A 46,438-nucleotide genomic window follows, 5' to 3' on the forward strand; every position below is an offset into this window, starting at 1 on the left:
CAGGACGGCTCCACCAGTTTCGTGTCGTACGCCAGGATCACCGCCTGGATGCGGTCCCGTGAACCGGTCTTCGCGAGTATCCGGCCCACATGGGTCTTCACCGTGGACTCGGCCAGGTGGAGGCGGGCGGCGATCTCGGTGTTCGTCCAGCCCTTTCCGATGACCGTGAGGATCTCGCGCTCCCGCTCCGTGAGGGCGGACAGGCGTGCGTCGCCGGGAGGAGGAACCTCCGCGGTGCCGTCGCCGGTCGGCAGATGCTGGACGTAGGCGTCGAGGAGACGGCGGGTCAGTCTGGGGGCGACGACCGCGTCCCCGCTCGCCACGGAGCGGATGCCGAGAAGGAGTTCCTCCGGCTGGGCGTCCTTGACGAGGAAGCCGGAGGCGCCCGCGCGGAGGCCGGCGTAGGCGTACTCGTCCAGGTCGAACGTGGTCAGGATGAGGACGCGGGTGCGGTCGCCGGTGGCGACGATGCGGCGGGTCGCCTCGATGCCGTCCAGGCCGGGCATGCGGATGTCCATCAGGACGACGTCGGGGTGCAGCTCCGCCGTCATGCGGATCGCTTCGGCGCCGTTCGCCGCCTCGCCCAGGACGGTGAGGTCGTCCTGGCTCTCCAGAAGCATGCGGAAACCGAGGCGCTGGAGGGGCTGGTCGTCGGCGATGAGGACGGTGGTCACTGCGGGGATTCCTCCGGTAGGTGCAGACGGACGCGCCAGCCCTGTCCGGGCCGCGGTCGGGGGCCGGCCTCAAGTGTGCCGCCGTACAGGGCGGTTCGTTCACGCATGCCGGGGAGGCCGCGGCCGTCGGCGGGGGCGGCCGTTCCGGGGGCGCCCGTGTCGGTGATGGTGACCGTGACCGCGCCCTTGTCGCCGTAGGCGATGGCGATCTCCGAGGTCGCGCCGGGGCCGGCGTGCTTGAGGGTGTTGGTGAGGGCTTCCTGGATGACGCGGTACACGGTGAGCTGGCGGCCCGGGGGCAGGGCGGCCCGGCCCTCGACGGTGGTGTGGACGGGCAGGCCCGCGTTGCGCACGCCGTCGATGAGTTGGTCCAGGTCGGTGAGGGCCGGCTGGGGGGCCAGGTCCACGGGGTGGGCCGCTGTCCCCTCGGCCCTCAGGACGTCCAGGAGGCGGCGGAGTTCGCCGAGGGCCTGGCGGCTGGTGGTGGCGATGGCGTGCAGGGCCTGGGCGGCGCGTTCCGGGGACTTGCCGGCCGCGTACCTGCCGCCGTCGGCGAGGCCCGTGATGACGGAGAGGTTGTGGCCGATGATGTCGTGCATCTCGCGGGCGATACGGGCGCGTTCGGCGGCGGCGGCGAGCTGGGCCTGCTGGTCGCGTTCGGTCTCCAGGCGGCGGGCGCGGTCCTCCAGGGCCTCGGTGTAGCTCTGTCGGGTGCGAACCGTGATGCCGATGAGGACGGCCACGAGGACGGACGTCAGCTGGGAGCCGACCTGCTGGTTCCATTCACCCTCGCCGTAGCGGGCCGTGGAGACCACCACGGGGGCGAGCACCAGGGCCGGGGCCCACCACAGACCGCGCAGGGGCAGGCGCAGGGTGATGTGGTAGATGACGACGAGCTGGAGCAGCGCCGCCTGGAGCATCGCTCCGGACCAGGCGTTGACCAGGGCGAACGGGGTCGTGGTGAACAGGACCGCCGCGGGGTGGGTGCGGCGCCACAGGAGGGGGACGGACAGGCCGAGACTCAGGGCGAGGAGGAGCGGGCCGGGGGTGTCCGGGGTGTGGGTGACGCTGCGCCAGCCGCCGCCGGTGTAGTCGATGAGGGCGGCCGTCACCCAGAAGCCGGTGAAGAGCAGGTCCCACAGCAGCGGGCGGCGCCGGTCGAAGGCGCGCACCCGCTGGTTGGCGTGTTGCAGGTACTGGGTGAGGGGCTCCGCCGTCCGTGCCTCCGCCGTCCGTGCCTCCGCCGTCCGTGCCTCCGCCGTCCGTGCCTCCGTCGGCGGAGCCTCCTGGTGGTTCGTCACGAGGTCCATGGTCGCGGGTGCGTCCGCCGCCGTCATCATGCTTCGATGCTCGGCCAGGCGGGGGCGGCGGGCGTCGGACCGCGGGCCGTATTCCGGACGGGGCGGTGGTACCCCGGTACTACGGTGGCGGGCATGAGTACCAGTGCTGTGTCCTTCGGGGACTGCGTGATCCGGCCGGTGCGCGCGGAGGAGTGGAAGGCGGCGAAGGAACTGCGGCTCACCGCGTTGCGGGATCCGGTCGCACGCCTCGCCTACCTGGAGACCTACGAGGAGGCCGCTGCCCGGCCGGACTCGTACTGGCGGGAGCGCACGGCGAACGGCGCGAGGGGTGCGAGCGGAGTGCGGCAGTTCATCGCCGAGGCAGGGGACGGGAGCTGGGTCGGCAACGTCGTCGTGCTGATCGAGGAGGCCGGCTCGACGGACTGGGCCGGTTTCCCCGTCGAGCGGCGGCAGGGGCATCTGGTGGGGGTGTACGTGGCTCCCGGGCGCCGGGGGAGCGGGCTGACGAAGGCGCTGTTCGACGCCGCGGTCGAGTGGGCCCGGGGGCGCGGGGCGGAGCGCGTGCGGCTCATCGTGCACCCGGGGAACACGCGGGCGCTGGGCTTCTACCGCAAGGCGGGGTTCGTGGAGAGCGGGGCGACCGTGCCGCTGGCCGACCGGCCGCAGGAGCGGGAGTTGGAGATGGTCCTCGGGCGCTGACGCGTCTACACCGGTAGTTCGGCCTGGGGCCAGCGGGCTCTGACCTGCTCGCGGGAGCGGAGCAGCGCGAGGGTGGGCATGCCGCGGTCCGCGCCGGTGGCGAGCAGGTCCGGGAGCTGAGGGAGCGGAGCCACGGCCGCCACGTCGTCCAGGACGAGGGTGAGTGGTGGGTCGAGCCGACCGGAGGATGACCGTTCGGCCATGCGCCGGCCGTGCTCGACCACGTGTGAGGCGAGGGCCGTCAGCAGGGGCATCGCGCCCGGACTGCTACGGGGGTCCTCGATGGATTCACCCACGACATAAAGCGTTCCCCCTTCGTGGACGAAAGAATCCAAGGCGAGGGCATCGTTTCGGTGGGGAGTGCAGGCCTCGCGGACGTTGACCGTGGAGAGCGCGGCCAGGGTGCGGGTGGTCAGCTGCTGGGCCATGTCCCGGCGCTCGGCGTGCGCGGTGAGGGCCGCCTCGAGTTCGCCGGCGGCGCCGGGGGCGGCCTTGGGGTGGGTGCGGAGGACGCGTACGGCGTCGTGGACCTGGAGACCCTGGGACCAGCGGTGGACGTGGCGGACCGTACGGCCGTCGACGGCGGCGGCGTGCAGGTAGCTGCGGAGCAGGGTCTCCGTGGTGTCGCTGACCGCCTGGTCGAGGCGGGAGGTGGGGCGGACGGGGGCGAGGAGCGCGGCCGCTCTGGCTTTGGCCGTTTCCTTGTCCTCGCAGCCGGCTGTGGGGGACCAGTGGAGGCGGTCCGGGGTGTCGCAGAGGTGGGTGGGGTCGTAGAGGTGGGTGGGGCCGAGTTTGGCGCGGGCGTCCTTGGTGTCGTGCCAGAGGGCGGGGTTGGAGGTGAGGACGAGGGCGGGGCCCTCCGCGTCGCGTACGGCCAGGACCGCGGTGGCGTGGCGGGTGGGCATGGGGCCGTAGAGCAGCCCCGCGCCCTCGGTGCGGGGGGTCTCCCATCCGCCCGCCTGTTCACCACCGGCTGCGGGCGCGGCCGCGGGCTCTTCCCGCGTCGGCATCCCCCGTTCGGGCTCCCTCGGGGCCGGTACCTCGTGCAGCTGCTTCGATGCCGGCTGCGGTGCCCGTCCGGACAGGTGTTCCGGCTCCGGTCGCCGCTGCGTGGCGCCCGCCCCCGCCGCCCGTTCCGTCCGGTGTCGGGCCCGTACCGCTCTCCAGCGGGCCACCGTGCTCAGCACGAACACCGTCAGGACGGTCAGGATCATCAGCTGGCCGATGAACAGGCCCCAGAAGAGGCCGTACCCCGAGAGGGCGGACTCCGGGGCGTCCGGCCAGGCGCCGGGAAGGTTCTGCGGGTCGGCGACGAGGTGGCGCATGGCCACCGGGGTGCGGGCGAAGACGACGCCGGACGGCCAGTGGCCGTGGGCGAAGAGGCCCGCGAGGCCCGTGGCCGTCCACACCATCGTGGTGATGCCGATGAGGAACGCGAGGATGCCGATCAGCAGCCCGTCGGGGATGCCGCCGCCCTGGCGGCCGGCCCGGCCGTGCTCACGGTGGTCGTCCGGTCTCACGCGTGCCCCCTACGCCACCGTCGGTTCGGAGTCGCCGACGTGCTGCTCCACGAAGGCCGCCGCCCGTTCCTCCGCCTCCCGTTCGGCGGCGCGCAGGGCGTCGTCGGCGAGGTCGGCGGAGGACTGGGTCATCGCGCGGTCGGTGAAGACCAGCGGGCGTTCGGTCTCGGTGACCAGGTGTTTGACCACCTGGACGTTGCCGTTGACGTCCCACACCGCGATACCGGGCGTCAGCGTCGGAATGATCTCCACCGCCCACCGGGGCAGGCCGAGCACCCTGCCCGTCGCCCTCGCCTCGTCCGCCTTCTGGGCGTAGATGGTCCGGGTCGACGCCATCTTCAGGATGGCCGCCGCCTCCTTCGCCGCCGCTCCGTCCACCACGTCGGACAGGTGGTGGACGACCGCGACGAACGACAGACCGAGCCGTCGGCCGAACTTCAGCAACCGCTGGAACAGCTGGGCGACGAAGGGACTGTTGATGATGTGCCAGGCCTCCTCGACCAGGAAGATGCGCTTCTTCCGGTCGGGGCGGATCCAGGTGTGCTCCAGCCACACGCCGACGATCGCCATGAGGATCGGCATGGCGATGGAGTTGCGGTCGATGTGGGACAGGTCGAAGACGATGAGCGGCGCGTCGAGGTCGATGCCGACGGTCGTCGGGCCGTCGAACATGCCGCGCAGGTCACCGTCGACCAGGCGGTCCAGGACCAGGGCGACGTCCAGGCCCCACGCCCGTACGTCGTCTATGTCGACGTTCATCGCCTCCGCCGACTCCGGCTCGGGGTGGCGCAGCCGCTCCACGATGTCGGAGAGGACCGGCTGGCGCTCGACGACGGACTCGTTGACGTAGGCGTGCGCGACCTTGAGGGCGAAGCCGGAACGCTCGTCCAGGCCGTGCCCCATCGCCACCTCGATGATGGTCCGGAGCAGGGCGAGCTGCCCGGTCGTCGTGATCGACGGGTCGAGCGGGTTGAGCCTGATGCCGTGGTCCAGGGCGGCCATCGGGTCGAGGCGGATGGGGGTGATGCCCAGCTCCTGCGCGACGAGGTTCCACTCGCCGACGCCGTCCTCGCCCTGGGCGTCCAGGACGACGACCTGGCGGTCGCGGAAGCGAAGCTGGCGCAGGACGTACGTCTTCTCCAGGGCCGACTTGCCGTTGCCGGACTCGCCGAGGACCAGCCAGTGCGGGGCGGGGAGCTGCTGGCCGTAGAGCTGGAAGGGGTCGTAGATGTAGCCCTTGCCGGAGTAGACCTCGCGGCCGATGATGACGCCGGAGTCGCCGAGGCCGGGGGCGGCGGTCGGGAGGTAGACCGCCTGTGCCTGGCCCGTGGAGGTGCGCACCGGCAGCCGGGTCGTCTCGACCTTCCCGAACAGGAAGGACGTGAAGGCGTCGGTGACGACGGACAGCGGATCCCGCATATCGCTCAGCCCCTACCTTCGAATGCCGGTGGCGAACGGGAGTGTGTTCACGAACGCGCGGTGGTGCTCGCGGTCGCACCACTCCACCTTCAGGTACGACTTTCCTGCCGACGCCCGTATGGTCCGCTTGTCGCGGGCCAGGGCCTCGGGATTGCGGGAGGAGACGGTGATGTAACCGACCAGGTTGACGCCGGCCGCGCCGCTGGCGAGATCTTCGCCGCGCTGGTCCAGACGGCCGTGGGCGGCGATGTCACGCGGGTCGACGGTGCGGTTCATCTTGGCGGCGCGGGACGCCTCCGCCTCGTCGTTGGTCTTCTCGGTCAGCATCCGCTCGATGGCGACCTCGGTGGGTTCGAGGTCCATGGTGACGGCGACCGTGCGGATCACGTCCGGGGTGTGGACGAGCAGCGGGGCCAGGAAGTTCACGCCCACCGGGGTCATCGGCCACTCCTTGATCCACGCCGTGGCGTGGCACCAGGGGGCGCGGGTGACGGACTCGCGGGTCTTGGCCTGGAGGTAGGTGGGCTCCATGGCGTCCAGCTCGGCCGGCCAGGCGTTGCGCTGCGACATCGCCTGGATGTGGTCGATCGGGTGGTCCGGGTCGTACATGGAGTGGATCAGCGAGGACATCCTGCTCTGGCCGAGCGGCTGCCGTACGCGGATGTCGGCCTCCTGGAGCCGGGAGCAGATGTCGGTCAGCTCACGGGCCATGACGACGGCGAGCCCCGCGTCCCGGTTCACCTTGCCACCGCCCTGGCTGCGCATCGCGCGGGCCATGGTGTTGGCCTCGGCGGCCAGTTCGCGCGTGTAGTGCATGCAGGCGACGAGGTACGCGCGGTGCTGCTCGCTGCTGGTCGACACCATCGACTGGAGCTGGTCGTACGACTGCTGGAGCCACGGCGGCGACTTGTCGTCCCCGCGGAGGGCGACGTCCTTGGCGTGGGCGTCGGGGTCGGCGGGCAAAGTGCGGGCGAGCATCTGGATGCGGGTCACGAAGCCGTCGCCGTTGGCGACGTGCTTGAGCAGCGTGCCGAAGCGGTCGACGAGGGCTTCCTGGTCCTCGGAGTCGCGCAGGCCGACGCCCGGGCCCTCGATCTCGATGGCGGCGGTGACGGTCTTGCGGTCCGCGTGCAGCAGTACGGCGATCTCGTCCGGGCCGAAGGGGGCGGCGAGCCAGGTGATCCTGCCGATCCCGGGCGGCGTCCCGATCTCCACCTCGCGCCCGTCCAGGCGGGTGCCCGCCTCGACGGCGCCGGAGCGGTAGGTGGCGTTCCGGCGTACGGTGCGCTTGTAGCTGCGGTTGATCTCGAACCACTTGTAGAAGGTGCGGTGCTTGTACGGCACGTACACCGCGGCCAGCGTCAGCATCGGGAAGCCCACGAGCAGCACGATCCGCACGGACAGGACGGGGACGAGCAGTCCGCACATCATGCCGAGGAACGCGCCCACGACGATCAGCGCGATCTCACCGGTCTCGCGATTACGGCCGACGATCGCGTTCGGCCGGGCGCGGCCGATCAGATACGTACGGCGGGGCGCGCCCGGATGGGACAGGTGGGACTCGGTCGTCAACGCCCTTCACCTCCCGTGCTGTTGGTGCTGCTGTTGCGGGTGTTGCCGGCGTGGGGGGTGTTCACCGGACTGCTCGAGCGGGGCGCGGGGGTGGTTCCGCCGCCGTTCGGCGTGCGCGAGCTGTGTGCGGCGACTCCGCCGGAGGCGGGGTTGGAGGGGCGGGGACCGGTGGACTGGCCGCCCCCGCGGTTGTTGTCGGCGCGGGTGCTGTGGGTCTTGATGCCCTGGGCGACCAGGGTCGCCGGGGAGCTCATGACGGCGGCGGCCTTGCCCTCGGCGCCCTGCATGAGGCGGTTGTTGCGGGAGTGGGCGAGTTCGTCGCCGAAGCCGGGGACGAAGCGGTAGATCATCGCGGAGGCGAAGATGGCCAGCAGGATAATGGCGAGGCCCGACACGATCGCGGCGAGCGAGTCCGGACCCTCGTCCGACGCCAGCGCGCCGGCGAGGCCGAGCACAATGACGATCACCGGCTTCACCAGGATCACTGCGATCATCACACCGGCCCAGCGGCGGACGTGACCCCACAGGTTCTTGTCCACCAGTCCCGCGTACACGACGACACCGAGCAGGGCACCGACGTACAGGAGCACCGCCCGCAGGTACAGCTCCAGGTAGAGGACGCCCGCTGCGAGGATCGACACCAGAGAGACCACGATCAGCATGATCGGACCGCCGCCGATGTCGTTCCCCTTGGACAGGGCCTCGGAGAAGGTTCCGAAGAACGTGTCCGTCTGGTTCCCGGTCGACTTCGCCAGCACGTCGGAGATGCCGTCGGTCGCCGAGACGACGGTGTAGAGGATCAGCGGTGTGAACGCCGATGCGAGCACCGTCAGCCACAGGAACCCGATGGCCTCGGACATGGCGGTGACGAACGGCACACCGCGTACCGCGCGTTTGGTGACCGCGAGCAGCCAGAGCAGCAGCGTCAGGATCGTCGACGCGGCGAAAACGATCGAGTAGTGCTTCAGGAACTGCGGATTCGTGAAGTCGACGGTCGCCGTCTCCTGCACGGCCTCGCTGAGCTTGTCGACGGTCCAGGAGGCGGCGTCGGCGCAGCCCTGGGCGAGGGAGGCGAGGGGGTCGAGGGTGGTGGTGGGGTCGTTGAGGGTGCTGGACCTTTCGGAGCCTTCCCCCGCTTTGCCTCGTTCGCAGTAGTCCTTGGCGGGGCCGCGGATGAGGTCGCAGGGGTTGTTGCTGTCCGTCGGCGTAGGGGTCGGGGTCGGGGTCGGCGTAGGGGTAGGGGTAGGGGTTGGGTCGGCGACAGCTCGCGTGGCGAACAGCACCGCTGTGGCCTGCACAGCGGCGACGGCGGCTGAGAACTTGAGGAAGCGGTTAGCGCGCATACGTGAACCCTCCGTACTCCTCGACAGCCTTCGTCATGTCGTCGGCAGTGGAGGCCCTCTGGTCGCGCCCGACCGGGACTGGCCCGTCCTTCTGCTGGAAGTCGGTGATCTTCCAGTCGTTGTCGATCCACTTCAGCTGATAGGTGGTGGTGTACCAGCTCTCGGTCACCGGGTTGGTGGAACCATCGCCGGACAGACCGAACAGTGATGTGTACCAGACCTCGACGGAGGCATCGCTCGCACTGGACGCCGTTACCTTGGTGCCCACGGGAATCACCCGGGAGACGAAGGTCTGTCCGGCGGGTGCCTGACCGTTCTCGTCGAGGCCGATGTTGGCCAGGAACTCCGGGTCCGAGTACGCCTGATCGAGATCCGCCTGCCGGGCTGCGGCGGCATCCGGGGCGTAGACGGTGGTGACGATCTCGCGGCGTCGCTCCTTGTTGAACATCTCGGCGGAACCCAGGGCCACCGCGTAGTTCGCCGCCGCGCTCTCCGCCCCCTGCCGGTCGTGGGCGAAGCCCGACGGGATGCCGGCCGCCTTCGCGTCCACCGGCTTCCTGCCCGACGGGGCCGTCGCCGCCGACTTGGGGGAGTCGCCGGAGCCGCCGCCCTCCTCCGCGGTGGAATCGTCGCCTCCACGGTTCGCGAAGGCGATCGCCGCGATCAGGAGGACCACCACGCCGACCACCATGACCAGGCTGCGCGACGACGAACGGCCGCCTCTGCGCGCGCCGCCGTACGGATCGTCGCCCCTCTCCGGCAGGCGGGTGCGGGTCTGACCCGTGTCGTCTCCGAGACTCATGCCGGGTACGCCCCTTCAGCGTCGTGCGGAAACACCTCGTACTCCGCGTACTCCATGTACGACGGTAGTCGTGCTGGTCCCCGCGCGAGCGCGGTGTGGTGAATGGACATCAGGGAAACGCAACCTCAGCCGGTGGGCACGACGGGTGGGTGGGATGGGGGGAGTGCCGGGCGTGCCCGGTCGGAAGCGGTGAGGTGGGGTTACACGGCCATTCCGTACACGATGGTGAACAGCGTGCCGAGCGAGCCGATGATGAAGACGCCCGTGAGTCCCGCGATGATGAGGCCCTTGCCCTGTTCGGCACTGAACGTGTCCCTCAACGCCGTGGCGCCGATGCGCTGTTTGGCAGCTCCCCAGATGGCGATGCCCAGGCAGATGAGGATGGCGACCGCCATGACCACTTCGATCATGATCTTGGCCTCGTTGCCCAGGCTGCCGAAGGGGCCCCAATCCGGAGCGATCCCGCCGATAATGGTGTTGATGTCTCCCTCGTCGGCCGCGAAGAACATGTAAGTCACCGCCCCTGTATGGGTAGTTCTGCACCCCCTGCGTTGTGCAGAGGTCAGGCCTCATTGTCGCCGAAGAAGACGCTGTCGCATGTCGGCTTGGCGTCATCCGTTGGCGGGTTTCGTACGAATAGCTTGCCACCGGCGTGCGCCGGACCACGGGAGAGGCGCGCTCCGACGGGTGAGAAGTCGTATTGTTACTCTGTGTATCACGCGGTGTGACGTCGGGCAATGAAGTGGGGCTCCTTCTTGAGGGCGAGGAGGAGCAAGTGGAATCCGTCACGGCTGGTGGTGCGTACGGCTCCGCCGGGGCCGGCGGACTCGGCCGTGTGGACCGCCTGCGAAGTCGTGGCCATGCGCACGCAGGAGTCGCCTTCACCGCAGTGGGCCGACTTCTTCCAGGTGGGTGGGGACGTCCCGGGTTCCTGCAGAGGTCTTGGGCGACGGTGTGGAGGGGGTCTCCCGACTTCTCGGTGTCGAGGGCCCGGGGCTCCACCCGGCCCGGAACGGCGCGGTACTTCTCGCGCCGGGCCTCGGCGCCGAGGAGGACGGGGCCGCGCGACTGGTCGAGGTGGACGGTGTCGGGCCGGGGCACGGGTCCGCGCGAGCAGGAGATCGACTGCCCCGGCCCCGGAAGGCCTCCGGCGGCGGACGGGATCACCCTGATGGTGATGTGGTCGCGCTCGCTCGTGTCCAACAGGTGCCGCAGCCGCGCGCCGACGACGGCGGCTCCGCCGAACTGCACCCGCGGGGCGGCTTCGTGAACGGGCGCCGGGTGCGACGTCGGGGAGTCCCGGTGGATCACGGGCCGCGCTTGATGCGGAACGGGGCGCGGTGCTCGTGTCCGGGGTGCGAGTTCGGGCGCGACCTGGCGGAACAATGACCGAGTGTGATCATCGGTCCGCGGCAGGCCGGGAATGCGGACGGTCATGGAGCCGCACAGGTGGGTGGCGTGGCGTTCGTGCTCGGCCGGATCGAGCAGTGCGGGCGGCGGGAGGCCGCGGTACTCCTTCCACCAGCCGCGCCTGCGCTCGCCCGCCATCCCGGCCACGGCCTCGACGAGGCCCTTGTCGGCGCAGTCGTAGTGGCCGGCCATGGCGCGGACGTGCTCGGGATTCATGCCTGCTCGTTCCGCCTCCCTCCGGAGCCGCCGGCCGACGCCCGTGCGCGCACCAGCAGGCCGTACGCGCTGCACAGTCGTCCTCCGGCATCCGGCCGGCCCGGCTCGGCATGGGACGGGACTCGACCGTCCCCTCCGGACCCGGCGCCGGCTCCGCCCACGGCGTCATGCCGCACGCAGCCGCGGAGAGCGGACGGGGTCCGGCCCTCGTCCGGACGTATGCCGACGCCTGCGGTGCGTCGTTGCCGGACGGGGAAGCGGGGCCTCGGGCGGACAGGTGCTGTGGGCGAATGCGGCTGGAGCGGCCCGACACGGCCGGACGCGTGCGCAGCGTGAGTGGAGGGGGTGTGGTGGCGAAGCCCTTGAGCGAACTCGGTGCCGAGGCCGCACAGCACGGTGGACACGTCGCCGAGCGGGTCGCCGGTTCTCCCGCGCCCGGACGGCGGCGCGCACCGGGACGCGCTGTCGGAGTACGGGACTTCGCCGCTTCCGTGGCGACCGTGCCGAATTCCCAGGCGATCATTCCGAAGGACGGGTGTCGCCTCTACACTGGCGTACGGCAGTGGGCTGCCGGACGGCGAGGGGCGGTTGACGGTGCGTAAGGCATGGGTCGCGGCGGGGATCGCCGTCAGTTCCGCGCTCGTCCTCGTGATGCTGCTCGTCGTCGGGGTGTACGTCGTCGCGGGGAACCTCGTCAACGGGGCCGGCGGCGGGGCGGCCAAGACGCTGGCCAAGGGAAGCGTGCCGGCCGCCTACCAGGCGCTCGTGCAGAAGTGGGGCAACCGCTGCCCGGCCATCAACCCGGCGCTGCTCGCCGCCCAGCTGTACCAGGAGAGCGGGTTCAACCCGAAGGCGCAGAGCCATGCGGCGGCGCAGGGCATCGCCCAGTTCATCCCCGGCACCTGGGCCACGCACGGGATCGACGGGGACGGGGACGGGGACCGTGACGTGTGGGACCCGGCGGACGCGATTCCGTCGGCGGCGGCGTACGACTGCGCACTCGCTTCCTATGTGAAGGACGTCGGCGGGAATCTGACCGAGAACATGCTCGCCTCGTACAACGCGGGGGCGTACGCGGTGATCAAGTACGGCGGGGTCCCGCCGTACGCGGAGACGCAGAACTACGTCAAGCGGATCCTGGCGCTGGAGAAGAGCTTCGCCGCGCCGGTGGGACGGGTGGATCCGTCGAGGCAGGCGGCCGGGGCCATCGCGTACGCGCAGAAGAAGCTCGGCACGTTGTACCTGTGGGGCGGCAACGGTACGCCTGAGCACGGCGGACGGTTCGACTGCTCGGGGCTGACCAAGGCGGCGTACGAGAGCGTGGGCATCACGCTGCCACGCGTGGCCAACGACCAGTACAACGCGGGGCCGCACCCCGGGCGGGACGAACTGCTGCCGGGCGATCTGGTGTTCTTCTCGGACGACCTCACCAATTCCCGGGCCATCCGGCATGTGGGCATTTACGTCGGCGGCGGGTACATGATCAATGCGCCCCGGACCGGGGCCGTGATCCGATTCGACCCGATCGACACACCTGACTACTTTGGTGCCACCCGCGTCACCGAAGATGGCGCGAAAGCACTCCCCACCACGGTGTGAGCGGAGCCTTGACCCCCACCCTGAGCTGCGGAGATGCATCTCTCTTCGATAACGTCTACGTGATCATTCGGTGGAGTGTGGAACGTATCAACGGGGACCGTGCGTTCCTGTTGTCGTAGCCGATCGGACGAGCGGATCTACAGACCACGGGGGTGGCAGGATCGGCGTGCGGAACGTGCGCCGCGAAACATGACGAAGGGGCCGCAGCACCATGGCTGGACTCGCCGAATCCGGGTCGAACCCCGACGTCGACCTGCTCTATGACATCAATGGCCTGGCGAAGGCCGCACCGCCGTGGTTCGACCGCCTCATGGAGTTCGTGGGCGAGTACGGCCTGCTGTTCGCCTTGCTGGCGCTGCTGACGTGGTGCTGGTGGGGCGTCAGGCGGCGGGGCGGCGAGGATGCGGCCCCGACCGTGGCGGCCCTGGTGTGGGCCCCGCTCGCGGCGGGCGTCGCGGTCCTGGTGAACGTGCCGATACGCGGCTTCGTGGAGAGGCGTCGGCCCTTCCTCGACCACGAGGGGCTCGAGGTCCTGGTCGACGGCAAGAACGACTACTCGTTCGTCAGCGACCACGCGACGCTCTGCATGGCGCTGGCGGTGGGGCTGTTCCTGGCCAGCCGACGGCTCGGGATCATCGGCCTGGTGCTGGGGCTGTTGGGCGGGTTCATCCGGGTCTACATGGGCGTGCACTACCCGACGGACGTCGTGGGCGGGCTCGCGCTCGGTACGGCCGTCGCGCTGCTGCTCTCGCCGCCGGCGATGGCGCTGCTGACGCCGCTGATGCGGGCGGTCGAGCGGTCGCCCCGGGGCGGGTGGCTGGTGTCTGCGCGGCGGCGGGATGAGCGGGGGCAGGTCGCTCCGGGGGCATCGAGGAACGGGGCGACCGGGGCTGAGGAGCGGGACTTGGCGGCCTGAGCGCCGCTTCCGCTGCTGGGCGGGGGCGTTGCGCAGCCCGGCGCTTTACCGGGTGCCGCTGCGCCCACCCGTGCCGCCCCAGCGGCCCGGTCGTCCGCAGTCGCGGCGGCAGTACGCCCGCAGTCGCGTCACTCCCCCGTGTGGCTCCGGGCGTCTTTCCTGGCTTGGCTTCTGGCTCTTCTGGCGGGGCCCCGCCAGCCGCAGGTGCAGCGGGCCGTGCAGAAAGGGCCCTGTTCGGTGGTGGTCGTGGTGTGGAGGTCGGAGGTCGGCTCGTCGTCCTGGTGCGGCACGCCGACCACGGTAACGCCCCGTCCGTCGGCGTGACGGGGCCTCTCACCGGTCGTTAACCGGACATGGCTCGGATGCGCGGCGTGGTGGCTGGGTTCTTCGGGGCGGTGTGCTGCCTGGGGCTCGGGAGCACGGGCTGCGCGGGAAGCGACGCCGTGTCCCGGGAGGCGCCCGCCGGGGACGCGGTGCGGGTGCTGAGGGAGACCGCCGACGTGCTCGTGGACGCCGGGAGTTCCAAGGCGACCACCTCCCTGGAGATGGCGACCGGCGGGACCAGGGTCACCATCCGGGGCGAGGGCGTGTACGACTACCGCAAACGGCTGGGGCGGCTGAAGGTGCTGCTGCCGCAGGATCCGGCCGGGAAGGTCGTCCGGCGGCCCATCACCGAACTGCTCGCTCCCGGGGCGCTGTTCATGAAGAACCGGGGGGCCGGGGTGCCCGCCGACAAGTGGGTGAGGGTGGACATCGGGACGCTGTCCGACGGGAATCTCGTCACCGGCGGGGCCACCGACCCGTTCGCCGCCGCCGAGGTGCTGCGCGGGACGTGGTCGGCGACGTTCGTGGGGCGGACCGAGGTCGCGGGGGCGAAGGTGCGCCACTACCGGGGGGCCGCCGACCTGAGACGGGCCTCGCGGTACGCCTCGGACGCGAACCGGAAGGCGCTGGACGCGGCGGCGAAGGGGTTCGCCACCGCCCGGGTGCCGTTCGACGTCTACCTCGACGACGCGGGACGGATCCGCAAGCTCCGGCACCGGTTCAGCTTCGTCAACGGCCGGCAGGACGAGCCCGTCGCGGTCGCCTCGACCACGCTGCTGTACGACTTCGGGGTCCCGGCCGACGTACGGCTTCCCGAGGACGGGGACATCTACGCGGGCCGGATCGCCGAGGAGTGAGGCCGGGAGTGACCGGCCTGAACTAGCCCTTCCGTGCCATGCGCGGTGCGCGGTGCGCTCCCTACCCTAGGAAGTCGGCGACGACGGAGAAGGGGTGAGGCGCGTGGCACCGCTCGGCGGTGGGACGGTTCTGGTTCAGGACCACGTGGCGCTCTCCGAGATCGAACTCTGCGGGGAGCTGATCATCGCCGCCTCCAACGCCGAGGAGCGGCTCAGTGCGGAGAGCATCGACGAGGTGCTGAGGGTGGCCGAGGCGCGGACGGAGCCGGGCGGGGCCTGAGCCCGGTCAGGTGCGGAGCATGCGGGCGATGGCCTGCGTCGCCTCCTTGACCTTCGCGTCGATCTCGTCGCCGCCCTTGACGGCCGCGTCCGCGACGCAGTGGCGCAGGTGCTCCTCCAGCAGTTGCAGTGCGAACGACTGCAGTGCCTTGGTGGAGGCGGACACCTGGGTGAGTATGTCGATGCAGTACACGTCCTCGTCGACCATGCGTTGCAGGCCGCGGATCTGGCCCTCGATGCGGCGCAGGCGTTTGAGGTGGTCCTGCTTCTGGTGGTGGTAGCCGTGGACGCCGCGGTCGTGATCGGTCACGATGTCCGCCGTGTCGGTCACGGGCGCTCCTTCTGTCACGCCCGTCGCATCCGTCGCGTCCGGGGAGGAGGGCGCGGTCGCGCCGGTCTCGGTGGTCGTCATCGCGTCCTCCTGGTGCACTGGCAGGCGGCATATACCCCTGGCGGGTATATGATAGCGAACTTCGTTGGGTATAGGCCCCTTGGCCGATGACATGCGCTGCGGCCGGGAACGGAGCTCGGAACGCCCCCGTGCCCATCACTCTGTCTGATGGGTGACACTGGTGGGCGGCCCGTTAGTCGTGGCCGGATGATGCGCCTAGCATCAGCCTGACCGAAACCGATGCTCACCGAGGACCCCACGTGCGCTTTCGTCTGACCCCCAGGGAGACGAGCTTCTACGACATGTTCGCCGCGTCCGCGGACAACATCGTCACGGGCTCGAAACTCCTGATGGAACTGCTCGGGGCGGACCCCTCCGCCCGGGCCGAGATCGCAGAGCGTATGCGGGCCGCCGAACACGCGGGTGACGACGCCACGCACGCGATCTTCCACCAGCTGAACTCCTCGTTCATCACGCCGTTCGACCGTGAGGACATCTACTCCCTCGCGTCCTCCCTCGACGACATCATGGACTTCATGGAGGAGGCCGTCGACCTGGTCGTCCTCTACAGCATCGAGGAACTGCCCAAGGGTGTCGAGCAGCAGATCGAGGTCCTGGCGCGGGCGGCGGAGCTGACCGCGGAGGCGATGCCGCATCTGCGCACCATGGAGAACCTCACCGAGTACTGGATCGAGGTCAACCGGCTGGAGAACCAGGCCGACCAGATCCACCGCAAGCTGCTGGCCCACCTCTTCAACGGCAAGTACGACGCGATCGAGGTGCTGAAGCTCAAGCAGGTCGTGGACGTACTGGAGGAGGCGGCCGACGCCTTCGAGCACGTGGCGAACACGGTGGAGACCATCGCGGTCAAGGAGTCCTGAGCACTTCATGGACACCTTCGCTCTGGTCGTGACCATCGGGGTCGCGCTCTTCTTCACCTATACCAACGGCTTCCACGACTCGGCGAACGCGATCGCCACGTCCGTGTCGACGCGGGCGCTGACGCCCCGGGTGGCGCTGGCGATGGCGGCCGTGATGAACCTCGCCGGCGCGTTCATGGGCTCCGGGGTCGCCAAGACCGTCAGCGAGGGTGTGATCCAGACACCCGAGGGATCCAAGGGGATGGGGATCCTCTTCGCCGCGCTGGTCGGGGCGATCGTCTGGAACCTGGTCACCTGGTACTTCGGGCTGCCGTCGTCGTCGTCCCACGCCCTGTTCGGGGGCATGGTGGGGGCGGCGCTGGCCGGGGGGACGACGGTGTACTGGCACGGGGTGGTCGACAAGATCGTCATCCCGATGTTCGTGTCGCCGGTGGTGGGTCTGATCGCCGGTTACCTGGTGATGACCGTGATCCTCTGGATCTTCCGGCGGGCCAATCCGCACAAGGCCAAGCGGGGGTTCCGGATCGCGCAGACCGTTTCCGCGGCCGGCATGGCGCTGGGGCACGGTCTGCAGGACGCGCAGAAGACGATGGGCATCGTGGTGATGGCGCTGGTCATCGCCGATGTCGAGGACTACGGCGATCCGATTCCGGTGTGGGTGAAGATCGCTTGTGCGCTGATGCTGTCCGCGGGGACGTACGCCGGTGGGTGGCGGATCATGCGGACGCTGGGGCGGAAGATCATCGAACTGGATCCGCCCCAGGGGTTCGCCGCGGAGACGACGGGTGCGTCGATCATGTTCGGGTCCGCGTTCCTGTTCCACGCGCCCATCTCCACGACGCATGTGATCACTTCGGCGATCATGGGTGTGGGGGCGACGAAGCGGGTCAATGCCGTGCGGTGGGGGGTGGCCAAGAACATCGTCCTCGGGTGGTTCATCACCATGCCGGCGGCGGCTGCGGTGGCCGCGTTGTCGTTCGGGCTGGTGAACCTGGCGTTCCTGTAGCCCGGTGTCGGCGCCGCGTCCTGGTGCCGGGCGGGGGCGTCGCGCGGTCCGGCGTCTGCGGGACGCCTCCCCCGCTCCCGGTTTCGGTTCGAGCGGGAGGTGCCCCCGGCGGCACGACTGCCCGCAGCCGCGCAAGTGAAAGGGCCCGCCCCCGGGAGCCGGGGGCGGGCCCTTCGGCCTCGCGGTGGCACCGCCATGCAGCACCGCGAGGAGAATCGGTCAGCCGAAACGACCGGAGATGTAGTCCTCCGTGGCCTGGACCGACGGGTTGGAGAAGATGCGCTCCGTGTCGTCGATCTCGATCAGCTTGCCGGGCTGGCCGACGGCCGCCAGGTTGAAGAACGCCGTGCGGTCCGAGACGCGCGCCGCCTGCTGCATGTTGTGCGTCACGATGACGATCGTGAAGCGCTCCTTCAGCTCGCCGATCAGGTCCTCGATGGCGAGGGTGGAGATCGGGTCCAGGGCGGAGCAGGGCTCGTCCATGAGGAGGACGTTCGGCTCGACCGCGATGGCGCGGGCGATGCACAGGCGCTGCTGCTGACCACCGGAGAGGCCCGAGCCCGGCTTGTTCAGGCGGTCCTTGACCTCGTTCCAGAGGTTGGCGCCCCTGAGGGACTTCTCGACGACGTCGTCCAGCTGGGACTTCTTGTACTTGCCGTTCAGGCGCAGGCCCGCCGCCACGTTGTCGTACACCGACATCGTGGGGAAAGGGTTCGGGCGCTGGAAGACCATGCCGACCTCGCGCCGCACCGACACCGGGTCGATGCCGGCGCCGTACAGGTTCTCGTCGTCGAGCATGACCTTGCCGTCGACCCGGCCGCCGGGCGTCACCTCGTGCATGCGGTTGAGCGTGCGCAGGAAGGTGGACTTGCCGCAGCCGGAGGGACCGATGAAGGCGGTCACCGAACGGGGCTCGACGGTCATCGAGATGTCCTCGATGGCCAGGAAGGAACCGTAGTAGGCGTTGAGGCCGCTGACGTCGATGCGCTTGGCCATGGTGATCACTTCTTTCGAGTAGGGGGAGGCCTTAGCGACCGGTCTTCGGGGCCTTCCAGCGGGCGATGCCGCGGGCCACGAGGTTGAGGATCATGATGAAGCCGATGAGCGTCAGGGCCGCCGCCCAGGCACGGTCGAAGGCCGCGCCGGAGCCACCGCTGTTGGCCCACTGCAGGTAGATGTACATCGGCAGTGATTCCTGCGGGTCCTGGAACGGGTTGGCGTTGATGAAGTCCGTGCCCCAGACCAGCAGCAGCACGGGGGCCGTCTCACCGGTGATGCGGGCGATCGCGAGCATCACACCCGTGATGATGCCGCCGATCGACGTCGGCAGGACCACCTTCAGGATCGTGCGCCACTTCGGCACACCGAGCGCCAGGGAGGCCTCGCGCAGCTCGTTCGGCACGAGCTTGAGCATCTCCTCGGTGGAGCGGACGACGACCGGGATCATCAGGATCGACAGGGCCAGCGAACCGGCGAAGCCGGACGGGCCCATGTCCAGGATCAGGATCCACAGGCTCAGGATGAACAGACCCGCGACGATCGACGGGATGCCCGTCATGACGTCGACGAAGAAGGTGACGGCCTTGGCGAGCCTGCCGCGTCCGTACTCGACCAGGTAGATCGCGGTGAGCACACCGACCGGCACGGAGATCAGGGTGGCGAGGCCGACCTGCTCCGCGGTGCCGAGGATGGCGTGGTAGATACCGCCGCCGGGCTCGGTGTCGGCGACCACGCCCATCGAGTGGGTGAGGAAGTAGCCGTCGAGGACCTTCACACCACGCTCGACGGTCTCCCACAGGAGGGAGGCCAGCGGGATCACGGCCAGGAGGAAGGCGACCCAGACCAGGCTGGTCGCGGTGCGGTCCTTGGCCTGGCGACTGCCCTCGATCTTCGCGGAGATCCCGTAGGAGCCGACGACGAAGAGGACCGCGGCGATCAGGGCCCACTGGATGTCGCTGTTCAGGCCGGCCACGGCGCTGATCGCGTAACCCAGGGCGAGGGAGCCGGCGGCGACCGCCCAGGCGAACCACTTGGGCAGGGTCGCGCCGCGCAGGGAGCTGCGCTGGGGGGAAAGGGTTGCGTTGCTCATGCGTTGGCCCCCGAGTACTCCTTGCGGCGGGCGATGATCAGGCGGGCCGCGCCGTTGACCAGCAGGGTGATGACGAAGAGCACCATGCCGGAGGCGATCAGCGCGTCCTGGCCCATCACGGTGGCCTCGTTGAACTTGCTGGCGATGTTCTGGGCGAAGGTGCCGCCGCCCGCGTTGAGCAGGCTGGCGTTGATGTCGAAGGACGGCGAGAGCACCATGGCCACGGCCATCGTCTCGCCGAGCGCGCGGCCGAGGCCCAGCATCGAGGCGGAGATGATGCCGGAGCGGCCGAAGGGCAGCACCGACATGCGGACGACCTCCCAGCGCGTGGCGCCGAGGGCCAGGGCGGCCTCCTCGTGCATCCGCGGGACCTGGCGGAAGACCTCGCGGCTGACGTTGGTGATGATCGGGAGGATCATCAGCGCGAGCAGGATGCCGACGGTGAACAGCGAGCGGGCGGGGCCCTCGTCCCACGCGAAGACGCCGGTCCAGCCGAGGTAGTCGTCGAGCCAGCCGAAGAGACCGTCCATCTGCGGCACCAGGACGAGGACGCCCCACAGGCCGTAGACGATGGACGGGACGGCGGCGAGCAGGTCGATCACGTACGCGACGGCGCCGCCGATGCGGCGCGGGGCGTAGTGCGTGATGAACAGGGCGATGCCCACCGAGATCGGGACCGCGATGACCATGGCGATGATCGACGACACGACGGTGCCGAAGGCCAGGACCGCGATGCCGAACTCCGGCGGTACGCCGCTGGGGTTCCACTCGAAGGTCGTGAAGAAGTTCGCCTCGTCCTTGCTGATGGCCAGGGACGCGCGGTACGTGAGGAAGGCCGCGATGGCGGCCATGAGGACCAGGACGAAGATGCCGGATCCGCGGGAGAACCCGAGGAAGATCCGGTCACCGGGGCGGGTGGCACCGCGCGCGGCACGCTTGTCCTCGGGCGCGGCCGGTCCGGGCGAGGGAGGAGCGGCTGGTTTCTGGGTGGTGATGTCCATCGGGTTCTCCGGTCTGCGGAGCTGCCGGGGCGGGCGGCTCGGTCGGAGCCTCCCGACGGCCGGGGGCTCCTGATGGCGGTGCACCGGACGGTGCGGACCGGCCCCGTGATCGGGGCCGGTCCGCACACTCGGGTCAGGCGAGGCCCGAGATGGTCTCGCGAACCTTGGTGATGATCTCCTCGGGCATCGGGGCGTAGCCCGCGTCGGCCAGCAGGGCCTGGCCGTCCTCGGAAGCCATGTAGTTCAGGAAGGACTTGGCGGCGGGGAGGGTCTCCGCCTTGTTGCCCTTGTCACAGGCGATCTCGTACGTCACCAGGACGATCGGGTAGGCGCCGTCGGCGGCCGGGGTGTAGTCCAGCTCCAGCGCGAGGTCCTTGCCGGTGCCGACGACCTTGGCGGCGCCGATGGCGGCGGTGGCGTTCTCGATGGTCGCCTCGACCGGCTCGGCGGCCTCGGTCTTGATGGCGACGGTGCTCATACCGTCCTTGGCGTAGGACAGCTCCATGTAGGAGATGGCGCCGGGGGTCTGCTTCACCTGCTGGGCGACACCGGAGGAGCCCTGCGCGGACTGGCCGCCCTTGGCCTCCCAGGACTTGCTCGGCTCGTACTTCCAGTCGTCGGGCGCGGCGGCCTGGAGGTAGGTGGTGAAGTTGTCCGTGGTGCCGGACTCGTCCGAGCGGTGGAAGGCCTGGATCTTCAGGTCGGGAAGCTTGGCGTCGGGGTTGAGCTTGGCGATCGCCTCGTCGTTCCAGTTGGTGATCTTGCTGTCGAAGATCTTGGCGAGGGTCGCCGCGTCCAGGACGAGGTTGTCGACGCCCGTGACGTTGTAGCCGACGGCGATCGGGCCGCCGACCATGGGCAGGTCGATGGCCTGGCCGCCCGTGCAGACCTTCTTGGACTGCTCGATCTCCTCGGCGTCCAGCGCGGAGTCCGAGCCGGCGAACGCGGTCTGGCCCTGGAGGAACGCGGTGATGCCGGCGCCCGAACCGGTCGGGTTGTAGTTCACCTGCACGTCCTTGCACGCCGCGGCGTACTGCTTGACCCAGGCGTCGATGGCGTTCTTCTGGGCGGAAGAGCCGGAGGCCTGGAGCTGGCCCTTGGCGTCGCCGCAGTCGATGTTGCCGGCCTTCGCGGTGGCGGAGGCGTCGCCGCCGCTGCTGTTGTTGCCGGTTTCGTCGGAGCCGCACGCCGTGAGGGCCAGGGCGCCGGAGACGGCGAGAGCACCGAGAGCGAGGGCCCGCCGGTTCTTGCGCTGAAGCTTCACTTGAGTCCCTTCCAGTGGCCGCCGTCCTGAATTCGGCGGCGTGCGAAGTGTGGGTGACGCGGTCACCCATCTTTTCGGGCGATCCGCATCGCGTAAGGCCGAAATTAGGCAGAACAGGTGAAGGAGCCCATGGGCATAAATGAACGTGAGGTGAACCCCTGTGGACGGTGCGGTGAGGTAACGGAACGCTTACGTCGAGGACACGGAGGGATACCGGACGGGAACGGGACACTCACGGGCCGGGCGGAGCGTGGCGAGAAGGGCGTCCACCAGATCGGCGTCCCGGGGCTCGGTGAGGCGGGCGCGGGCGGCCTGTGGGGGGAGCCAGAGGACGCGGTCGACCTCATCGTTCGAGGTGAACGCGCCGGAGACGGCCTCGGCCGCCCAGTAGCGGACCTGCTTGGGGCGGCCGTTCGCCAGATAGCGCGCGCTGGGGAGTCCGGCGGTCGGGACGGCGGTGTGGCCCGTCTCCTCGGCGACCTCGCGCAGGGCACCGGCCAGCGGGTCCTCGCCCCGTTTGAGCTTGCCCTTGGGCCAGGACCAGTCGTCGTACTTCGGCCGATGGACGAGGCAGAGTTCGAGCACCCCGGTCACGGGGGAGCGGCGCCACAGGACGCAGCCGGCGGCCTGGACGGTGAGGGTGCCGTGCCGTGCGGAACCGGGGGTGCTCACCGTGTGCCTCCCTATAACGTGCCGAGGGCTTCTTTCTGCCAGGCCCGCTGGAACGCGTACCGCGCCGCCTCCACCTCATGCCGCTGGTCGGCGTGGAGCACGCCCAGCGCGTACGCCGTGGCCGGCGCGATCCGCGGGGTGCGGGCCGCCTGCGCGGCGGCGGCCGCGGCCTCGGAGGCGTCGCGGTGCCGGTCCAGTGCCTCGCCGGCGGCGAGGAGGCCCGGGTCCGGGCCGGCGTGGAGGACCTCGAGGGCGTAGCGGTGCAGGCGCAGGAGGAGCCGGACCTGGTGCCAGGGGGCGTCCTGCGGATGCGGGGCGGGGTCCGGGGAGAGCCCGTGGATCAGCGCCTCGGCGTTGTACGGGCTGCCCGCGGTGAGCAGGGGCAGCGCGGCGACGGCGTCGGCGAGCCGTTCGCGCGCGGCGTCGGCGAGCGGGCGCAGATCGGTGTGGGCCGCCGCCGGGGACAGCGGGACCTCGCTGGCGAGCACGGCCAGCTTGTCGGCGACGGCGTGGAACCGGGAGGAGCCGAGGGCCTGCAGCGCGGTGGAGTGCGCACGGGTCCGGGCGAGGGTCAGCTGCCGGTCCAGCAGGGCGCCGGCCTTGGCGGCACCGACGGTCAGGTTCCCCCGGTCCGGGGCGGTGGCCCTGCGGTCGGCGGTGGCCGTCAGCGTCGTTGTGACGGTGCGGCGGAGGTGTGCGGGGTGTTCCGCCTCGGCTCCGTCCCCGGCCGGGAGGCTGTTCCCGCCCGTACCGCTGGTGCGGGTTTCGTGGTCGGGTGCGGGTGGCCCCTGCGGGGCTTCCCCGTCGGCGGCCGCGGCGCGTGCCATACCGGCCGGGACCGGTGTGCGGGGCGTGGCCGCCCGCCGGGGCGGGAGGGGCGGTGCTCCCGACAGGCGGTGCAGGGCCAGGAGGAGCTGGTCCAGGCGGGACGCGCAGGCGTGCTCCAGGGCCAGGGTGCCGGAGACCCAGGCCAGTTCGGGACGCATCGCCTCCGACCAGTCGGGGTCCAGGACCGGCTGGAAGGTGTGCAGGCTGGCGCTGACGCGGCGGGCCGCGCGGCGCAGCGCGCGGGCCGCCTCGACGGAATCCTCCGACGCGGCCGCGCCCGCACCGGTCTCCCGGTGGAGGCGCAGCGCGCGGAGGAACTCGGTCGCCCGGTCCCGCAGGTAGCCGGCCAGGACGTCCGCCGGTACCGGACCGGCCGTCGGGTCAAGGTGTCGCTGTGCCACGCCGGCGCCTCCGGGCGTCTATGAGCATCTCCTGGACGTTGCGCAGGGGCTGGCCGTCCGCGTCCGTCGCGTGCCGGGTCCACTCGCCGTCCGCGGCGAGGTGCCAGGACTGGGTGGTGTCCGACATGCCGGTCTCCAGCAGCCGGTTCAGGGTCGCCCGGTGAGCCGGGTCGGTGACCCGCACCAGCGCCTCTATCCGGCGGTCGAGGTTGCGGTGCATCATGTCCGCGCTGCCGAACCACACCTCGGGCTCGCCGCCGTTGCCGAAGGCGAACACGCGGGAGTGCTCGAGGAAGCGGCCGAGGACGGACCGTACCCGCACGTTCTCCGACAGGCCCGCCACGCCCGGCCGGATCGCACAGATGCCGCGCACCCAGATGTCCACCGGCACGCCCGCCTGCGACGCCCGGTAGCAGGCGTCGATGACGGCCTCGTCGACCATCGAGTTCACCTTGATGCGGACGTAGGCGGGGCGCCCGGCGCGGTGGTGCTGGGCCTCCTTGTCGATGCGGGAGATCAGACCGTCCCGCAGGGACTTGGGGGCGACGAGGAGGCGCCGGTAGGTCTCGCGGCGGGAGTAGCCGGAGAGCCGGTTGAACAGGTCGGAGAGGTCCGCCCCGACCTGCGGGTCCGCGGTGAGCAGCCCGAGGTCCTCGTAGAGGCGGGCCGTCTTCGGGTGGTAGTTGCCGGTGCCGACGTGGCTGTACCGCCGGAGCGTCTCGCCCTCCTGACGGACCACCAGCGACAGCTTGCAGTGGGTCTTCAGGCCGACCAGGCCGTACACGACGTGGCAGCCGGCCTCCTCCAGCTTGCGCGCCCACTTGATGTTCGCGTGCTCGTCGAAACGCGCCTTGATCTCGACCAGCACCAGCACCTGCTTGCCGGCCTCGGCGGCGTCGATGAGCGCGTCGACTATGGGGGAGTCGCCCGACGTGCGGTACAGGGTCTGCTTGATGGCCAGCACGTCGGGGTCCTCGGCGGCCTGCTGCAGGAACGCCTGCACCGACGTGGAGAACGAGTCGTACGGGTGGTGCAGCAGCACGTCCCGGCTGCGCAGGGCGGCGAAGACGTCGGGCTGGGACGCGGTCTCCACCTCCGCCAGGTCGCGGTGGGTGCCGGCGATGAACTTCGGGTACTTCAGCTCGGGCCGGTCCAGGCCGTGGATGCGGAACAGGCCGGTGAGGTCCAGCGGGCCCGGCAGCGGGTACACCTCGGCCTCGCTGACCTTCAGCTCCCGCACCAGCAGGTCCAGCACCTCGCGGTCGATGGACTCCTCGACCTCCAGGCGCACCGGCGGCCCGAAGCGGCGCCGCATGAGCTCCTTCTCCAGCGCCTGGAGCAGGTTCTCCGCGTCGTCCTCCTCGACCTCGAGGTCCTCGTTGCGGGTGAGCCGGAAGGCGTGGTGCTGGAGCACCTCCATGCCCGGGAACAGCTCCTCCAGGTGCGCGGCGATGACGTCCTCGACGGGGACGTAGCGGCCGGGGGAGCTCTCCAGGAAGCGGGACAGCAGCGGCGGCACCTTGACGCGGGCGAAGTGCCTGTGGCCGGTGACCGGGTTGCGGACGACCACGGCCAGGTTCAGCGACAGACCCGAGATGTACGGGAAGGGGTGCGCGGGGTCGACCGCGAGCGGGGTGAGGACCGGGAAGATCTGGTGCCGGAAGAGGGTGAACAGACGGGCCTGTTCCTTCTCCGTCAGCTCGTTCCAGCGGACCAGGTGGATGCCCTCCTCCGCGAGCGCGGGGGCGACGTCCTCGTGGTAACAGGCGGCGTGCCGGGCCATCAGCTCGCGGGAGCGGGCCCAGATCATCTCCAGCACCTCGCGCGGCTGGAGGCCGGAGGCGGAGCGGGTGGCGACGCCGGTGGCGATGCGGCGCTTCAGTCCGGCCACGCGGACCATGAAGAACTCGTCCAGGTTGCTGGCGAAGATGGCCAGGAAGTTGGCGCGCTCCAGCAGCGGCGTGGAGGGGTCCTCGGCGAGTTCGAGGACGCGTTCGTTGAACGCGAGCCAGCTGCGCTCCCGGTCGAGGAAGCGGCCCTGCGGGAGCGGGGTGGCGCCGTCCGCCAGCGACTCCTCGTAACCGTCGAGGTCCGCGTCGATGTCGGGTTCGAGGTCGGAGACCGCTCCGGCCAGGGTGTGCGGGCGGTGGGCCGCGATGGAGCCCACGGAGGGCTGCGGGTGCTGTACCTGTGCCTGGGTGTCGGGCTGGCTCATGACCCCATTGTTCCGCGCCGCCGGTGTCACGGGCGCGTCGGAGAACGCGGGTGGGAGCGGTGGTGGCCCTGAGGCGTCCCCGTTCCCCCCGTTCACCTTTCTGGGCGGTGAAGGCTCTGGCGCGGCGGGATGCATTGGCCGAGCGTCGCAAGCCTGTCTGAATCAATGGTTACGAGGACATGACGTGCGGGATAGCGCGGGACGGCTCACGGGGTGCGGGGGCGGCCGCACGGGGTGCGCGGAGGCGCGCGGCGCGGGTACCTTCCGTCTCGCGGGGCCGGGCCGCATGGGCCGGTCGGCCCGTACGGCGGACGCCTTCGCGACACCGGCCGGCCGAGGAGATCCGCGCCGCACGCACCCGGGACGGCGGCGCCGCCCCGTCGCCCCCGTCGCCCCGCGGCACCGGGGCGTCCGTGCTCACGCCGCTCGTGCGGGCCCCGTCGTGCCGTGCCGGTGCTGTGGCGCAGCAGCCGGAAGGCGGTGGGGGCCTGCCTCGTGGGTCCGGGACGCCCGGTCCTCCGGCTCCGCACGGAGCGGGGAGTCGGCGGGGGCGGCGCCCAGGGAGCGCCGTACGAGGGCGCCGAGTCCGCGCCGGGCCTCCGCCAGTGCCTCGCGTTCCAGCTCGCGGTAGACCTTCGGCACGGTGCTGGGGCTCACGACGGTGGCTTCGACGACCCCGCGGGCCGTGGACAGCCTGTCGCCGGGCACCAGCAGGCCCGGGCGCAGGTCCTGCTTGGTCTGCTGCACGATCTGGACGCAGGTGGCCACGCCGCCGCGCCGGTCGGTGCGGTGGCCGGCCACTCGACATCACCCTTTCGCTCATTGAGCGGTGAAGGGGCGACGCAAGGGCGGCCGGAGAGGCAAGCGATGTTCCCGAGCCTCCCGTGAACCGATCGGCCGGGCTCGGCCGATGAGGGGACGTGAGCGAAACGAGAGGCGACGGAGAGCTGCTGCGCGCCGTCGCGGCGGACGGGGACCGGCGCGCCTTCGAGGAGCTGTACCGGCGGTACGCGCCGTGGCTGACCGCCCGGATGCGCGGCCGGTGCGCCGACGCGGGGATCGTCGACGACGTCGTGCAGGAGACGTTCCTGGCGGTGTGGCGGGGGAGCGCGCGGTACCGGGAGGACGGGGACCCGGCCGGCTGGCTGTGGCGGATCGCCTCGCGCCGGCTGGTCGACGCCCTGCGCGGCGCCGGCGCGCGCGGCCGGCTGCGGCAGACGCTGGCGCGGCTGCGGCACCGGGACGAGGTGTCGGCGGAGGACCGCGTGCTCGCGGGGGTGGAGCACGGGGACCTCGCCGGTGCGCTGGTCCGGCTGTCGCCGGAACTGCGCGCGGTGCTCCAGGCCACGGTCGTCGACGGGCTGACCACCCGCGAGGCCGCCGTCCTGCTCGGCATCCCGCCGGGCACGGTCAAGACACGGGCGATGCGGGCCCGCAGGCAACTCCGGGAGGCGCTGGCATGACGTACGCGACGACGGGCGGTGCGCCCGGGGGCGGCACCGGCTGGCACGTGCCCGAGGAGGACCTGCGGGCCTACGCGCGGGGCGGCCTCCCGGCACCCCTGCTGTGGTCGGCCGACACCCACCTCGCCGACTGCGCGCACTGCCGGGCCGTCCTCGCCGAGGTGAGCGACCCGGTCGCCCTCGACGCCGGATGGGACCGGCTCGACGCCGAGCTGGACGCGCCCCGGCCCGGATTCCTGGAGTCGCTGCTGCTGCGGCTCGGTGTCGCCGACCACATCGCACGGCTGCTCACCGCCACCCCGGCGCTGCGCCGCTCCTGGCTGGGGGCGGTCGCCGCCGTCCTCCTGCTCACCGTGGCCGTCACCGCCGGTCACGGCACCACCGGCTCACCCACTCTCTTCCTCGCCCTCGCCCCGCTGCTGCCGCTCGCCGGGGTCGCGTTGTCGTACGGGCCCGCGCTGGACCCGACGTACGAGCTGGCGGTCGTCGCCCCGACGCACGGCTTCCGGCTGCTGATGATCCGCACGGTGGCGGTGCTCGGCGCCGGGCTCGGCCTCAACGGGCTGGCCACGCTCGCCCTGCCCGGGTACGGGCTGCGTGCCCTGGCCTGGCTGCTGCCCGCCCTCGCGCTCACCGCGAGCGGGCTTGCGCTGACCGTCCGGCTGGGCCCGGTGCTCGCCCCGTCCCTCGTCGGCGGCGGCTGGATCGCGCTGCTGCTCACGGCGGACGCCGTCCGGGCCGGCGGGGACGGCCCGCTCGCCCCGTTCACCGCGGCCGGGCAGGGCGTGTCGGCGGCGGTCGCCGTCCTCGCCGCCGGGCTGCTGGTCCTGCTCCGGGACCGCTTCGACCTCAGCGGCCGGAGTGCGGCCTGACGGCCGCCCTGCTTCCCGCCGGGAGGGGGAGCGCGGGGCGACGGTCCGCCTCCTCCACCGGGAGGTCCGGCCCGACCGCCCCGGCACCTTGCAGGCCAGGTACCCCGGCCATCCGTCCGGCGTCTGCCGGCCGGGCCCGCGGCCGTCCGCCCCCGGTGGTCCCCCGGGCCGGGGAGCCGCGGTCCGGCCGCCTTCGACCCATCCACCCGCGTCCATCTGTACGGGAGTTCCGCATGACCCCCACCGTCTCCGCCTCCGGGCTGAGCCTCCGTTACGGCGGCACCCGCGCCCTCGACGGCGTGTCGCTGCGGCTGTCCGCCGGCGTCACCGGGCTGCTCGGGCCCAACGGCGCGGGCAAGACCACGCTGCTGCGGGTGCTCGCCACCGCCGTACCGGCCGACCGGGGCGCCTTCACGGTGCTCGGCCACGACCCGGGCACCGCGCGCGGCCGGCTGGAGGTCCGGCGCCGGCTCGGCTACCTGCCGCAGACGCCCGGCTTCCATCCCGACTTCACCGCCTTCGAGTTCGTCGACTACGTGGCGATCCTCAAGGAGCTCACCGACCGCTCCGCCCGCCACCGCGAGGTGCGCAGGGTGCTCGACGAGACCGGCCTCGGCGACGTGCGCGGCAAGCGGATCCGCAAGCTGTCCGGCGGCATGCGCCAGCGGGTGGCGCTGGCGGCGGCGCTCGTCGGCGACCCCGCCTTCCTCGTCCTCGACGAGCCCACCGTCGGACTCGACCCCGAACAGCGCGTGCGGTTCCGGGAGCTGATCGCACGGGCCGGTGAGGGCCGCACGGTGCTGCTGTCCACGCACCAGACCGAGGACGTGGCGATGCTCTGCCACCGGGTCGTCGTCCTGGCCGACGGCACCGTCCGCTTCGACGGCACCCCCGCCGAGCTCACCGAGCGGGCCGCCGGCCGGGTGTGGAGCAGCGCCGAACGCGAGCCCGGCGCTAAGGCCGGCTGGCGCACCGGACTCGGCACCTTCCGCAACGTGGGCGACCCGCCCGCCGGCGCGGACCTCCTCGAGCCCACCCTGGAGGACGGCTACCTGCTCGCCCTCGACGGCACGGAAGCGGAGGCGGCCGCATGAGCACGCTCACCACCGGGACCCCGGCGGCCGCGGCCGCGGCCGCGGCCACGGCCACGGCCACGGCGTCCGGCCTGCGCGCGTCCTGGACGGCCGTGTTCGCCCTGGCCGGCTTCGAGGCCCGCCGGCTCCTGCTGCGGGCGCCGGTCCTCATCGCCTTCGCCGTGTACCTCGGCTGGACGGTGTGGAGGGCCCGCACCTCGTGGGACGGCTTCCCCGCGCTGCAGGACGCCGACCGGGCCACCCAGAACGCGCCCCTGCTCGTCGGCCTCGCGGTGCTGCTGTGCGCCAACCAGGCCGTGCTGCGCTCCCGGCGGCACGACACCGACCGGCACCTCGCGGTGCTGGTGGTCCAGCCGTGGCGCCGTACGGTCGCCCATCTGCTGTCCGTCGCGGCCGTCGCGCTGCTCGCCGGGGTGTGCGTGGCCGGCCAGTTCACCTGGGAGGCGCTCAAACCCGGCGCGGTCGGGCACGGTTCGCCGGGCGAACTGCTGGCCGGGCCGCTGTCCGTGCTGCTGCTCGGGGCTTTCGGGGTACTGCTGGCACGGCTGCTGGCCTCCCCGGCCGTGGCCCCGCTGCTGATCGTCTTCCTCCTGTTCTACCTCCTGCTGTCCCCCGGCCCCGGCAACGAGGGGTGGGCGCGGTGGCTGGCGCCGACGGTCGGCGAGAACACCTCCGCCACGCTGCCGTCCGAGCTGCTGGGCCGCCCCGCCGCCTGGCACGCCCTCTACCTCGCGGGCCTCGCGCTGAGCGCGGCCCTGTTCGCGGTGCTGCTCTCCGGGGGCGCCCGGCTGTGGACCGTCCGGGCCGGCGCCGCCGGGGCGGTGGCGCTGACCCTGGTCGGCGCGGTGGCCCAGTCCCAGGGCGTGTCGCGGGAGACGACCGAGGCGCGTACGCGGTTCTCCGTCACCCCGGAGAAGGAACAGCGGTGCGCCGAACGGGACGGCACGACGTACTGCGCCTTCCCGGAGTGGGCAGCGCGCACCGACGACTGGGCCGAGGTCCTCGACGGCGTGCGCTCCCTGGCGGGCGGCGCCGCGCAGGACCGGCCGCTCGTGGTGCGGCAGCGCGTCGAGGCGCGGTACGGCCTGGACATCGACGCGGCGATCGCCCCGGCCGCCCGTCCGGACGAGGTGACCGTCGGCACGGCCTGGGGCGGCAACCGGGTCCCGGAGTTCGCCGTCGCCGTGGCCGGTGTGCTGGTCACGGGGTCGGAGGAGGAGCTGGGCGCGATGTGCGACGGCCGGATGGTCACCGTCGTGTGGCTGGCGCTCGCAGGCCGCCCCGACCCGATGGCGGACCTGCGGCGGGTGCGCCTGGACGACAGCGACGTCGGCTCGGCGATCGTCCTCTCGCAGACGCAAACGCTGCGCATGACCGCCGCGCACACGGAGGTGGTGCGCGAGCTGCTGCGACGCCCCAAGGAGGAGAACGCCGCGAAGGTGAAGGCGCACTGGTCCGAACTGACGGCCCCCGAGGTGACGACGGACCGGGCCGCGCGGCTGCTGGGCCTGGACGCACCGGAGGCGAAGGACGAGTGCTTGTGAGGACCGTGGACACGGCCCTGCTGCGGCCGACCGTACGGACCGTGCCCTGGAGGGTGATCGGGGCGGCCGGCACCCTGGGCCTGCTGCTCGCCGCCGCGCCGAGGCTGACGGGCGGTGAGGCGGACGCCCGGCTCGCGCTGAACGCGCTGCGGGCGGCCGCGGTGGCCTTCGCGCTGGGGGCGGCCTTCGTCCTGGACGACCCCGCCCGGCACACCACGGCCGCCGTCCCCACCCGGCGGGCCGTCCGCCACGGACTGCGCGTCCTGCTCGTGGCCCCGGTCGCCGCCGTGTGGTGGACCGCCGCGCTGCTCCTGGTGCCCGGATCCGCACGGCCCCCGGCCGCCGGGATCACCCTCGAGGCGGCGACGGCCCTCGCCCTCGCCCTGGCCGGGGCGGCGCTCACGATCCACCGTGGGGACGTCACCCGGCCGGGTCAGGCGGTCGCCGCGTTCCTGCTCGTCGGGTCGGTCCTGGCCCCGCTGCTGGTCCCCGGAGGCTGGGGGTTGTTCACGACCCCGGACGACACGGGGTGGGCGGCGGCCCACGACCGCTGGGCGGCCCTGCTGTGCGTGACGGTGGTGGTGGGCGTGGTGTGCGCGGCGGAACCGAGGCGTCGCCTCACCCTTTGGGGGCTCAGGTCTCCGTCCGGTACATCAGGTCCGTCTCGTGCGTGACGAAGCCCAGCCGCTCGTAGACGGAGACCGCCGCCTTGTTGTCGGCGTCGACGTAGAGCATGGCCGTCGGCAGTCCCTCGCCGGCCAGGTGCCGCAGCCCGATCGTGGTGAGGGATTTGCCGAGGCCGCCGCCCTGGGCGTCGGGGCTCACCCCGAGGACGTACACCTCGCCCAGGCGCTCCGCCGCGTGCACCTTGGTCCAGTGGAAGCCGACGGGCCGGCCGTCCTTCTCCGCCAGGAAGAACCCGGCGGGGTCGAACCACGCCTCGGCCTTGCGGTCGTCCAGGTCGCGCTGGGTGAGGGCGCCCTGCTCGGGGTGGTGGGCGAAGGCGGCGGCGTTCACCGCGAGCCAGGCGGCGTCGTCCTGCCCCGGCACGAACGTACGGACGCGCACGCCCTCCGGCAGCACCGGGTCGGGCAGGTCGAGGCCGGCCAGCGGCCGCCGCATCTGCCGCAGTTCCCGGAACAGCGTCAGCCCGAGGACCTGCGCGAGGTGCCGGGCGGCGGAGTGGCCGCCGTGCGCCCACACCCGCAGCCGCTTCCCGGAGGCGGCGAGCAGCGCCGAACCGAGCACCCGCCCGTGGCCGTTGCCCCGGTGCGAGGGGTGCACGACCAGCTCGGCGGTCGGCGGCTCCACCGGATCGGTGTCCTCCAGCTGGGCGTATCCGACGAGTTCGCCGTCGACGGAGAGCAGCAGGTGCGAGACCCCGTCCCGCTCCCCGCCGCGCAGCTGCAACCGCCCCTGTTCGGAGACCGCCTGCTGTCCGTCGGTCCGGGCGGCCTCCGCGAGCAGGGCGAGCACCGCCCCGGTCTGCTCGGGGCCGAGCGCGGCGTACGTCTGGAGCGAGCGAGGGCGGCCGGGCCGTGCGAAGTCGTCGCTGGTCATGCATACGAGGTTAAGGGGAGGCGGCCCCGGAACGGACGGCGACGGTGTCGGCGAAAGCTAAACCAGGCCGTAACCCCGGACACCCTGTTGCGCTACGCGCGTTGACTCTAGGCTGCGCCGGTACCCACTCGGACCCACAGGGGGGCGCATGCCAGCCACATCCCCGGCGCACCACCAGCGCCGCAGACGCCGTACCAACCGTCTCCTCGCGACCGCCGCCGGTGTGCTCACCGTCGGCGCGCTGGCCGCGGCAGCCCTGCCGGGAGCGGCGACCGCGGGCGAGAACCGCGGGAACAAGGGCGAGACCCGTCCCGGCCGCTACCAGGACGTGCAGCTGCTGTCCTTCAACGACCTGCACGGCAACCTGGAGCCGCCGTCCGGCTCCTCCGGCCGGGTCACCGAACTCCAGCACGACGGCACGACGAAGACCGTCGACGCGGGCGGCGTGGAGTACCTCGCCACCCACCTGCGCGAGGCGCGCGAGGGCAACCGCTACTCCATCACCGCCGCCGGCGGCGACATGGTCGGCGCGTCCCCGCTCCTCTCCGGTCTCTTCCACGACGAGCCCACCATCGAGGCGCTGAACAGGCTCGACCTCGACGTGACGAGCGTCGGCAACCACGAGTTCGACGAGGGCGCGAAGGAACTGGCCCGCCTCCAGAACGGCGGCTGCCACCCCACCGAGGGCTGCTACACCGACAAGCGGTTCAAGGGCGCCGACTTCCCGTACCTGGCGGCGAACGTCCTGGACGAGAAGACGGGGAAGCCCCTCCTCAAGCCGTACTGGGTCTGGAAGAAGCAGGGCGTCAAGGTCGGCTTCATCGGCGTGACCCTGGAGGGCACTCCGGACATCGTCTCGGCGGAGGGCGTGAAGGGCCTCGTCTTCAAGGACGAGGTCGAGACGATCAACAGGTACGCCAAGGAGCTCCAGCGCCAGGGCGTGAAGTCGATCGTGGCGCTCATCCACGAGGGCGGCTTCCCGGCCTCGTCCTCCTACAACTACGACTGCGACTCCCCGGGCGCCGGCGACGGTGTCTCCGGCCCGATCGCGGACATCGCGAAGAACGTCTCGCCGCAGGTGGACGCGCTGGTCACCGGCCACACCCACAGCGCGTACGTGTGCACCATCCCCGACCCGGCGGGCAAGCCCCGCACGGTCACCTCGGCCGCCTCCTTCGGCCGCCTCTACACGGACACCACGCTGACCTACGACCGCGCGACGGGTGACATCGCCCGTACGGCCGTGAAGTCCGCGAACCACGTGGTCACCCGGGACGTCCCCAAGGCACCCGACATGACCCGCCTGATCGACAAGTGGAACACCCTCGCCGCCCCCATCGGCGACCGCGCGATCGGCTACATCTCCGGCGACATCCCGCGCGACGGCACGGAGTCCCCGCTCGGCGACCTGATCGCCGACGCGCAGCTGGAGTACGGCAGGACGCTGGACGCGGAGACCGACCTGGCGCTGATGAACCCGGGCGGCATCCGCGCCTCCCTCACCCACGCGGCGAGCGGCGCGGAGGGCGACGGCGTGGTGACCTTCGCCGAGGCCTTCACCGTCCAGCCGTTCGCCAACACGGTCAACCTCCAGGACTTCACCGGGGCGCAGGTCGTCCAGGCCCTGAAGGAGCAGGTCAGCGGCGCGAACGAGGCGGCTCCGAAGATCCTTCAGATCTCCTCCGGCCTGACCTACACCCTGGACCTGACGAGGACCGGCGCGGACCGCGTGGTCACGGACTCGATCAGGCTCGACGGCTCGCCCATCGACCCGTCCGCCACCTACCGCGTCGCGACGAACAGCTTCCTCGCGGGCGGCGGCGACGGCTTCCCGACCCTGGGCCAGGGCACCAACGACCTGGTCGGCGAGGACGACCTGACGGCCCTGGAGCGGTACCTGACCGCCAACTCGACGCCCACGACCCCGATCGTCCCGCCGAAGGCGGACCGCATCACGATCGTGAGCTGACCCTCCGGGCGGCCGGGGCCGGTACGAGGCGCGTTCACCGCCTCGTACCGGCCCCGACGCATGTCGCCCCTTCAGGGTGATGCGATCGGGAGGGTCCGTGCGAGCCACCGGAGCATGGCCGTGGTGAGACCACGGCAGAGCACACCACCATTCAGGTGTCCCGACAGACCCGCGACCACCTCGCCCGGGTCGCGAAGGAGCGGGACACGACGCTGAACCCTCTCGCGGCGGCATGGCCCGTACCCCGGTGGCCTTCTCCGGATTCCGGGATGCCGCAGCACTCCGCCTCTCCTGTGCCTCCGACGGGACCGTTTCGAAAGCGCCGGTTCCTACCCGGGCCACACGACCGCCTGAGCGACGATCACCCGCTCACCGTCGAAGGTGACCGACGGCCCTTCGTGCAGCAGGTATCCCCTCTCCAGTGCCTCGCTCACGCGGTGGCAGAAGGCCGAGTCGTCGGGACCGGTCAATACGCGGTAGACGGGCAGCCCGTCCGGCGGTGTCGACATGCGCCCAGCGTGTCACGCGGCTCACGCGGGCGGCCGGGGGGTGTGCGTCCCCCGGCCGGCCGCGATGCGCCGCGTCTCCTCCAGCGACTCCGTCGCCTGGTGAGCGCGGAGCGCACGGCCCGTTCGCCTGACACCGGCGGAAGCCCGGCGGCCCCACGGCCCCGGCACTAACCGTGGCCGTGGGGGCCGTCGGTGTGGGCGAGGGCGCTGGGGGTGCGGCGGCCGACGATCGCCGGGGCCTCCCGGACGAGCGTGTCGTCGGTGAGCGCCTCCACCATGAACAGCGCGAAGTCCACCCGGCGCGTCAGGTCGCTGGCCAGTACCGGGTCGCCCACGTGCCGGCTCCACACGGGCAGGCCCTGGCTCTCGCCCTCCTCCAGGGAGCTGCCGCGCACCACCGTCCAGCGGGTGTCGCTGGCGAACACCCGCCGGCACGCCTCCACCTGGTCGTCGATCTCGACGGCGCGGACGAGCTTGCCCAGCACGGCCGCGATCCGGACGCCCAGCGTGAACATCCGTGAGTACCTGTCCTTGCCGTCGCGTGTGATGTGCCAGCCGCAGGAGAAGACCAGGCGGGCGCCGGGCCGCGCGTGGTCGAGCACCGCCTGCGCGGTGCCCGACGCGTACTGCCGCACACCCCAGGGCACCAGCACCGTCAGCACCCCGTCGCACCCGGCGACCGCCCGCCGGATCACCTCCGGGTCGTTCGTGGGTCCGGGGACGATGGTCATCCGGCCTTCGAACGAGGCCAGCTTCGGCACGCTGCGTTCCCGGCACACGCCGACCACCTCGTAGCCGCGTTCGAGCGCGTGTCCGACCATGTACTGCCCGAGCTTCCCCGAAGCCCCGATGATGCAGACCTTCTTCACGCGATCCGTGTCCATGGCGCAGCCCCTCCGCCGGAATGCCGACCTGCTCACCTTATGTTGTAAGGCACGCTAGCCTTATGGCGTAAGGCAGTCAAGGGACGTGAGGAGGAGAGGCGGATGTCCGAGGGAGGCAAGGGCCGGCGCGGGACGGCGGTGCGTACCCCGCTCAGTCGCGAGCGGGTGATCCGTACGGCGGTGACGGTGGCGGACGAGAAGGGGGCGGCCGCGCTCACCATGCGGGCCGTCGCCGAACCGCTGGGAGTCGAGGCGATGTCGCTCTACCACCACGTGACGGGCAGGGAGGACATCCTCGACGGCATGGTGGACGCGGTGTTCGGTGAGATCGACCTGCCGCCGCGCGACACGGACTGGAGGAGCGCCATGCGCCACCGCGCGGCCTCCGCCCGTGCCGTCCTGCGACGCCATCCGTGGGCCATCGGCCTGATGGACTCCCGCACGAAGCCCGGCCCCGCGACCCTGCGCCACCACGACGCCGTCATCGGCGCGTTGCGTGCCGCGGGGTTCTCCGTCCCGATGACCGCGCACGCCATCTCGCTGATCGACAGCTACCTGTACGGCTTCGCGCTCCAGGAGGCGAGCCTGCCGTTCCGGGACCCGGCGGGGCTGGACGAGGTCGCGGGCACCCTCGTGCGCGAGATGCCCGCCGACACCTACCCGCACCTCACCGAACTGACCACCGAGCACGTCCTCCGGACCGGCTACGACTACGCCGACGAGTTCGGCTTCGGCCTCACCCTCGTCCTCGATGCCCTCCACCCGGACGAGGCCGCGGGCGGCTGAAGCGCCGGCCGGTCCCCCGGCGGGCGGGGGCGTCGCCGGACGGCGGGGTCAGGACGCCGAAGGCGTCCAGCCCGCCAGCCAGTCCGCGACCTCCTGGTCGGCCGCCCGGGAGTCCGTCAGGTGAGGGCGGTCACCGCTTGCCGGGCCCGAGCCCGCGCCCGTGTTCCTGTACTCGGCGAAGCGGTCTTCCTTGTGATCGTCCCGGCCACGACGACGTACGGCTCGGCGGCCGTGGCGTACTTCTCCAGCTCGGTCTGCGTGCGCACGGTGACGGTCTGCCCGTCCCGGCCGCCGTACGTGCCGTTCTGGCCGAGCGCGTCGACGGAGGCGAAGCCGTCGGCGGCGGCGGTGGCCCAGGCGGGGGCGGCGGCGGTCGCCGTCGCGGCGGACGCCTGCTGGGGAACCAGGTCGGTGCCGTGGGCCGGCGCTCCGGCGGCGGTCAGGGCCAGCGGGAGGCCGACGGCCAGGAACTTCCCGGACCCGCGGTGCCGGGCCCTGCTGCGGTGCTCGCTCATGCGGCGATCGGTTCCGCGTGGGGGAGGGGACGCCGATCGGTCGCCGCCCGGCACGGAAAGGCTGCCGCCGTCTTCGCTAAGAGGTCGCACAGATAGGCAGGTTGGGGAGTCCCTGGCGACAAGGCGGACACCGGTCCTGGTGATCACGAAGTTGCGACGCTCTGTGATCACTGGGCAGACCTGCGCACGTGCTGCCGCCATGCTCGAGTCTGAGCCCAGGTGGTGTCCGGTTTCAGCTGAGGGTTTCGCCGTCGTCGATGGTGATGTATCTGACCGGTGACGTAGTTGTTGACCATGGGGAAGAGGGCCGCGGCGGCGGCTTCCTCGGTGGTGCCGAAGGCGACCGAGGGGAGCGGTCGATCCGGGGTGGCGGCGATCGCGCGACCTCCTGGCAGAGCCGCACGCGCGAGGTCGCCGAGGTCAGTGGTGTGGTCGGCGTAGCCCTGCGATGAGCAGTTCGGTCATCCGGCGTGCGTCGTAGCGGGGATCGCTGTCCGCGCCGATGCAGAGGTTACCGACGCCGCGCATGAGCTGGTACGCGTCGATGTCGGGGCGGATCTCGCCGGCGACGGCTGCGGCTTCGAGCAGTTCGGTGCAGACGGGTAGGAGACGGTCGAGGAAGTAGGCATGCAGCGCCTCGAAGCCGGCGTTGTCGGCCTGTAGCACAGAGGCGAGTCCGTGTTTGGTCACCAGGAAATCGACGAAGAGGTTGATCCACTTCCCTAGGGCTGTGTGCGGAGAGCTAGTCGCCAGCAGGGCCGGACCGGCATCGGCGCAGGCGTCGACTTGATGCCGGTAGACGCCGATGATGAGGTCCGCTCGCGTCGGGAAGTGGCGGTAGATCGTCCCCAGCCCGACGCCCGCCCTGGCCGCGATGTCGCGTACCGGCGCGTCCACGCCTGACGTGACGAAGACCGCGGCGGCCGCATCGAGCAGGGTTTCCTTGTTACGTCGGGCATCCTTCCGCCCAGACGGGGCCGCCTGTCCTGCGCCCTCGCAGCTGTCGCTCACCACGCGTTCCTTCCACTCACCGCTTGCAAAAACGGAACCATGTTCCGTATCGTTCCGGAACGAGGTTCCGTTTTGCTCATAATGCCAGAGCAGGAACCCGGTAACCAAGCCATGTAATGCACCACGCTTCCCCCATGAGGAGACACGGTCATGCAGTACCGCACCTTGGGCCGCACCGGTGTGCAGGTCAGCACCCTCGCGCTCGGCGCGATGAACTTCGGAAAGATCGGGCGCACCACCCAGGACGAGGTCACCGCCATCGTCGACGCCGCGCTGGAGGCGGGGATCAACCTGATCGACACTGCCGACGTGTACAGCGGCGGCGAGTCGGAGGAGATGGTCGGCAAGGCCATCGCCGGGCACCGCGACGACATCGTGCTGGCCACGAAAGCGACCATGCCGATGGGCGACGAGCGCAACCGCCAGGGCAGTTCGCGCCGCTGGCTGGTCACCGCGCTGGAGGACAGCCTGCGTCGGCTCGGCGTCGACCACGTCGACCTTTACCAGATCCACCGGTGGGATCCGAACACCAGCGACGAGGAGACCCTGTCAGCGTTGACCGACCTGCAGCGCGCGGGAAAGATCCGCTACTTCGGCTCCTCGACCTTTCCCGCCTACCGCATCGTGCAAGCCCAGTGGGCCGCCCGCGAGCACCACTTGAGCCGTTACGTCACCGAACAGCCCAGCTACTCGATCCTGCAACGCGGCGTCGAGACCCATGTGCTGCCCGTGACAGAGCAGTACGGGCTCGGCGTCCTGGTATGGAGCCCACTGGCCTCGGGCTGGCTGTCGGGCGCGATCCGCGAGGGCAGGGACATCACCACCAGCCGCTCAACGTTCATGCCGCAACGCTTCGACACCACCACCCCCTCCAACCGGGCCAGGCTCGACGCCGTCGAGCGGCTGGCCGGAGTCGCCGACGACGCCGGCCTGACGATGATCCAGCTCGCGCTCGGCTTCGTGACCGCGCACCCCGGCGTGACCAGCGCGCTCATCGGCCCCCGGACGCCGGACCACCTGCACTCGCAGCTCGCCGCCGCAGACACCAAGCTCCCCACCGACGTACTCGACGCGATCGACGCCATCGTCGCCCCCGGCACCGACCTCGCCGCACACGAGAAGAACGACACCCCGCCCGCGCTGCTCGACCCGTCCCTGCGACGACGCTGATCGTCCCAGCGACAGCCTCCATCCTCTGGCGCGACATCACGAAGCTGCAGCAGTAGACGGCGATAGCACATTCCGCTTCATAGTCTGCCTATGGGACTTCCATCACCTGGCGGCCCATCAATAATCCGCCGCACTCACGCAGACAGGCGGCGTGGGAAGTCCCCGGCGACAAGGCGGGCCCAGGACCCGGTGATCATGGAGTTGCGACGCTCTGTGATCACTGGGGGACCTGTGCCCGTGCTTCCATCATGGCTGACTGACCCGCCCTGGGACCAATTCGCGGCGTTCTTGCCTGAGCGCCCTACGGTCGATCCGTCCCACCCGCTGGGGTGCCACCGCCGCCGCATCAGCGACCGGATCGTGTTCGACAAGCTGTTGCAGCTTCTGCGCTTCGGCTGCTCCTACCAGGCGATCTCCGACACGACCTGCTCGGCGACCACCATCCGCAACCGCCGCGACGAGTGGATCCGGCTCGGCATCTTCGCCCGGCTCAAACAGATCATGCTGGAGTCCTACGACCGGATCGTCGGGCTCGTGCTCGACCAGATCGCCATCGACGGCTCCATCACCAAGGCCCCCGGCGGCGGCGAGGTCGCCGGGCCCTCACCGGTCGATCGCGGCAAGCAGGGCTTGAAACGCTCAGGCATGACAGATGGTTACGGGATCCCACTCGGCCGGGTCCTGGCCGGGGCGAACCGCCACGACTCACCGCTTCTCGCGCCGACCCTGGACCTGCTGGACGACCTCGGGCCGCTGCCCGACGACATCACAGTCCATCTGGACGCCGGCTACGACTCGGACATTAGCCGCACCGAACTCGCCGCCCGCAACCTGCACGGCCGCATCGCGCACAAGGGTGAGAAGGCGCCGATCCAGGCGAGCCAGCGGTGGCATGTCGAGCGCACGCACGCCTGGCAGAATGCCTTCCACCGCCTTGCCCGCTGCTACGAGCGCCGTGCGACCGTCATCAACGCCTTCCTCGACCTCGCGGACACGATCATCACCATCCGTAGCCTGATCCGCCGAGCCTGGACCACCCACCGCTGGGACGACCGCCCCAAGCGACGCCCATGAGCGCCCGCCTATCTGCGGGAGCTCTAAGGAACCTCCGGTGGAGGGGCCGGGGCGCCCGGCAGGCGGACCGTGGCCGTCGTGCCGCCGCCGTCCGCCGGGGCCAGGGACACCCCGCCGCCCGCCTGCTGCACCGTACGGGCCACGATGGACAGGCCGAGACCGGAGCCCGGCAGGGCGCGGGCGCTCGGGGAGCGCCAGAACCGGTCGAAGACGTACGGGAGTTCGTCGGCGGGGATGCCGGGACCGTGGTCGCGGACGGTGAGGACGCCGTCGGCCAGGCGCACGACGATCGTGCCGCCCTCGGGGCTGAACTTCACCGCGTTGTCCAGGATGTTGACCATCGCCCGCTCCAGGGCCGACGGCTCCGCCCGTACGTACCAGGGGCGGACGTCCGCCGTGATGGTCAGCTCCGGGCCGCGCAGCCGGGCGCGGCGCAGGGCCGACTCGACGACGTCCTGCCAGGCGACGATCTGCGCACGGCCCTCGTGCTGGCCGGTGTCGGGGCGGGACAGCTCCTGCAGGTCGCCGATGAGCGCGGCCAGTTCCGTCATCTGCGCCTTCACGGAGGCGAGCAGGGCCTTGCGGTCGTCGGGCGGGATAGGGCGGCCCGTCTCCTCGCTGCGGGTGAGGAGTTCGATGTTGGTGCGGAGCGAGGTGAGCGGGGTGCGCAGTTCGTGCCCGGCGTCCGCGATCAGCTGCTGCTGGAGGTCGCGGGAGCTGGCCAGCGCGGACGTCATGGAGTTGAAGGAGCGGGAGAGACGGGCGATCTCGTCCTCCGACTCGTCCTCCACGGGGATGCGGACGGTGAGGTCCTCGGTGCGGGCGACGTGTTCGACGGCCCTGGTCAGTTCGTCCACGGGGCGCAGGGCGGTCCGGGCCACCCAGAGGCCGGCGGCGGCGGCGCCCACGACCCCCGCGCCCGCGACGAAGACCAGGACCAGCGCCAGGTTGTTGAGGGAGTCGTCCACCTCGCTCAGCGGGCGTGCGGCGGACACGGCGACGCCCGGAAGGCCGGGCACGGTGTAGGTGAAGACCCGGTACCGCCCGCCGTCGGAGCCCGTCGCGTCGTGCAGCGCGTCGGTGGACGCGCCCTCGGCGACGGCGCGGTCGGCGTCGGCGAGCGGGACCTCCTCCGTGCCGATGATGAGGCAGCTCCCGCCCTTGCGGTCCACGAGCTGTACCGAGGAACCGAAGGGGTTCTCCTCGTGCGTCACGGGATCGTGGGCGCACAGGCCCGTGCGCAGGTTGAGGTACTTGCTCACCTGCTGCCCGTCCATGCGGTTCGCCTTCAGGGCCTCGTCCAACGAGCTCACCAGCACGCTCTTCACCACGAACCAGCACGCCGCCGCCACCACCGCCACCGCGAACGCCACCGCCGCCGCCACCAGCAGCGACAGCCGGGCCCGGATGGGCAGGGCGCGGACGCGGCGGACCAGCCCGCTCACTCCGCGCCGCCCTGCCGCAGCACGTACCCCACCCCCCGCACCGTGTGCACCAGGCGCGGCTCGCCGCCCGCCTCGGTCTTGCGGCGCAGGTACATGACGTACACGTCGAGCGAGTTGGACGACGGCTCGAAGTCGAAGCCCCAGACCGCCTTCAGGATCTGCTCACGGGTGAGCACCTGGCGCGGGTGTGCCATGAACATCTCAAGCAGGGTGAACTCCGTGCGGGTCAGCTCCACCTGCCGGGCGCCCCGCGCGACCTCGCGGGTCGCCAGGTCCATGCGCAGGTCGGCGAAGGAGAGGACGTCGTCCGACTCGGCGGAGGCGTCCACCGCCGCCGCGTACGAGCTGCGGCGCAGCAGCGCGCGGATCCGGGCGAACAGCTCGTCCAGCTCGAACGGCTTGACCAGGTAGTCGTCCGCCCCCGCGTCGAGGCCGGTCACCCGGTCGCCGACGGTGTCCCGGGCGGTCAGCATCAGGATGGGCGTGGTGTCACCGGTGGCGCGGATGCGGCGGGCGGCGGTCAGGCCGTCCATGCGGGGCATCTGGATGTCCAGGACGAGCAGGTCGGGCCGGCGGGCTGCCGCCTTCTCCAGGGCGTCCGCGCCGTCGACGGCGACCTCGGTGTCGTACCCCTCGAAGGCCAGGCTGCGCTGGAGCGCTTCGCGCACCGCCGGCTCGTCGTCGACGATCAGGATGCGCTGGGGGGCACGGTCGCCTTCTGCGGGGCTCATGGGCTCGGGGTTCCTCACGGCTCTACGGGTTCAGGCCTTCAGCCTCGCACGGTACGCGGGGCGCGCGTCAGGTCGTCGAGCCGGAGCGCAGCGCCGCCAGGTCCGACTCGACGGTGTCGATCGGGATGGCGAAGCCCAGGCCCACGCTGCCCGCGTCGGACGAGGACGAGCCGCTGCCGCTCGACGAGTACATCGCGGAGTTGATGCCGATGATGTGGCCGTTCATGTCGATCAGCGCACCGCCGGAGTTGCCCGGGTTCAGGGACGCGTCGGTCTGGATCGCCTGGTACGTGGTCGTGGAGTCGCCCGTGTCGCCGTTGAACTCCTGGCCGCCGTACTCGAACGGCCAGCCGCCGCCCTGCTGCTGCCGACCCCGGCTCTCGTCCGTCGAGACGGTCACGTCACGGCCGAGGGCCGAGACGATGCCACTGGTCACCGTGGAGGTCAGGCCCTCGGGGGAACCGATCGCCACGACCTGGTCACCGACCTGCACGCCGTCGGAGTCGCCGAGGGTGGCCGCCTGCAGACCGGAGGCGTCCTCCAGCTCGATCAGGGCGAGGTCCTTGCTGCTGTCGGTGCCGACGGTCTCCGCCGTGTACGTCGTGCCGTCGCTGGTCCGCACCTCGATCGACGAGGCCCCGGACACGACGTGGTGGTTGGTGACGATCTCGCCGTCGGACGTGATGATCACACCGGAGCCGGTGGAGGACCCGGCGTTCGAGGTCGCGTTGATCTCGACGATGCTCGGGGTGACCGCCTCCGCGACACCGGCCACCGTGCCCTTCTGGCTCGACGGTACGACGCTGGCGCTGGTCGAACCGGAGGCGACGGTGTCGCCGCCGGCCAGTTCCTGGATGCCGTAGGCGGTGCCGCCGCCCACCGCCGCCGCGACGATCGCCACGGCCGTGAGCAGGGCCGCCGGGCCGCGGGCGCGCTTCCTCTTCGCGGGCTGCGGCACGGGCCCCTGCGCGAACTCCTGCGTGACGTCCCGTGCGGGTTGCCGGGAGAGCTCCTGCGGGAACTCCTGCGCGGGCCGCGGGGACGGCGCGTACGCCGGCGGGGGCGGCCACTCGGGGTCCACCGGGGCGGGGCTTCCGTACTCGCTGCTGGGGCGGGGGCTCTCGGTCATGGCTCCGAGCCTCGCGCCCGACCATGAGAGCGAGCTGAGTGTGTGCTGAGAAGCCCGGCAGAACCTCGTATGCCCGACATAAAGGCCGCGGGTCCCGCCGAGGGGGCCGGTTACCCGCAGCCGCAGGAGTGGCGGACCACCAGGCGGGACGGGTACACCTTCAGCCGCTCGCGGCGGGAGCCCGTCACCCGCACTCCGTCGTCCAGGACGAGGTCGACCGCCGCGCGGGCCATCGCCGAGCGGTCGGAGGCGACCGTGGTCAGCGGCGGGTCCGCGAGCGCCGCCTCCTTGATGTCGTCGAACCCGGCGACCGCCAGCCCCCTCGGCACGTCGATCCGCAGCTCCCGTGCGGCGCGCAGGATGCCGATCGCCTGGTCGTCGGTGGAGCAGAAGACCGCGGGCGGGCGGTCCGGGCCGGAGAGGACGTCCAGGCCGACACGGTAGGCGTCGTAGCGGTTGTACGGGGCCTCGAAGAGACGGCCCTCGGTCGGTATGCCGGCCTCCTCCATCGCGCGCCGCCAGCCCTCGACGTGGTCGGAGACCGGGTCGCCGACGGCGGGGGTCTCCGCGGTGCCGCCGACGCAGGCCACGTACTCGTTGCCGTGTTCCAGCAGGTGGCGCACGGCGAGCTGGGCGCCGCCGAGGTCGTCGGTGACGACGGCGACGTCGTCGATCGCCTCCGGGCGCTCGTGCAGCAGGACGATCCGGGCGTCCCACGCCTCGATCTCCGCGGCGGCCTGGTCGTTGAGCGCGTGGCTGACCAGGATCAGACCGGAGACCCGCATCCCGAGGAAGGCCCGCAGGTAGTGGACCTCGCGCTCGGCGATGTAGTCGGTGTTGCCGACCAGCACCATCTTCCCGCGCTCGGAGGCGGCCTGCTCGACCGCGTGCGCCATCTCGCCGAAGAACGGCTGACGGGCGTCCGGGATGATCAGGCCTATGAGGTCCGTGCGCCGCGAGGCCATCGCCTGGGCGACCCGGTCCGGCCGGTACCCCAGCTCCTTGATCGCGGTGAGGACGCGCTCGCGCGTGGCCGGGGCGACCGGCCGGGGTCCGTTGTTGATGACGTAGCTGACGACGGCGGTGGACGTTCCCGCGAGCCGCGCCACATCATCCCTGGTTACCTTGGCCACGCGCGGAGTCTACGCGGATATAACCGAGGTGGGCAGGAAGTATCAGACCTTGGATGACGCCGCTTCCGCGGTGCCCGTCTGCTCCTCGGTCCGGGCGTCCTCCGCGGCGCGCGCCGGCTTCTCGGGTTTCTCGGGGGTGACGAACCGGTAGCCGACGTTGCGGACGGTGCCGATCAGCGACTCGTGCTCGGGGCCGAGTTTGGCGCGCAGGCGCCGTACGTGGACGTCGACCGTGCGGGTGCCGCCGAAGTAGTCGTAGCCCCAGACCTCCTGGAGCAGCTGGGCGCGGGTGAAGACCCGGCCGGGGTGCTGCGCGAGGTACTTGAGCAGTTCGAACTCCTTGAAGGTCAGGTCGAGGACCCGGCCCTTGAGTTTCGCGGAGTAGGTCGCCTCGTCGACCGACAGGTCGCCGTTGCGGATCTCCATCGGGGAGTCGTCCTTGACGATCTGCTGGCGGCCCATGGCGAGGCGCAGGCGTGCCTCCACCTCGGCCGGGCCCGCGGTGTCCAGGAGGAGGTCGTCGATGCCCCAGTCCGCGGTGACGGCGGCCAGGCCGCCCTCGGTCACGACCAGGACGAGGGGACAGCCGGGGCCGGTGGAACGCAGCAGCTGGCACAGGCTGCGGACCTGCGGGAGGTCGCGGCGGCCGTCGACCAGGATCACGTCGGCGCCGGGGGTGTCGACGAGGGCGGGGCCCTCCGCGGGGGCCACGCGCACGTTGTGCAGTAGCAGACCGAGGGCGGGAAGCACCTCCGTCGACGGCTGGAGGGCGTTGGTCAGCAGCAGCAGAGAGCTCATCGCACCCCACCGGTCCGGGTCTTCTTCGTTCGCTCGTGCACGGTTCGCTCGCCCATAACGTCTGGTTCCTCCTCGGTCCCTACGAGGACGTTTACGGCATTGCTGCGTGCGTTCGACGGCCCGTACACCGGCGGTTTCCCGCCTTCGCATACAACGCTTCCGAAAGCACAAAAGGACCCGGGGGCTTCGCTGCCCGAGTCCTCTTCGCAGCAGAATAGCCGACATGAGTACCGGTCGGGCAGGTCATGTGGCGCGATCCACCACGCGATCCACCATTCGTCCGCACTCCGAGACACCTGAGGCAACGCGGGACCGGGTGCCTTTGCGGACGTTCCTGCGCACTGCGGACGGGGTGGCGATCGATTCCGTATACGAACCGGGGGACCCCCCTTTCCGTGATCTCGTCTTCGTGATCGCGCACGGATTCACCGGGCACGCGGACCGGCCGCACGTGCGGCGGGCGGCGCGGGCCTTCGCCCGGTACGGCGGTGTCGTGACGTTCTCCTTCCGGGGGCACGGGGCGTCGGGCGGGCGGTCGACCGTGGGGGACCGGGAGGTGCTCGATCTCGCGGCGGCGGTGGGGTGGGCACGCGGGCTGGGGTACGCGCGGGTGGCCACCGTCGGGTTCTCCATGGGCGGCTCGGTGGTGCTGCGGCACGCCGCGGCCGGCCGGGACGCCGGGGTCGACGCCGTCGTCTCCGTGAGCGCGCCCGCGCGGTGGTTCTACCGGGGCACCGCTCCCATGCGGCGGCTGCACTGGCTGGTGACCCGGCCGTCCGGGCGGCTGGTGGGGCGGTACGGGCTGCGGACGCGGATCCACCACCGGCAGTGGGACCCGGTGCCGGTGTCGCCCGCCGAGGCGGTGCCCCGGATCGCGCCCACGCCGCTGCTGATCGTGCACGGGGACCGGGACGGCTACTTCCCGCTCGACCATCCGCGGATGCTGGCGGCCGCCGCCGGGGAACACGGGGAACTGTGGGTCGAGGCCGGCATGGGGCACGCGGAGAACGCGGCGCCGCAGGAGCTGCTGGAGCGGATCGGGGACTGGGTGGTGGGCCGGGCGGGCTAGCCT

Annotated in this window: 44 protein-coding genes and 2 pseudogenes; 17 read left to right on the forward strand and 29 right to left on the reverse strand. The window is 71.5% G+C overall.

Annotation, left to right across the window (positions count from 1 at the left end):
- Positions 1 to 674: response regulator (locus KYY02_RS29120; RefSeq protein ID WP_371243134.1), on the reverse strand; the 674-nt coding region annotated here is incomplete at its 3' end.
- Complete coding sequence (locus KYY02_RS29125) at positions 671 to 1,984, reverse strand: sensor histidine kinase (protein ID WP_371243209.1); 1,314 nt, start codon at positions 1,982 to 1,984, stop codon at positions 671 to 673. The genes KYY02_RS29120 and KYY02_RS29125, both read right to left, overlap by 4 nt.
- Before the next feature lie 156 nt (positions 1,985 to 2,140).
- Between KYY02_RS29125 and KYY02_RS29130 the strand changes: the two genes are divergently transcribed.
- The gene (locus KYY02_RS29130; protein ID WP_371243211.1) at positions 2,141 to 2,674 is read left to right on the forward strand and encodes a GNAT family N-acetyltransferase; all 534 of its coding nucleotides are present in this window, start codon (positions 2,141 to 2,143) and stop codon (positions 2,672 to 2,674) included.
- A gap of 5 nt (positions 2,675 to 2,679) precedes the next feature.
- Here the strand turns inward: KYY02_RS29130 and KYY02_RS29135 are convergent, their stop codons facing one another.
- The 8 genes and pseudogenes from KYY02_RS29135 to KYY02_RS29170 form a co-directional block, all read right to left on the reverse strand.
- Positions 2,680 to 4,194 (reverse strand): type IV secretory system conjugative DNA transfer family protein, encoded by a 1,515-nt coding sequence (locus KYY02_RS29135; protein WP_371243136.1) that lies wholly within the window; start codon positions 4,192 to 4,194, stop codon positions 2,680 to 2,682.
- A gap of 9 nt (positions 4,195 to 4,203) precedes the next feature.
- Positions 4,204 to 5,613 (reverse strand): ATP-binding protein, encoded by a 1,410-nt coding sequence (locus tag KYY02_RS29140; RefSeq protein WP_371243138.1) that lies wholly within the window; start codon positions 5,611 to 5,613, stop codon positions 4,204 to 4,206.
- Positions 5,614 to 5,625: 12 nt separating this feature from the next.
- Positions 5,626 to 7,185 (reverse strand): SCO6880 family protein, encoded by a 1,560-nt coding sequence (locus KYY02_RS29145; RefSeq protein WP_371243140.1) that lies wholly within the window; start codon positions 7,183 to 7,185, stop codon positions 5,626 to 5,628.
- On the reverse strand, positions 7,182 to 8,528 hold the full coding sequence (locus tag KYY02_RS29150; protein WP_371243142.1) for a hypothetical protein: 1,347 nt from the start codon (positions 8,526 to 8,528) through the stop codon (positions 7,182 to 7,184). The genes KYY02_RS29145 and KYY02_RS29150 overlap by 4 nt, the downstream gene beginning before the upstream one ends.
- Positions 8,518 to 9,330, reverse strand: a complete 813-nt coding sequence (locus tag KYY02_RS29155; RefSeq protein WP_371243144.1) for a hypothetical protein — start codon at positions 9,328 to 9,330, stop codon at positions 8,518 to 8,520. The genes KYY02_RS29150 and KYY02_RS29155 overlap by 11 nt, the downstream gene beginning before the upstream one ends.
- 200 nt (positions 9,331 to 9,530) lie before the next feature.
- Positions 9,531 to 9,839, reverse strand: a complete 309-nt coding sequence (locus KYY02_RS29160; protein ID WP_030829533.1) for a DUF8827 family protein — start codon at positions 9,837 to 9,839, stop codon at positions 9,531 to 9,533.
- 206 nt (positions 9,840 to 10,045) lie between these two features.
- Positions 10,046 to 10,192 (reverse strand): hypothetical protein, encoded by a 147-nt coding sequence (locus tag KYY02_RS29165; protein ID WP_371243145.1) that lies wholly within the window; start codon positions 10,190 to 10,192, stop codon positions 10,046 to 10,048.
- Positions 10,193 to 10,311: 119 nt separating this feature from the next.
- Positions 10,312 to 10,956: pseudogene (locus KYY02_RS29170) on the reverse strand (Scr1 family TA system antitoxin-like transcriptional regulator); the annotation flags it as partial.
- A 651-nt stretch (positions 10,957 to 11,607) separates the two neighbouring features.
- Here KYY02_RS29170 and KYY02_RS29175 point away from each other — a divergent pair.
- The 4 genes from KYY02_RS29175 to KYY02_RS29190 all read left to right on the forward strand — a co-directional run bounded on the left by KYY02_RS29175 (position 11,608) and on the right by KYY02_RS29190 (position 14,932).
- Complete coding sequence (locus tag KYY02_RS29175) at positions 11,608 to 12,555, forward strand: bifunctional lytic transglycosylase/C40 family peptidase (RefSeq protein WP_371243213.1); 948 nt, start codon at positions 11,608 to 11,610, stop codon at positions 12,553 to 12,555.
- Between the two features lie 211 nt (positions 12,556 to 12,766).
- Positions 12,767 to 13,471, forward strand: a complete 705-nt coding sequence (locus KYY02_RS29180) for a phosphatase PAP2 family protein (RefSeq protein WP_371243147.1) — start codon at positions 12,767 to 12,769, stop codon at positions 13,469 to 13,471.
- Between the two features lie 362 nt (positions 13,472 to 13,833).
- Entirely contained in the window at positions 13,834 to 14,652 is an 819-nt protein-coding gene (locus KYY02_RS29185; RefSeq protein ID WP_371243215.1) for a hypothetical protein, read from the forward strand.
- Between the two features lie 94 nt (positions 14,653 to 14,746).
- Positions 14,747 to 14,932: a hypothetical protein gene (locus KYY02_RS29190; RefSeq protein ID WP_371243149.1), complete on the forward strand. Its 186-nt coding sequence runs from the start codon at positions 14,747 to 14,749 to the stop codon at positions 14,930 to 14,932.
- 6 nt (positions 14,933 to 14,938) lie between these two features.
- Here the strand turns inward: KYY02_RS29190 and KYY02_RS29195 are convergent, their stop codons facing one another.
- On the reverse strand, positions 14,939 to 15,343 hold the full coding sequence (locus KYY02_RS29195; protein ID WP_371243151.1) for a metal-sensitive transcriptional regulator: 405 nt from the start codon (positions 15,341 to 15,343) through the stop codon (positions 14,939 to 14,941).
- Positions 15,344 to 15,582: 239 nt separating this feature from the next.
- Between KYY02_RS29195 and KYY02_RS29200 the strand changes: the two genes are divergently transcribed.
- Together KYY02_RS29200 and pitH are read left to right on the forward strand one after the other, a co-directional pair.
- Positions 15,583 to 16,203, forward strand: coding sequence for a DUF47 domain-containing protein (locus KYY02_RS29200; protein ID WP_004929735.1), 621 nt, complete (start codon positions 15,583 to 15,585; stop codon positions 16,201 to 16,203).
- A 7-nt stretch (positions 16,204 to 16,210) separates the two neighbouring features.
- Positions 16,211 to 17,209: a low-affinity phosphate transporter PitH gene (gene pitH / locus KYY02_RS29205; protein ID WP_371243154.1), complete on the forward strand. Its 999-nt coding sequence runs from the start codon at positions 16,211 to 16,213 to the stop codon at positions 17,207 to 17,209.
- A gap of 219 nt (positions 17,210 to 17,428) precedes the next feature.
- On the opposite strand, the gene pstB is transcribed toward pitH, so the two are convergent.
- From pstB to KYY02_RS29245, 8 genes are all read right to left on the reverse strand, one after another.
- A complete protein-coding gene (gene pstB, locus KYY02_RS29210; RefSeq protein WP_371243156.1) occupies positions 17,429 to 18,205 on the reverse strand; it encodes a phosphate ABC transporter ATP-binding protein PstB in 777 nt (258 codons plus the stop codon).
- A gap of 31 nt (positions 18,206 to 18,236) precedes the next feature.
- The gene (gene pstA, locus KYY02_RS29215) at positions 18,237 to 19,298 is read right to left on the reverse strand and encodes a phosphate ABC transporter permease PstA (RefSeq protein ID WP_371243158.1); all 1,062 of its coding nucleotides are present in this window, start codon (positions 19,296 to 19,298) and stop codon (positions 18,237 to 18,239) included.
- Positions 19,295 to 20,299 carry a phosphate ABC transporter permease subunit PstC gene (gene pstC / locus KYY02_RS29220; protein WP_371243160.1) on the reverse strand — a complete coding sequence of 335 codons (1,005 nt, stop codon included), beginning with the start codon at positions 20,297 to 20,299 and terminating at the stop codon, positions 19,295 to 19,297. The genes pstA and pstC overlap by 4 nt, the downstream gene beginning before the upstream one ends.
- A 133-nt stretch (positions 20,300 to 20,432) precedes the next feature.
- Positions 20,433 to 21,563, reverse strand: a complete 1,131-nt coding sequence (gene pstS / locus KYY02_RS29225) for a phosphate ABC transporter substrate-binding protein PstS (protein WP_371243162.1) — start codon at positions 21,561 to 21,563, stop codon at positions 20,433 to 20,435.
- A 189-nt stretch (positions 21,564 to 21,752) separates the two neighbouring features.
- Positions 21,753 to 22,235: an NUDIX hydrolase gene (locus KYY02_RS29230; protein WP_371243164.1), complete on the reverse strand. Its 483-nt coding sequence runs from the start codon at positions 22,233 to 22,235 to the stop codon at positions 21,753 to 21,755.
- 11 nt (positions 22,236 to 22,246) lie between these two features.
- Positions 22,247 to 23,464 carry a CHAD domain-containing protein gene (locus tag KYY02_RS29235; protein WP_371243166.1) on the reverse strand — a complete coding sequence of 406 codons (1,218 nt, stop codon included), beginning with the start codon at positions 23,462 to 23,464 and terminating at the stop codon, positions 22,247 to 22,249.
- Positions 23,445 to 25,814, reverse strand: coding sequence for an RNA degradosome polyphosphate kinase (locus KYY02_RS29240; protein WP_371243168.1), 2,370 nt, complete (start codon positions 25,812 to 25,814; stop codon positions 23,445 to 23,447). Before KYY02_RS29240 ends, KYY02_RS29235 begins: the two co-directional genes overlap by 20 nt.
- A 282-nt stretch (positions 25,815 to 26,096) precedes the next feature.
- Positions 26,097 to 26,480, reverse strand: coding sequence for a GntR family transcriptional regulator (locus tag KYY02_RS29245; protein WP_371243170.1), 384 nt, complete (start codon positions 26,478 to 26,480; stop codon positions 26,097 to 26,099).
- Between the two features lie 119 nt (positions 26,481 to 26,599).
- Between KYY02_RS29245 and KYY02_RS29250 the strand changes: the two genes are divergently transcribed.
- The 5 genes from KYY02_RS29250 to KYY02_RS29270 all read left to right on the forward strand — a co-directional run bounded on the left by KYY02_RS29250 (position 26,600) and on the right by KYY02_RS29270 (position 31,326).
- Positions 26,600 to 27,142, forward strand: coding sequence for an RNA polymerase sigma factor (locus KYY02_RS29250; protein ID WP_371243172.1), 543 nt, complete (start codon positions 26,600 to 26,602; stop codon positions 27,140 to 27,142).
- Entirely contained in the window at positions 27,139 to 28,014 is an 876-nt protein-coding gene (locus KYY02_RS29255; protein WP_371243174.1) for a cupin domain-containing protein, read from the forward strand. The genes KYY02_RS29250 and KYY02_RS29255 overlap by 4 nt, the downstream gene beginning before the upstream one ends.
- A 233-nt stretch (positions 28,015 to 28,247) precedes the next feature.
- Positions 28,248 to 29,108, forward strand: coding sequence for an ABC transporter ATP-binding protein (locus KYY02_RS29260; protein WP_371243176.1), 861 nt, complete (start codon positions 28,248 to 28,250; stop codon positions 29,106 to 29,108).
- Positions 29,105 to 30,652: an ABC transporter permease gene (locus KYY02_RS29265; RefSeq protein ID WP_371243178.1), complete on the forward strand. Its 1,548-nt coding sequence runs from the start codon at positions 29,105 to 29,107 to the stop codon at positions 30,650 to 30,652. Before KYY02_RS29260 ends, KYY02_RS29265 begins: the two co-directional genes overlap by 4 nt.
- On the forward strand, positions 30,649 to 31,326 hold the full coding sequence (locus tag KYY02_RS29270; protein ID WP_371243180.1) for an ABC transporter: 678 nt from the start codon (positions 30,649 to 30,651) through the stop codon (positions 31,324 to 31,326). The genes KYY02_RS29265 and KYY02_RS29270 overlap by 4 nt, the downstream gene beginning before the upstream one ends.
- Here KYY02_RS29270 and mshD read toward each other — a convergent pair.
- Positions 31,286 to 32,212 carry a mycothiol synthase gene (mshD, locus tag KYY02_RS29275; protein WP_371243182.1) on the reverse strand — a complete coding sequence of 309 codons (927 nt, stop codon included), beginning with the start codon at positions 32,210 to 32,212 and terminating at the stop codon, positions 31,286 to 31,288. The two genes, KYY02_RS29270 and mshD, sit on opposite strands and share 41 nt — an antisense overlap.
- Before the next feature lie 148 nt (positions 32,213 to 32,360).
- On the opposite strand from mshD, the gene KYY02_RS29280 reads away from it, so the two are divergent.
- On the forward strand, positions 32,361 to 34,181 hold the full coding sequence (locus tag KYY02_RS29280; protein WP_371243184.1) for a bifunctional metallophosphatase/5'-nucleotidase: 1,821 nt from the start codon (positions 32,361 to 32,363) through the stop codon (positions 34,179 to 34,181).
- 329 nt (positions 34,182 to 34,510) lie between these two features.
- On the opposite strand, the gene KYY02_RS29285 is transcribed toward KYY02_RS29280, so the two are convergent.
- Both KYY02_RS29285 and KYY02_RS29290 read right to left on the reverse strand, forming a co-directional pair.
- A complete protein-coding gene (locus tag KYY02_RS29285) occupies positions 34,511 to 34,690 on the reverse strand; it encodes a DUF1737 domain-containing protein (RefSeq protein WP_371243186.1) in 180 nt (59 codons plus the stop codon).
- Positions 34,691 to 34,857: 167 nt separating this feature from the next.
- Entirely contained in the window at positions 34,858 to 35,574 is a 717-nt protein-coding gene (locus KYY02_RS29290; RefSeq protein ID WP_371243187.1) for an NAD(P)-dependent oxidoreductase, read from the reverse strand.
- A 102-nt stretch (positions 35,575 to 35,676) separates the two neighbouring features.
- Between KYY02_RS29290 and KYY02_RS29295 the strand changes: the two genes are divergently transcribed.
- On the forward strand, positions 35,677 to 36,360 hold the full coding sequence (locus tag KYY02_RS29295; RefSeq protein WP_371243189.1) for a TetR/AcrR family transcriptional regulator: 684 nt from the start codon (positions 35,677 to 35,679) through the stop codon (positions 36,358 to 36,360).
- 191 nt (positions 36,361 to 36,551) lie between these two features.
- On the opposite strand, the pseudogene KYY02_RS29300 reads toward KYY02_RS29295, so the two are convergent.
- Together KYY02_RS29300 and KYY02_RS29305 are read right to left on the reverse strand one after the other, a co-directional pair.
- Positions 36,552 to 36,875: pseudogene (locus KYY02_RS29300) on the reverse strand (pectinesterase family protein); the annotation flags it as partial.
- A gap of 420 nt (positions 36,876 to 37,295) precedes the next feature.
- Positions 37,296 to 37,886 (reverse strand): TetR/AcrR family transcriptional regulator, encoded by a 591-nt coding sequence (locus KYY02_RS29305; protein WP_371243191.1) that lies wholly within the window; start codon positions 37,884 to 37,886, stop codon positions 37,296 to 37,298.
- Between the two features lie 150 nt (positions 37,887 to 38,036).
- Between KYY02_RS29305 and KYY02_RS29310 the strand changes: the two genes are divergently transcribed.
- Together KYY02_RS29310 and KYY02_RS29315 are read left to right on the forward strand one after the other, a co-directional pair.
- The gene (locus KYY02_RS29310; RefSeq protein ID WP_371243193.1) at positions 38,037 to 39,056 is read left to right on the forward strand and encodes an aldo/keto reductase; all 1,020 of its coding nucleotides are present in this window, start codon (positions 38,037 to 38,039) and stop codon (positions 39,054 to 39,056) included.
- A gap of 231 nt (positions 39,057 to 39,287) precedes the next feature.
- Complete coding sequence (locus KYY02_RS29315) at positions 39,288 to 40,130, forward strand: IS5 family transposase (protein WP_371243195.1); 843 nt, start codon at positions 39,288 to 39,290, stop codon at positions 40,128 to 40,130.
- Positions 40,131 to 40,153: 23 nt separating this feature from the next.
- On the opposite strand, the gene KYY02_RS29320 is transcribed toward KYY02_RS29315, so the two are convergent.
- The 5 genes from KYY02_RS29320 to KYY02_RS29340 form a co-directional block, all read right to left on the reverse strand.
- Positions 40,154 to 41,575 carry a sensor histidine kinase gene (locus KYY02_RS29320; protein WP_371243197.1) on the reverse strand — a complete coding sequence of 474 codons (1,422 nt, stop codon included), beginning with the start codon at positions 41,573 to 41,575 and terminating at the stop codon, positions 40,154 to 40,156.
- On the reverse strand, positions 41,572 to 42,306 hold the full coding sequence (locus KYY02_RS29325; RefSeq protein ID WP_371243199.1) for a response regulator transcription factor: 735 nt from the start codon (positions 42,304 to 42,306) through the stop codon (positions 41,572 to 41,574). The genes KYY02_RS29320 and KYY02_RS29325 overlap by 4 nt, the downstream gene beginning before the upstream one ends.
- Positions 42,307 to 42,373: 67 nt before the next feature.
- Complete coding sequence (locus KYY02_RS29330; protein ID WP_371243201.1) at positions 42,374 to 43,435, reverse strand: S1C family serine protease; 1,062 nt, start codon at positions 43,433 to 43,435, stop codon at positions 42,374 to 42,376.
- Positions 43,436 to 43,545: 110 nt separating this feature from the next.
- Complete coding sequence (locus KYY02_RS29335; RefSeq protein WP_371243203.1) at positions 43,546 to 44,568, reverse strand: LacI family DNA-binding transcriptional regulator; 1,023 nt, start codon at positions 44,566 to 44,568, stop codon at positions 43,546 to 43,548.
- A gap of 42 nt (positions 44,569 to 44,610) precedes the next feature.
- A complete protein-coding gene (locus tag KYY02_RS29340) occupies positions 44,611 to 45,366 on the reverse strand; it encodes a winged helix-turn-helix transcriptional regulator (protein ID WP_371243205.1) in 756 nt (251 codons plus the stop codon).
- Positions 45,367 to 45,589: 223 nt separating this feature from the next.
- On the opposite strand from KYY02_RS29340, the gene KYY02_RS29345 reads away from it, so the two are divergent.
- Positions 45,590 to 46,435, forward strand: a complete 846-nt coding sequence (locus KYY02_RS29345) for an alpha/beta hydrolase (protein WP_371243207.1) — start codon at positions 45,590 to 45,592, stop codon at positions 46,433 to 46,435.
- The last annotated feature ends 3 nt before the right edge of the window (positions 46,436 to 46,438 follow it).

Source organism: Streptomyces pimonensis (genome assembly GCF_041380215.1).
Taxonomy (GTDB): domain Bacteria; phylum Actinomycetota; class Actinomycetes; order Streptomycetales; family Streptomycetaceae; genus Streptomyces; species Streptomyces pimonensis.

Coding starts and splice junctions, on each gene's coding strand:
- KYY02_RS29240 (WP_371243168.1), bottom strand. CDS start 25,814: ATGCATCCCGCCGCGCCAGAGCCTTCACCGCCCAGAAAGGTGAACGGG.
- KYY02_RS29330 (WP_371243201.1), bottom strand. CDS start 43,435: ATGACCGAGAGCCCCCGCCCCAGCAGCGAGTACGGAAGCCCCGCCCCG.
- KYY02_RS29185 (WP_371243215.1), top strand. CDS start 13,834: ATGCGCGGCGTGGTGGCTGGGTTCTTCGGGGCGGTGTGCTGCCTGGGG.
- KYY02_RS29325 (WP_371243199.1), bottom strand. CDS start 42,306: ATGAGCCCCGCAGAAGGCGACCGTGCCCCCCAGCGCATCCTGATCGTC.
- KYY02_RS29290 (WP_371243187.1), bottom strand. CDS start 35,574: ATGGACACGGATCGCGTGAAGAAGGTCTGCATCATCGGGGCTTCGGGG.
- KYY02_RS29340 (WP_371243205.1), bottom strand. CDS start 45,366: ATGAGCTCTCTGCTGCTGCTGACCAACGCCCTCCAGCCGTCGACGGAG.
- KYY02_RS29140 (WP_371243138.1), bottom strand. CDS start 5,613: ATGCGGGATCCGCTGTCCGTCGTCACCGACGCCTTCACGTCCTTCCTG.
- KYY02_RS29155 (WP_371243144.1), bottom strand. CDS start 9,330: ATGAGTCTCGGAGACGACACGGGTCAGACCCGCACCCGCCTGCCGGAG.
- KYY02_RS29150 (WP_371243142.1), bottom strand. CDS start 8,528: ATGCGCGCTAACCGCTTCCTCAAGTTCTCAGCCGCCGTCGCCGCTGTG.
- KYY02_RS29310 (WP_371243193.1), top strand. CDS start 38,037: ATGCAGTACCGCACCTTGGGCCGCACCGGTGTGCAGGTCAGCACCCTC.
- KYY02_RS29175 (WP_371243213.1), top strand. CDS start 11,608: ATGCTGCTCGTCGTCGGGGTGTACGTCGTCGCGGGGAACCTCGTCAAC.
- KYY02_RS29345 (WP_371243207.1), top strand. CDS start 45,590: ATGAGTACCGGTCGGGCAGGTCATGTGGCGCGATCCACCACGCGATCC.
- KYY02_RS29255 (WP_371243174.1), top strand. CDS start 27,139: ATGACGTACGCGACGACGGGCGGTGCGCCCGGGGGCGGCACCGGCTGG.
- pitH (WP_371243154.1), top strand. CDS start 16,211: ATGGACACCTTCGCTCTGGTCGTGACCATCGGGGTCGCGCTCTTCTTC.
- mshD (WP_371243182.1), bottom strand. CDS start 32,212: ATGACCAGCGACGACTTCGCACGGCCCGGCCGCCCTCGCTCGCTCCAG.
- pstA (WP_371243158.1), bottom strand. CDS start 19,298: ATGAGCAACGCAACCCTTTCCCCCCAGCGCAGCTCCCTGCGCGGCGCG.
- KYY02_RS29295 (WP_371243189.1), top strand. CDS start 35,677: ATGTCCGAGGGAGGCAAGGGCCGGCGCGGGACGGCGGTGCGTACCCCG.
- pstC (WP_371243160.1), bottom strand. CDS start 20,299: ATGGACATCACCACCCAGAAACCAGCCGCTCCTCCCTCGCCCGGACCG.
- KYY02_RS29180 (WP_371243147.1), top strand. CDS start 12,767: ATGGCTGGACTCGCCGAATCCGGGTCGAACCCCGACGTCGACCTGCTC.
- KYY02_RS29285 (WP_371243186.1), bottom strand. CDS start 34,690: ATGTCGACACCGCCGGACGGGCTGCCCGTCTACCGCGTATTGACCGGT.
- KYY02_RS29280 (WP_371243184.1), top strand. CDS start 32,361: ATGCCAGCCACATCCCCGGCGCACCACCAGCGCCGCAGACGCCGTACC.
- pstB (WP_371243156.1), bottom strand. CDS start 18,205: ATGGCCAAGCGCATCGACGTCAGCGGCCTCAACGCCTACTACGGTTCC.
- KYY02_RS29160 (WP_030829533.1), bottom strand. CDS start 9,839: ATGTTCTTCGCGGCCGACGAGGGAGACATCAACACCATTATCGGCGGG.
- KYY02_RS29265 (WP_371243178.1), top strand. CDS start 29,105: ATGAGCACGCTCACCACCGGGACCCCGGCGGCCGCGGCCGCGGCCGCG.
- KYY02_RS29195 (WP_371243151.1), bottom strand. CDS start 15,343: ATGACGACCACCGAGACCGGCGCGACCGCGCCCTCCTCCCCGGACGCG.
- KYY02_RS29125 (WP_371243209.1), bottom strand. CDS start 1,984: ATGGACCTCGTGACGAACCACCAGGAGGCTCCGCCGACGGAGGCACGG.
- KYY02_RS29165 (WP_371243145.1), bottom strand. CDS start 10,192: ATGGCCACGACTTCGCAGGCGGTCCACACGGCCGAGTCCGCCGGCCCC.
- KYY02_RS29260 (WP_371243176.1), top strand. CDS start 28,248: ATGACCCCCACCGTCTCCGCCTCCGGGCTGAGCCTCCGTTACGGCGGC.